At 65.8% G+C, this 56,510-nt stretch carries 54 protein-coding genes, 2 tRNA genes and 2 pseudogenes (1 of these 58 running past the window's edge); 30 read left to right on the top strand and 28 right to left on the bottom strand.

The genetic code is table 11. The features are described from left to right. The 3 genes from E3T31_RS17735 to E3T31_RS08460 all read right to left on the bottom strand — a co-directional run. Positions 1-2,260 carry the 5' portion of an oligosaccharide flippase family protein gene (locus E3T31_RS17735; RefSeq protein WP_206750312.1) on the bottom strand. It extends 686 nt beyond the left edge of the window, so only the first 2,260 of its 2,946 coding nucleotides appear in the window; the start codon lies at positions 2,258-2,260; the stop codon falls past the left edge of the window. Continuing rightward, the gene (locus E3T31_RS08465; RefSeq protein WP_198416998.1) at positions 2,257-3,255 is read right to left on the bottom strand and encodes a glycosyl transferase; all 999 of its coding nucleotides are present in this window, start codon (positions 3,253-3,255) and stop codon (positions 2,257-2,259) included. The genes E3T31_RS17735 and E3T31_RS08465 overlap by 4 nt, the downstream gene beginning before the upstream one ends. Positions 3,256-3,415: 160 nt before the next feature. Next, entirely contained in the window at positions 3,416-4,846 is a 1,431-nt protein-coding gene (locus E3T31_RS08460; RefSeq protein WP_166788433.1) for an O-antigen ligase, read from the bottom strand. Positions 4,847-5,081: 235 nt separating this feature from the next. Between E3T31_RS08460 and E3T31_RS18555 the strand changes: the two genes are divergently transcribed. Further along, positions 5,082-5,600, top strand: a complete 519-nt coding sequence (locus E3T31_RS18555) for a DapH/DapD/GlmU-related protein (RefSeq protein ID WP_304993882.1) — start codon at positions 5,082-5,084, stop codon at positions 5,598-5,600. A gap of 31 nt (positions 5,601-5,631) precedes the next feature. Here the strand turns inward: E3T31_RS18555 and E3T31_RS08450 are convergent, their stop codons facing one another. The 4 genes from E3T31_RS08450 to E3T31_RS08435 are packed head-to-tail and all read right to left on the bottom strand — an operon-like array spanning position 5,632 to position 8,749. Then, entirely contained in the window at positions 5,632-6,210 is a 579-nt protein-coding gene (locus E3T31_RS08450) for a YdcF family protein (RefSeq protein ID WP_134468347.1), read from the bottom strand. Continuing rightward, complete coding sequence (locus E3T31_RS08445; RefSeq protein ID WP_134468346.1) at positions 6,207-7,316, bottom strand: acyltransferase family protein; 1,110 nt, start codon at positions 7,314-7,316, stop codon at positions 6,207-6,209. The genes E3T31_RS08450 and E3T31_RS08445 overlap by 4 nt, the downstream gene beginning before the upstream one ends. Positions 7,317-7,330: 14 nt before the next feature. Next, positions 7,331-8,209, bottom strand: a complete 879-nt coding sequence (locus E3T31_RS08440; RefSeq protein WP_134468345.1) for a hypothetical protein — start codon at positions 8,207-8,209, stop codon at positions 7,331-7,333. A gap of 51 nt (positions 8,210-8,260) precedes the next feature. Further along, positions 8,261-8,749 (bottom strand): VanZ family protein, encoded by a 489-nt coding sequence (locus tag E3T31_RS08435; RefSeq protein ID WP_134468344.1) that lies wholly within the window; start codon positions 8,747-8,749, stop codon positions 8,261-8,263. A 201-nt stretch (positions 8,750-8,950) separates the two neighbouring features. On the opposite strand from E3T31_RS08435, the gene E3T31_RS08430 reads away from it, so the two are divergent. After that, positions 8,951-9,958 (top strand): hypothetical protein, encoded by a 1,008-nt coding sequence (locus tag E3T31_RS08430; RefSeq protein WP_134468343.1) that lies wholly within the window; start codon positions 8,951-8,953, stop codon positions 9,956-9,958. A gap of 58 nt (positions 9,959-10,016) precedes the next feature. Here E3T31_RS08430 and E3T31_RS08425 read toward each other — a convergent pair. From E3T31_RS08425 to E3T31_RS08415, 3 genes are all read right to left on the bottom strand, one after another. Continuing rightward, positions 10,017-10,090, bottom strand: a tRNA-Pro gene (locus E3T31_RS08425). Between the two features lie 77 nt (positions 10,091-10,167). Continuing rightward, positions 10,168-11,160, bottom strand: a complete 993-nt coding sequence (locus E3T31_RS08420) for a metallophosphoesterase (RefSeq protein WP_134468342.1) — start codon at positions 11,158-11,160, stop codon at positions 10,168-10,170. Next, positions 11,157-13,754, bottom strand: coding sequence for a transglycosylase domain-containing protein (locus E3T31_RS08415; RefSeq protein WP_241977769.1), 2,598 nt, complete (start codon positions 13,752-13,754; stop codon positions 11,157-11,159). Before E3T31_RS08415 ends, E3T31_RS08420 begins: the two co-directional genes overlap by 4 nt. A 71-nt stretch (positions 13,755-13,825) precedes the next feature. Here E3T31_RS08415 and E3T31_RS08410 point away from each other — a divergent pair, with 71 nt between their 5' ends. Together E3T31_RS08410 and E3T31_RS08405 are read left to right on the top strand one after the other, a co-directional pair. Next, entirely contained in the window at positions 13,826-13,993 is a 168-nt protein-coding gene (locus tag E3T31_RS08410) for a DUF4177 domain-containing protein (RefSeq protein WP_134441105.1), read from the top strand. A 2-nt stretch (positions 13,994-13,995) separates the two neighbouring features. Further along, positions 13,996-14,466, top strand: coding sequence for a RidA family protein (locus E3T31_RS08405; protein WP_134468340.1), 471 nt, complete (start codon positions 13,996-13,998; stop codon positions 14,464-14,466). 215 nt (positions 14,467-14,681) lie between these two features. On the opposite strand, the gene acs is transcribed toward E3T31_RS08405, so the two are convergent. After that, positions 14,682-16,658, bottom strand: a complete 1,977-nt coding sequence (gene acs / locus E3T31_RS08400) for an acetate--CoA ligase (protein ID WP_134468339.1) — start codon at positions 16,656-16,658, stop codon at positions 14,682-14,684. A gap of 502 nt (positions 16,659-17,160) precedes the next feature. Here acs and E3T31_RS08395 point away from each other — a divergent pair. The 5 genes from E3T31_RS08395 to E3T31_RS08375 all read left to right on the top strand — a co-directional run bounded on the left by E3T31_RS08395 (position 17,161) and on the right by E3T31_RS08375 (position 20,601). Next, a complete protein-coding gene (locus E3T31_RS08395; RefSeq protein ID WP_134468338.1) occupies positions 17,161-18,342 on the top strand; it encodes a TadA family conjugal transfer-associated ATPase in 1,182 nt (393 codons plus the stop codon). Positions 18,343-18,411: 69 nt separating this feature from the next. Continuing rightward, complete coding sequence (locus E3T31_RS08390) at positions 18,412-19,410, top strand: type II secretion system F family protein (protein WP_241977767.1); 999 nt, start codon at positions 18,412-18,414, stop codon at positions 19,408-19,410. A gap of 216 nt (positions 19,411-19,626) precedes the next feature. Continuing rightward, positions 19,627-19,809: a DUF4244 domain-containing protein gene (locus tag E3T31_RS08385; protein WP_134468483.1), complete on the top strand. Its 183-nt coding sequence runs from the start codon at positions 19,627-19,629 to the stop codon at positions 19,807-19,809. A gap of 46 nt (positions 19,810-19,855) precedes the next feature. Further along, complete coding sequence (locus E3T31_RS08380; protein ID WP_134468336.1) at positions 19,856-20,191, top strand: TadE family type IV pilus minor pilin; 336 nt, start codon at positions 19,856-19,858, stop codon at positions 20,189-20,191. Continuing rightward, positions 20,188-20,601 carry an Rv3654c family TadE-like protein gene (locus E3T31_RS08375; RefSeq protein WP_134468335.1) on the top strand — a complete coding sequence of 138 codons (414 nt, stop codon included), beginning with the start codon at positions 20,188-20,190 and terminating at the stop codon, positions 20,599-20,601. The genes E3T31_RS08380 and E3T31_RS08375 overlap by 4 nt, the downstream gene beginning before the upstream one ends. Here the strand turns inward: E3T31_RS08375 and E3T31_RS08370 are convergent. Next, a complete protein-coding gene (locus tag E3T31_RS08370) occupies positions 20,598-20,831 on the bottom strand; it encodes a hypothetical protein (protein WP_092449748.1) in 234 nt (77 codons plus the stop codon). The genes E3T31_RS08375 and E3T31_RS08370 overlap by 4 nt on opposite strands. A gap of 207 nt (positions 20,832-21,038) precedes the next feature. On the opposite strand from E3T31_RS08370, the gene topA reads away from it, so the two are divergent. The 4 genes from topA to E3T31_RS08350 are packed head-to-tail and all read left to right on the top strand — an operon-like array spanning position 21,039 to position 26,842. Further along, positions 21,039-24,044 carry a type I DNA topoisomerase gene (topA, locus tag E3T31_RS08365; RefSeq protein WP_134468334.1) on the top strand — a complete coding sequence of 1,002 codons (3,006 nt, stop codon included), beginning with the start codon at positions 21,039-21,041 and terminating at the stop codon, positions 24,042-24,044. Next, on the top strand, positions 24,041-24,658 hold the full coding sequence (tmk, locus tag E3T31_RS08360; RefSeq protein ID WP_134468333.1) for a dTMP kinase: 618 nt from the start codon (positions 24,041-24,043) through the stop codon (positions 24,656-24,658). Before topA ends, tmk begins: the two co-directional genes overlap by 4 nt. A 55-nt stretch (positions 24,659-24,713) precedes the next feature. Then, entirely contained in the window at positions 24,714-26,189 is a 1,476-nt protein-coding gene (locus E3T31_RS08355) for a cell wall metabolism sensor histidine kinase WalK (protein WP_166788439.1), read from the top strand. After that, the gene (locus tag E3T31_RS08350) at positions 26,186-26,842 is read left to right on the top strand and encodes a response regulator transcription factor (RefSeq protein ID WP_134468331.1); all 657 of its coding nucleotides are present in this window, start codon (positions 26,186-26,188) and stop codon (positions 26,840-26,842) included. The genes E3T31_RS08355 and E3T31_RS08350 overlap by 4 nt, the downstream gene beginning before the upstream one ends. Positions 26,843-26,924: 82 nt before the next feature. On the opposite strand, the gene E3T31_RS08345 is transcribed toward E3T31_RS08350, so the two are convergent. The 3 genes from E3T31_RS08345 to E3T31_RS17730 all read right to left on the bottom strand — a co-directional run bounded on the left by E3T31_RS08345 (position 26,925) and on the right by E3T31_RS17730 (position 29,096). Then, complete coding sequence (locus E3T31_RS08345; RefSeq protein WP_134468330.1) at positions 26,925-27,377, bottom strand: hypothetical protein; 453 nt, start codon at positions 27,375-27,377, stop codon at positions 26,925-26,927. A 131-nt stretch (positions 27,378-27,508) separates the two neighbouring features. Further along, complete coding sequence (locus E3T31_RS08340) at positions 27,509-28,723, bottom strand: phosphotransferase family protein (RefSeq protein WP_166788438.1); 1,215 nt, start codon at positions 28,721-28,723, stop codon at positions 27,509-27,511. After that, complete coding sequence (locus tag E3T31_RS17730) at positions 28,710-29,096, bottom strand: hypothetical protein (protein WP_166788437.1); 387 nt, start codon at positions 29,094-29,096, stop codon at positions 28,710-28,712. Before E3T31_RS17730 ends, E3T31_RS08340 begins: the two co-directional genes overlap by 14 nt. Before the next feature lie 186 nt (positions 29,097-29,282). Here E3T31_RS17730 and E3T31_RS08330 point away from each other — a divergent pair, with 186 nt between their 5' ends. From E3T31_RS08330 to E3T31_RS08315, 4 genes are all read left to right on the top strand, one after another. Further along, a complete protein-coding gene (locus tag E3T31_RS08330) occupies positions 29,283-30,458 on the top strand; it encodes a DNA polymerase III subunit delta' (RefSeq protein ID WP_092449764.1) in 1,176 nt (391 codons plus the stop codon). 150 nt (positions 30,459-30,608) lie between these two features. Then, positions 30,609-32,144, top strand: a complete 1,536-nt coding sequence (locus E3T31_RS08325) for an alpha/beta hydrolase (RefSeq protein WP_134468328.1) — start codon at positions 30,609-30,611, stop codon at positions 32,142-32,144. 39 nt (positions 32,145-32,183) lie between these two features. Continuing rightward, positions 32,184-32,822: a TetR/AcrR family transcriptional regulator gene (locus E3T31_RS08320; RefSeq protein ID WP_134468327.1), complete on the top strand. Its 639-nt coding sequence runs from the start codon at positions 32,184-32,186 to the stop codon at positions 32,820-32,822. A gap of 46 nt (positions 32,823-32,868) precedes the next feature. Beyond that, a tRNA-Thr gene (locus E3T31_RS08315) sits at positions 32,869-32,944 on the top strand. Positions 32,945-33,076: 132 nt separating this feature from the next. Here the strand turns inward: E3T31_RS08315 and E3T31_RS08310 are convergent. Then, positions 33,077-33,364 (bottom strand): integrase core domain-containing protein, encoded by a 288-nt coding sequence (locus E3T31_RS08310; RefSeq protein ID WP_166788436.1) that lies wholly within the window; start codon positions 33,362-33,364, stop codon positions 33,077-33,079. An 82-nt stretch (positions 33,365-33,446) separates the two neighbouring features. On the opposite strand from E3T31_RS08310, the pseudogene E3T31_RS08305 reads away from it, so the two are divergent. From E3T31_RS08305 to E3T31_RS08295, 3 genes and pseudogenes are all read left to right on the top strand, one after another. Further along, positions 33,447-33,758, top strand: a pseudogene (locus E3T31_RS08305) (integrase core domain-containing protein); the annotation flags it as partial. 249 nt (positions 33,759-34,007) lie between these two features. Beyond that, positions 34,008-34,247: an addiction module protein gene (locus E3T31_RS08300; RefSeq protein WP_134468324.1), complete on the top strand. Its 240-nt coding sequence runs from the start codon at positions 34,008-34,010 to the stop codon at positions 34,245-34,247. Further along, complete coding sequence (locus E3T31_RS08295) at positions 34,244-34,564, top strand: type II toxin-antitoxin system RelE/ParE family toxin (protein WP_134468323.1); 321 nt, start codon at positions 34,244-34,246, stop codon at positions 34,562-34,564. The genes E3T31_RS08300 and E3T31_RS08295 overlap by 4 nt, the downstream gene beginning before the upstream one ends. A 239-nt stretch (positions 34,565-34,803) precedes the next feature. Here the strand turns inward: E3T31_RS08295 and E3T31_RS08290 are convergent, their stop codons facing one another. Continuing rightward, on the bottom strand, positions 34,804-35,892 hold the full coding sequence (locus E3T31_RS08290; protein ID WP_134468322.1) for a CU044_5270 family protein: 1,089 nt from the start codon (positions 35,890-35,892) through the stop codon (positions 34,804-34,806). Next, positions 35,889-36,518, bottom strand: a complete 630-nt coding sequence (locus E3T31_RS08285) for an RNA polymerase sigma factor (protein ID WP_198416997.1) — start codon at positions 36,516-36,518, stop codon at positions 35,889-35,891. The genes E3T31_RS08290 and E3T31_RS08285 overlap by 4 nt, the downstream gene beginning before the upstream one ends. A gap of 599 nt (positions 36,519-37,117) precedes the next feature. Between E3T31_RS08285 and E3T31_RS08280 the strand changes: the two genes are divergently transcribed. Continuing rightward, positions 37,118-37,627: an N-acetyltransferase gene (locus E3T31_RS08280; protein ID WP_241977766.1), complete on the top strand. Its 510-nt coding sequence runs from the start codon at positions 37,118-37,120 to the stop codon at positions 37,625-37,627. Between the two features lie 21 nt (positions 37,628-37,648). Here the strand turns inward: E3T31_RS08280 and E3T31_RS08275 are convergent, their stop codons facing one another. Continuing rightward, the gene (locus E3T31_RS08275) at positions 37,649-39,169 is read right to left on the bottom strand and encodes a SulP family inorganic anion transporter (RefSeq protein WP_134468321.1); all 1,521 of its coding nucleotides are present in this window, start codon (positions 39,167-39,169) and stop codon (positions 37,649-37,651) included. A gap of 242 nt (positions 39,170-39,411) precedes the next feature. Between E3T31_RS08275 and E3T31_RS08270 the strand changes: the two genes are divergently transcribed. Next, positions 39,412-39,774, top strand: a complete 363-nt coding sequence (locus E3T31_RS08270; protein WP_134468480.1) for a MerR family transcriptional regulator — start codon at positions 39,412-39,414, stop codon at positions 39,772-39,774. 3 nt (positions 39,775-39,777) lie between these two features. Here the strand turns inward: E3T31_RS08270 and arsM are convergent, their stop codons facing one another. Further along, the gene (arsM, locus tag E3T31_RS08265) at positions 39,778-40,530 is read right to left on the bottom strand and encodes an arsenite methyltransferase (RefSeq protein WP_134468320.1); all 753 of its coding nucleotides are present in this window, start codon (positions 40,528-40,530) and stop codon (positions 39,778-39,780) included. A 90-nt stretch (positions 40,531-40,620) separates the two neighbouring features. Between arsM and arsD the strand changes: the two genes are divergently transcribed. Further along, entirely contained in the window at positions 40,621-41,010 is a 390-nt protein-coding gene (gene arsD, locus E3T31_RS08260) for an arsenite efflux transporter metallochaperone ArsD (protein ID WP_134468319.1), read from the top strand. Positions 41,011-41,013: 3 nt separating this feature from the next. Further along, positions 41,014-42,768 carry an arsenical pump-driving ATPase gene (arsA, locus tag E3T31_RS08255; protein ID WP_134468318.1) on the top strand — a complete coding sequence of 585 codons (1,755 nt, stop codon included), beginning with the start codon at positions 41,014-41,016 and terminating at the stop codon, positions 42,766-42,768. Here the strand turns inward: arsA and E3T31_RS08250 are convergent. Next, positions 42,765-43,034 (bottom strand): hypothetical protein, encoded by a 270-nt coding sequence (locus tag E3T31_RS08250; RefSeq protein ID WP_134468317.1) that lies wholly within the window; start codon positions 43,032-43,034, stop codon positions 42,765-42,767. The two genes, arsA and E3T31_RS08250, sit on opposite strands and share 4 nt — an antisense overlap. A gap of 85 nt (positions 43,035-43,119) precedes the next feature. Between E3T31_RS08250 and E3T31_RS08245 the strand changes: the two genes are divergently transcribed. The 6 genes and pseudogenes from E3T31_RS08245 to E3T31_RS18305 all read left to right on the top strand — a co-directional run bounded on the left by E3T31_RS08245 (position 43,120) and on the right by E3T31_RS18305 (position 47,879). After that, positions 43,120-44,106: a Gfo/Idh/MocA family protein gene (locus E3T31_RS08245; protein ID WP_134468316.1), complete on the top strand. Its 987-nt coding sequence runs from the start codon at positions 43,120-43,122 to the stop codon at positions 44,104-44,106. Between the two features lie 45 nt (positions 44,107-44,151). After that, positions 44,152-45,615, top strand: a complete 1,464-nt coding sequence (locus tag E3T31_RS08240; protein WP_241977765.1) for a D-alanyl-D-alanine carboxypeptidase/D-alanyl-D-alanine-endopeptidase — start codon at positions 44,152-44,154, stop codon at positions 45,613-45,615. Between the two features lie 34 nt (positions 45,616-45,649). Further along, positions 45,650-46,240: an isochorismatase family protein gene (locus E3T31_RS08235; RefSeq protein ID WP_134468314.1), complete on the top strand. Its 591-nt coding sequence runs from the start codon at positions 45,650-45,652 to the stop codon at positions 46,238-46,240. After that, the gene (locus E3T31_RS08230; RefSeq protein ID WP_134468313.1) at positions 46,237-46,968 is read left to right on the top strand and encodes an alpha/beta fold hydrolase; all 732 of its coding nucleotides are present in this window, start codon (positions 46,237-46,239) and stop codon (positions 46,966-46,968) included. Before E3T31_RS08235 ends, E3T31_RS08230 begins: the two co-directional genes overlap by 4 nt. 105 nt (positions 46,969-47,073) lie before the next feature. Then, positions 47,074-47,589, top strand: a pseudogene (locus E3T31_RS18310) (aldehyde dehydrogenase family protein). Beyond that, positions 47,586-47,879, top strand: coding sequence for an aldehyde dehydrogenase family protein (locus E3T31_RS18305; RefSeq protein ID WP_241977764.1), 294 nt, complete (start codon positions 47,586-47,588; stop codon positions 47,877-47,879). Before E3T31_RS18310 ends, E3T31_RS18305 begins: the two are co-directional and overlap by 4 nt. Positions 47,880-48,144: 265 nt before the next feature. On the opposite strand, the gene hpaD is transcribed toward E3T31_RS18305, so the two are convergent. The 7 genes from hpaD to E3T31_RS08190 all read right to left on the bottom strand — a co-directional run bounded on the left by hpaD (position 48,145) and on the right by E3T31_RS08190 (position 56,301). Continuing rightward, the gene (gene hpaD / locus E3T31_RS08220; protein ID WP_134468312.1) at positions 48,145-49,212 is read right to left on the bottom strand and encodes a 3,4-dihydroxyphenylacetate 2,3-dioxygenase; all 1,068 of its coding nucleotides are present in this window, start codon (positions 49,210-49,212) and stop codon (positions 48,145-48,147) included. A 119-nt stretch (positions 49,213-49,331) separates the two neighbouring features. Next, complete coding sequence (gene hpaE, locus E3T31_RS08215) at positions 49,332-50,825, bottom strand: 5-carboxymethyl-2-hydroxymuconate semialdehyde dehydrogenase (protein ID WP_134468311.1); 1,494 nt, start codon at positions 50,823-50,825, stop codon at positions 49,332-49,334. Continuing rightward, on the bottom strand, positions 50,825-51,775 hold the full coding sequence (dapA, locus tag E3T31_RS08210; RefSeq protein WP_134468310.1) for a 4-hydroxy-tetrahydrodipicolinate synthase: 951 nt from the start codon (positions 51,773-51,775) through the stop codon (positions 50,825-50,827). Before dapA ends, hpaE begins: the two co-directional genes overlap by 1 nt. Continuing rightward, complete coding sequence (locus E3T31_RS08205) at positions 51,772-52,461, bottom strand: GntR family transcriptional regulator (RefSeq protein WP_134468309.1); 690 nt, start codon at positions 52,459-52,461, stop codon at positions 51,772-51,774. The genes dapA and E3T31_RS08205 overlap by 4 nt, the downstream gene beginning before the upstream one ends. Beyond that, positions 52,443-53,903: a fumarylacetoacetate hydrolase family protein gene (locus E3T31_RS08200; RefSeq protein WP_174844863.1), complete on the bottom strand. Its 1,461-nt coding sequence runs from the start codon at positions 53,901-53,903 to the stop codon at positions 52,443-52,445. Before E3T31_RS08200 ends, E3T31_RS08205 begins: the two co-directional genes overlap by 19 nt. 151 nt (positions 53,904-54,054) lie before the next feature. Next, positions 54,055-55,401, bottom strand: coding sequence for an MFS transporter (locus E3T31_RS08195; RefSeq protein ID WP_134468308.1), 1,347 nt, complete (start codon positions 55,399-55,401; stop codon positions 54,055-54,057). A 156-nt stretch (positions 55,402-55,557) separates the two neighbouring features. Continuing rightward, entirely contained in the window at positions 55,558-56,301 is a 744-nt protein-coding gene (locus E3T31_RS08190; RefSeq protein WP_370304393.1) for an IclR family transcriptional regulator, read from the bottom strand. Between the last annotated feature and the right edge of the window lie 209 nt (positions 56,302-56,510).

The following is a 56,510-nucleotide window of genomic DNA, read 5'->3' as shown; positions in this document are numbered from 1 at the left end:
CGAACACGGCGTCGGCGACGTCGATCACGTTCTTGAATCGGTCGGCGCGAGCTCGCGCGGATGAGACCGGGTCGCGCAGCTGCAGCCGGGTTCCCAACCGACCGGCGCGGCCGAGTGAACGGCGTACCCCCAGATTGGCGTGGCCGTTCCAGCTGAAGCCGAGAATGCGCGCTTCAACTCCGACGCTGCGGGCCAGGCTCGCGACATCCGCTCGCCGTGACGAGGCCCGCACGCTGTAGGCGCCGTCCATGATGTCGGCGCCGACCACGGTCAGTGACAGGGCCCCGCTCAGCACGGCCGCGAGCTGCACCATGGACTGTCGGTGGGCGCGGTCGTTGCCATAGATCAGGTGCGCGATCGGCTCGAGCCGTGCCCGGGCGGAATGTTCCGCCGGAATGCGCACATCAGTGGGGCCCCGCACGAGTACCCGCACCGGCCCTGTGACGTTCTCGAGGTACGCCTCGATCATGGCCTGATCGCCAATGTTTCCCTCGCCGGGCGGGGCAACGAGCACGTGCCAGCGCTCGGTGCCCGCCGGGGCCGGCCCCAGTTGCCCGATCGCCCGGCGCAGTGTGCGCCGATCACGCAGATACGGCAGAGCGGATGCCGCGGCCAGGCCGTGCAAAATCCGGTCCAGTTTGCGCACGATGCGCAGCCGGGTGCGCCCACCGCGGCGGGTTTTGCGCGCGGCAGCGGGGGGCGCCGGAGTGAGCTGATCGGTCGCCGTCGTGGACCCACCGGCAACAGCGGGTGAGGCCTTCGCCGACCGCAGAAAGCTGCGGGCCTGCGCGATCGAGCGAACATCGCGCCGAAACCGGGGCCAGACCAGCATGACGATGCCAATCGCGACGAGCAGCGCAACACCGCCGAGCGCCACCCGGGCGAGGGGCAGTTCGATCGGAATCCACTGCACGGCAGCCCAGGACGCCCCGGTGGCGAAGCCGTAGCCGAGGATGGCGCGAACGCCGGAGAAAAACATGGTGCGCGCCGGGGCATCCGTTACCCGGCTGATCCACCACAGGCCGATCGGCCAGATCAGGGCGACGCCGAGTGAATATCCGGCGGCGACGCCGTAGACGCCCCAGAAGGAGCCGAGCAGCACGAACGCGACCAGTAGCGGCCGGGTGCAGAGGGCGAAGTACAGGTTCTGCTTGGTGACGCCCTTCGACAGAAACACCCAGTAGGTCGCGTAGGCCGCAGCCTCGAAGAACCCGGCGATGGCCAGAATCTGAAAGATTGGCGCGGAGCCGAGCCAATTGCTGCCGAGCGCGATGCTGATGATCGGCAGCGCCTGAGCGCAGGAAAACGCGAGCACGATGGTGACGGCGTGCAGCATGATGGTTTGCCCGAGCAGAATGAACCGGTCGTATTTGGCCGGGTCGTCCTGCAGCCGCGCCAGTACCGGCAGCGCCACCCGGGTGGACGGGCCGTTGATCTGGTTGAGCGGCAGCAGCAGCAGCTGAAAAGCGCGGTTGTATAGGCCGAGCGGGCCCGCGCCGAGGGTCGCGCCGATCACGATGGTGTCGGTGTTGCGGCTGGCGTAGCCGAGCAGCTGGGTGCCGGCCAGGTTGGAGCCGAACGCGATCAGGTGTCGCATCGGCGTCTTGCGGTGAAACCAGCCCGGAAACCAGTTGGTGATGGGAACGAGAATGATGATGGTAAGAATGCCCTGGCTGATCTGCTGCCCGGCGAGGGCCCAATAGCCGAAACCATTGAGCGCCATGACGATGCCGATGGCCAGCCCGCCGACCTGCGCGCCGATCTCCGAGCCGGCCAGTGCCTTGAAATGAAAGTTGCGGTTGAGATCGGCCCGAAACTGGGTGGCGAGGCCGTTCAGCAGAAACGTGCCGGCGAGTACCTGGGTGAGCAGCACGAGCCGGTCGTCGCCGTACAGTGTCGCGATCAAGGGGCTGAACAGCACAGCCAGCAGCATGAGAGCGAGCCCGATCAGGCTGTTGATCCAGAACAGGTTGTCCTTCTGCTGCCGGCTGAGCTCGCGCACCTGAATCGCCGCCGACGACAGCCCGAAGTTGCGCAGCACCTCGCCGACACCGATGATGGCGGCGACCGAGGCGACGAGCCCGTAATCGCTCGGGTCGAGCAACCGGCCCAGCACGACGATGCCGCCGAGCTGCACGCCGATGCGAATGAGCTGGCCGACCAGGGTCGTCGATGCGCCCCGGCCTGCTGTGTGCCCGAGTCCGGCGGTGGAACGGGGAAACGGGGCGGAGGGGGTCGATGGTGGCATCGTCGCGGTCAACGGATGCTCCGGCGGGGCCGACCGGTCAGCTGCAAGGCCCGTAGGTAGGTGCCATAACTCTGCAGACCCAGGGTTTTCCAGTCGCGCCCGTCAAGGTGGGGGCGCGGCCGGGAGCCGGCGGCGCGCATCCGCTCCAGGGTATGGCGCAGGATCAACGGCGTGAGCTCGCCCTCGTACAGATAGATCCAGTCGGGGCCGACCTCCTCGGCCAGGGCCAGATTGGACGGTGTCGATGGCACGAGCACCGGCCGATCCAGGGAGAGGGTGACGAGCAGAACGCCCGAATTGTGCATTTCGCGGTAGGGCAACACAACCAGTTCCGCTTCGCCGACCTCCACCACGAGTTCCTCGTCGGAGACGAAGCGCAGCACCGAGCTGATGCGTTCGTCCTCGGCCTGTTCGGCGGTTATGACCGCACCGAGGCCGCTGGACGGACGGCCGACGATGCGCAGCGTCAGATCCGCGCCCGGCACCGAGCGAAACACCTGCAGCAGGGTTTCGACCCCCTTATAAGGTCGAATCAGTCCGAAATAGAGGATGCGCCCGGGCACGGAGTCCGGCAGCGGCATGCCGGCGAAGCGGTCCCGATAGTGGCCGTGCAAAATGGTGACGGCCTTGGACTCCGGCTCGACCGGAGTGGTCGGATTCAGTCGAATAACGAGCGCCGTCCGGGCATCGAGTGCCTCGAGGGCGCGGGTTTCCGCGTTCTGTCCGGCCTCGTGCGGGGTGAGGTTGTGCATGGTGCGCACGATCGGAATGCGCTGCAGCCGCGCGCGCAGCAGCAGTGCGTAGAGAGCGGCGCGACGAAGCTTCGCCTTGAGCGGCCGGGGAGCGCGAATGAGCAGCTCCGGCCAGTGCACGTGCAACACGTCGTACCGGCCCAGTAGCGCGGTGCGCCAGGTGAAGAACCGCATGGTCACGGCGTCCGGAGCGCCCTCGACGACCTGGTTGACGTAGCGCGTGGTGCCATCGGGTGCACTCAGCGATTGCAACACGGTGATTCTTGTCGTGACCGCACCTGTCGAGCCCGTGCCTGTCGAGCCCGTGCCTGTCGAACCTATCGTCGTCACGCCCATACCCCTTACGGGCCGGCAGGAAATGCCGGCGGTAACTGAGAATCTGTCGGTTTAGAGTAGCGTGCCAGCCGGCGGCACGTTAGAGGCGCGCATACCCCCGTTTGGGGCGAGCGAGTGATCGTCGTGCCGGCGCCGTGCCAAGCCCGGCGGCGGCATCCGTTTTGCCCGGATTCAGCGTCAGAATCAACAGGCAACCAAGCAGCAGGTGCATCGGGCGCAGTGCGTCGATCGCGTTGAATCCGGCGATACAGACGGTGTAGGCGACGAGAGCGGCCGCGGCGCCGACGGCACGTTGGGACAGCGCGTGCGCCACGGCCGAGCCGATCACGAGAAGAAACAGGAGCACTCCGGGCAGACCGATGCTGATCAGCAGCTGCAGCAGCGAATTCTCGATCGTGACCTCGTTGAACAGGCGCCCGGTGATGCCGGAAGTGCCAGGCCCCGACCCGATCCAACCGGTCAGATTCGCGGCCTGCAGGGACACCCAGACGCCGAGGTCGCGGGCCTGCGACGACAGTTCGGCCTCGACCGAGTTGTTGCGGGCGGTAAAGGCATCGAACTGGAAGAGTGCGACGATGCCCGCAACAACGAGCACCGCGAGCAGCGCGAATTTGCCCCAGCGCTTTTCGCCGCGCAGAACCAGCGACACGAAGTAGGCGAAACCGATGGCGATCGCCGCCGACAGGATGGCGCCGCGCGAGACGGTGGCGACGAGGCCGAGGCCGCTCAGGATCGCGGTGACGAGGGCCGCTTTCGAGTCCTCGCGCAGCCAGACGCCGATCCCCAGGGCGCAGGCGACGGCAAAAAACAGGCCGGCGAACAGCGGATGCCCAAACGATGCGGTCGCGCGATACACCGACCAGTGCTGGCTGTCGCTCAGTCCGAGCACCGTGTACAGCGTGCCCCAGATCGGATTGGCGCGCAGCGCCCCCTCGATCAGGGCGTACGCTCCGAGCCAGGCGCCGAGCAGAAGCCAGACCCGCCGAATCCAGAAGGCCTCCCGGCTCGCGGTGCCGATGAAAAGCGGAAGCAACGCGCCGGCGCTGAAACTGATAGTCCAGCCGAGGCTCGCCTGCAGGTCGGGGCTGCGCAGCAGCGTGAACAGCGACCAGACCAGAAAGAGCACCGCGAAGTAGCGGGTAGCCGACTTGAACGGGGCCGGTACCGTCGTGAGCGGAACGTTCGCCGTGGTGGTGATCAACCGGCGCAACGCCCAGATGACGATGATCATGGTGGTCAGCGGCAAGGCACCGATCGGGCCGTCCTGGGGAAGCACGCGGGCCGGAATGAGCGCAAAGATGACCAGTGCCACGGCCGGCAGAACGTGCACGGGCAGCAGGAACAGGGTCACCACGGCGACGAAGGCGAGCAGGGCCAGCGGAATCACGATAAAGCCGAGACTGGCCACGAAGCGCGGCAGCACCAGGCTCGCCACAATGACGATCAGGGCGGCGATCGCGCTGATGATGATCGGCGTGCGGCGCAATCGCAACATGGTGAAATCGAACATCGGCCGCCTTCGGGTGGTAGCGCAGAGTGGTGGCGCAGAAACTGTTGATCGCGCAGGGGATGGACGGGATGGAGCCGCAGCGCTGTTGATTCAATTAGGCGCAACGATAACACGTGAATTTTCCTCAGCGCCAGTGCAGCGGCCGGAAAACCGATACTTTAGGCGGGTTGGGCTGCACAGGCCGCGAAATTCCAGCCGCTCCAGCACCGCACAGCCGACGAAATGGAGTCTTACGGTGAAATTATCCCGACTGACCTACAAGATTCTGCGGCGTGCCCGCGGGAGGGTCTACGCGATTCGGGCGCTGGGTGTGCAGATCGGCAGTGGATGTCGCATCCTCTCTGATATCGCCACCACCGAGCCGTGGCTCATCTCGGTCGGTGACCGGGTGACGATCAGCTCCGGGGTAACCTTCATCACCCACGACGGATCGGGCTGGCTCTACCGCGATGAGCGTGGCCGCCGGTATCGCTTCGCGCCGATTCGGGTGGGCTCGGATGTCTTTATCGGCGCCGGCGTGACAGTGCTGCCCGGAGTGAGCATCGGAGACCGTTGCGTGGTGGGTGCTGGGTCGGTCGTGACGGCATCGGTGCCGGACGGCACCATCGTGGCCGGCGTTCCGGCCCGCCCGATCAAGGCCTGGCCCGAGTTTCACGCGGCGTTGCGCGAGTGGCCGGCCGAGTCCGACATGGTGGGCCAGCGCTACCGGGAGCGGGTCGATTCGATCGCCGAGGGGCTGATGGCCCGGCGCTGACGGCTTCAGCCGGCGCGTTGAGCCGGCGCGTTCAACAGGCCGGCGTCAGCCAGGCCTTGATGAATCCGGCGCTCTGGTACCCGAACTGGTACACCCACTTGGGCGGATCCATCGGCTGCGCGGCGCCGATCACCGCGAGCACCCCTGGGTAACAGCGGGAGATCTGCAGGCGGGCCCGACTCACGTGATAGCTCGAGGTGACCACGATCACGCGGTTCCAGCCCTGAGCGTTCGCGAAGGCGGCGATGGCTTCGGCCTCCCCGCGCGTGCTCGTGGGGTGCGGGTCGAAACACTCCACCTCGATCGCCGTGCCCGGCACGGCCGGGTCGCGCCCGCACAGGTTGGCCGGGCGGGTGTCCCCGCCGAAGGCATCCGAAATGAGCACGTGATCGCTGTACCCGGCCCTGGCCAGATCGAGGGCCTTCTGCACGACGGCCGCACTCCCGAGCCCGCCGAGCACGACGATGGCGTCGGCGCTGCTCGGAGCGTCTTCACGCGGAAACATGACCGTTCGCGTGGTGACGGCTACCAGGCCAACGGTCAGCAGGACGAGCCCGGTGAGGAGCACGAGGGCGCGCTGGCGCCCGGCGCGGTGGTGCCGCGATCTCACTCGCTGCGCGGCAGCATCCGCTCTGCCGGGTCTGCTGTTTCTGCTGAAGGGGATGCCGCTGCTTCACCCGCTGCCGGTGCCCGTCCGGCAAACCAGGTCGGTACTGCAAACGCGTAGCGCAGCACCGGCAGGTCGCGCACCAGTCGCCAGAGCAACAGCGACGCGGCGACCGCGAGGCCAGCGACCAGCGGGGGGAGTGCCGGGCCGAGGTGATCGAGCCAGGCTTGGCCGCGGTAGAGCAGCAGCAGGCTCGTGATCAGCGACACCAGGGGCACATGCACGACGTAGATCGGCAGGGTACTGCGGCCGACATAGGCGAGCCAGGCCATGGCGCGAAAGCCGACCAGGAATCGGGCGACGAGCAGGCCAGCGCCGAGGGCGAACAGGCTCACCACGACGAGCGTTCCGGTGATGAACGGCAGTCGTGAATCCACGGTGAGAATGAGCCCGGCCAACACCAGAAAGGCAGCGCCGAAGCCGAGGCCGAGACCGAGCGCGCCGAGGCGGCTGGGGCGGTTGACGAAGGCGAGGATCCACTCGCGCAGGTAACAGCCGAGCAGAAAGAACAGAAAGTAGCGGCCGATGCCGTTCCAAGCGATGTTGCCGGTGTCCGCGCGGGCGAAGAACAGCACCGACAGCACGACGGCGCCGCCGAGCTGCACCCGCCAGTCGATGCGGTTGCGCATGAGTTTGGCGGCCATGAAAAACAGGGCGAGGGCGTAGAGAAACCACAGGCCGTTGCTCGGGCGCACCGGCGCGAGCAGCAGATCGATCGGGTTGGTCTCGTCGAAGCCGGCCGGGTTGGTCAGGAGCGAGAAATAGCCGAAACGAATGAGGGTCCACAGGAGAAGGGCCCAGACCAGCAGGCTCAGCCGGGTTCGCCACAGCGCTGGCCAGCTGCGTTTGATGATCGAGGCGGCAAACAGGCCGGAGGCGAGAAAAAACAACGGCATGCGAAACACGATGAAGACCAGGTTGATCTTGTTCCAAAACTCCGGCGCGAGGCCGGAGAGCACCGTCCACTGCACCGCGTGCGCGAGGGCCACAAGCAGAATCGCGATGCCCTTGGCCCCGTCAACCCAGTCGACCCGCGTGCGTTCCGCCACGAACTATCTCCCTGCTAGATGGACCACTGCGCGAAGGTTTTGATCATGTCGGTGTGGGCGAACCCGGGGGTGTCGTGCGCGAGCGTGTGGTACATCACCTCGGCGGCAATGGCGACGGGCGCGATTTTATTGATTAGGGCGAGGCCGTTCCTGCTCGGAATGACGACATTGTCGGGGTGAGCGTCGTCGGAGACGAGTACCTTGACCCGGCTGTTTGTCCACGGGGTGGCGCTGATCCGGGCCGGGTTGGTGCCCTTGATCAGGGTGAGGTCGTTGTTGTACGCATCGCCGACGTGGGCCTGGTTCTTGGTGTCGTAGGCGTACAGCCATTCGTTGTCGTAGAGTCCGTTGACCATGTACAGGCCGCGAATGTACGGAATGAGCTTCTTGCCGTAGGTGTAGCAGGCCAGGGATCCGCCAAACGAGGTCGCGCGCAAGAAGTTGCGGCGCACGGTGTACAGCGCGTTCAGGTAGGTCCACGCATTCTTCTGCGCGTTGGTGGCGACGGAGTTGGTGTACTGGGTACCGCCGGCATTGATGCAGATGGCGATGGCGTTCTGGTCGACCACGAGTTCGCCGGGGTACTTGAAGCCGCCGTTGAGCGCGTTGTGCGAACTCGAGGCTGCGTGGTAGAACCAGACGGCTCCGATCGAGGCCGTCGAATTGCGCGACACGGTCTGGGGAATGAACAGGCGGGCGCGGTCGCCGCCGATGTCCACTTCAATATTGTCGTAGAGCTTTTTTCCCTTTTGGGTGAGCACATTGGAGAGGCGGGATACCTCCCCTGGCAGCATCGGGGCGGTCGCGGCCAAGGCTCCGGGTGCGCCCAGCGCACTGAAACCCAGCGTTGCAGCGCCAGCGGACGATAATGTGAGAAACTCTCGACGATCCATTCTGCCGAAGATAGCAGAGAGACTCTCTGAGGTCCAACTCGAATTTCGGGATCAGGTTGTTTGTGCCACCGCGGTCGGCGGATGGGCCGGGCCGAGAGCCACCCGCAGCACGACGGCAGCGATCAGGGTTCCAAGCAGGGCGCCGAGACTGTTGGCGATCACGTCGTTGACGGTGGCAAATCGTTCCGGCAGAAAGACGAGCTGGCCGAGCTCGATGGTGCAGCTGATCAGCGTGCCGATCAGCGTGCCGATAAGTGTTTCGATCCAGTAGCGCCTGGTGCCGGCGAGTAGCACGGCGAGCAGGCCGACCGGAACGAACAAAGCGATATTGGCGCTGAATTCAATGCTCTGGTAGTTGAGCCAGGCCGGTACCCCGTGCGCGCGAAGCCACAGCACGACCGATGAAATCGACCCGTGCAAGCCGCGGTCCACCGGGGTCGGCCAGAACGCGATCAAGGCCAGTGCAGCGAGGTAGGCGAGTGCCAGCCACCCCGCGGCGCGGCGCAACATGGTGTGCCGACGTCGTCGGTTTGCGGTCATGACACCTCCTGGTTGCCGGCCCGTTTGAGCCGGCAGGCCGACTAGTCACTATGCCCTACATTTCAGGCCGTGAACGCCCGGTCTAGTCCGGTTGGGGCCTGTGGAAGTCGGCGAAGTGGATATTTAATGGCAGCCCACCGCGCACCTCCCGTTGCGCTGCTGTCCCGTTCCGCAAGCCGACCCTCCCGAAAGGGGACTGTTGTGGTCAGAGCCAGGCGTGTTCCGCCGCACCGACTGGTGCTCATCACGCTCACGGCCGGCCTCGCCGCCTTCGGGCTGTCAACCCCCGTCGTCGTCGGCTCCGAGCCGGTCGACGCACCCTCATCGCCTGCCGCGCCGCTGCAGACCGAATACACCTACAACGCCGCCGTCGAGACCTTCACGGCCGACCGCGCGCAGGCCGTTCGCCGTATCGACTCCGCCCGCGCCGATATTGCTGCCGCCGAGCTGGCCTGGCAGGCGAGTTCGGCTACCATCGGCGAGAGCGCGGCGCGCACCGAACTCCGTCGGCAGGTCGACGGCGGGCTGAGCCGGGTGGACCATGCTGTTCGTGAGTTGGATCGGGCGAATACGACGAGCGATTTCTCCCTAGCCAGCGCCGAGCATTTCATCTCCCGGCCCGACCTGGCGACGCAGACGGCGGTGCTGGCGGGCATCCGCTTTGATCAGGCGACCGACCTGGCCGACCTGCAGCGATCATTGACCGCGTCGGAGCGGGTCGTGGCGGAGGCGGTTGCGGCCTGGCACGTGGAACAGGCGCGGTTGGCGGTCGAAGAAGCCGCTCGAGTCGAGGCGGCGCGGGCGGCCGTCGAACAAGCCGCCCGGTCGGCGGCGGCCCAGGGGCCGGGAGTTGGCCGGCCGGCCGGTGCGACGACCTCCGTTTCCTTCTCCAAGTTGGTGTGGACGGCGGGTTGGCAGAGCGAGATCGATGCCTGCCAGGGCGCGGTCGATATCGGCGCGCACTACGGGGTACCGGTCATTGCCGAGCACTGGTCGTGCGGTGGATCACGGTTTCCGCGGGAAGGCAGCACAATCACCCTGGGCGGGGCTGCCGGCGGCATCTACCGCGTGGGGTCGGTCGCCGCCGTGCTGAACGTGGCCACCGACACAGCGGACGACGTGCCGCGCGGGTTCGACCTGCTCTACCAAACCTGCATCAACGGCTCCAGTGCAACGATGTCATTCACCGAGCTGACCCGCATCGGCTAATACAAAACCCCCACTCCGCTGGAGTGGGGGTTTTGTGTGCCGTGCTGATTTTCTACTGTCGGGGTAACAGGATTTGAACCTGCGACCTCGTCGTCCCGAACGACGCGCGCTACCAAGCTGCGCCATACCCCGATGGCCCTTGGGCCTAGATCAGTATAGGCGCTCCGAGGCCGTCCTGACGAATTGAGCGAGCAGGTAGGCGGTAGGCCTTATCCAGCGCAAAGGGTCAGCAGGGTTGCCTCGGGCGGGCAAGCGAATCGAACTGGAGCGTAGATCGACGTGCCGAGGCCGGCCGAGACATTCAGAAAGGCGGTGCGCAGTCCGTGGTTCCAGGTGCTCAGGCCCTTCACCTGGCGGCGGGGAATGTCACAGTTGGTTACCAGCGCGCCGAGTCCGGGCACGCAGACCTGCCCGCCGTGGGTGTGCCCGGCCAGAATCAGCTGGGCGCCGTGATTCACGAACGAGTTCAACACCCGCTGGTACGGCGCGTGGGCGACGCCGATGGTCAGCGTGGAGCGCGGAGCCGCGGCCTCCTCCGGATCGGGCCAGACGTCGTCACCGAGGGGATCGTTCGCCCGCAGGTCATCGATCGCGCGGGTGATCAGGTCGAGCCGGTCGCGCCCGATGTGCGGGTCGTCGACGCCGAAGAACTCTACGTGCGTGCCGTTCAGGTCGAGCGATTCGGCGGCATTGTTGATGTCGGTCCAGCCGAGATCGGCGAACACCCGGCGGAGCGCGTCGGTATCGAGCTCCTCGCGCCGCACGGTGCGGCGGCTGGACGGGCCGCCGAAGTAGGCGAGAGGGTTCTTCAACTGCGGCCCGACATAGTCATTGGACCCGTTGACGAACACGCCGGGAATGCCGGCAAACGGAGCGAGAGCGTACTCGATGCCGGTCACGCCGTCTTCATGCCCGAGGTTGTCGCCGGTGTCGACGACGAGGTCGGGCTTCAACGCGGCGAGGCTGCGTACCCACTCCTGCTTGTTTTTCTGCCACGGGGCCATGTGCAGGTCGGAGAGGTGCAGCACCCGAATGGGCGCCGACCCCGGTGCGAGCACCGGAACGCTCACCTGACGCAGCGTGAACCGGGTGCGCTCGACTAGTGCCCCCCAGGCGAAGGCGGCGAGGCCGACCGCGCCAGCAGCGACGAGGGACGTGCCGACGAGACGGCCACCACCGCCGAGGCCACGAGCCGCGGTCATTCGTTCTTCTTGTCGGTGCTGGCGTCCGCATTAGGGGCCGTAAATTTTCCGATGACAATCGTCACGGCGTCGCCGGGGCGACTGGCCGTTCCTTCGCCGGGCTGCACGGCGACAACCTTGCCGTCCTGGGCCTTGTCCGTCGTGGCCTGTTCGAGCTTGGCCACCGTGAAACCGTAGGGAGCGGCGGTGAGTGTGCTGCGGGCATCCGCTTCACTCTTGCCGATGACGGCCGGAATGGTGACGCCGGTGCCATCACTCGAGTAGGCGGTGATGCTCGCGCCGCGGGTGGAGGAGGATCCGCCGGCCGGGTCGGTGTTGGCCACGGTGCCGGCCGGCATCTCGGAGCTCGTCACGCCGCCGTCAACGAACAGGAAGCCGGAGGCTTCGATGGCGGATTTGGCGTCGGACATCGACTTGCCGCGCACGTCGGGTACCGGAACAGACACCGCGTTGATCACGCTGGACGAGGCCTCGGGGAATTCGCCTTCGCCGTACCGTTCGTTGGCCTTGGACATGACGATCGGCCAGATGCGGTGGCGAGCCTCGGCGGTATACATGCCGTTCAGGTAGGCGTTTCTGGACCGCTGACTCTTCCAGTTGGACCCACCCACATTGACCACGCCGACGACGGTGGCCACCTTGGTGGTGGCACCGCTCATCCAAGTGTCCTTGGACCCGTCTGTGGTTCCGGTCTTACCGATCATGGGCAGGCTGTGAGTCGTTTTGTTGTTGGACTGTACGGCCGTTCCACGGGTCATGACCGTTTTCATGGCGTACTGCATGCCGGCAGCGACCGAGGGTTCAACCGACTGCTGGCAGGTGGACTTGGGGATCGGCAGCTCGGTGCCATCGGACCCGATGATCTTGGTGATGGCGATTTCACTGCAGGTCATGCCGTTGTTGGCGATGCCGGCAAAGGCCACCGCCATGGTCAGCGGGGCGATCTCGTTGGTGCCGATCACGGAAGCGGCACCCTGGTCGAGGTCCGCGCGGTCGGCCCGGTGCACACCAAAGGCTTCGGCGGTCGTGCGGATGCCGCAGAGGTCGAGCTTCTTGGCCATGCCGATGAAGCCCGTGTTAATCGAGCCGGTGGTGGACTGCAGGGCCGAGTAGTTGGTGCCGCCCTCGTTGGAGTCGTTGCGCGGGTTGAAAGGCGGCGAGTCGTTGTCGTAGTTCCGCACGCCGAGGCAGCTGTCCTGAAAGTTTCCCCAGTTGGACTTGCGGCGGGAATCGACACGCTCGGTGAGTGCGTGGCCTTCCTTGAGCCACTCGGCCAGGGTGAACACCTTGTAGGTAGAACCGGGCTGGAACCCGCCGGAGCCGCCGTAGGCGAAGTCGGTGTTGTAGTTTACGCTGGTGTAGTTGGCGCCGGTGGCCTGCACGGCCGGGTCCTGGCTGTAGTCCTTGTTCTGGGTCATGACCAGGACGTTGCCCGTGCCGACCTGCACGCTGGACACCACGCCGCCAACGTTCCAGTCATCGACGACCTTGGGAATGTTCGCGTTGAGGGCGGCGACGGCGGTGGCCTGAAGGTCGAGGTCCAGCGTCGTATAGACATTGAACCCGCCCTGGCTGAAGTTGTCGAGGCGTTCCTCTGCGGTCGCGCCAAAGGTCTCATTGTTCTTGAGCACCTTGGTCACGTAGTCGCAGAAGAAGGCGTTGTCGCCGGCGGTCTGGCAGCCGGTGCTGGGCACGGTGATGATGGGCTCGATCGGCGCGGCGACCGCGGCGTCGTAGTCGGCCTGGGCGATCTTGTCGTACTTGAGCATCTCGTTGAGAATGTAGTCGCGACGAAACTTATTGTCGGCGTAGCCGTTTGCCGCACCATTGGTTTCGCTGTCGGGGCGGTCGAGCTGAAACTTGACCGGGTTATTCACGATCGCCACCAGACTGGCCGCCTGCGGCAGGGTGAGCAGTGCCGCGGTGGTGTTGAAATAGTAGTTGGCAGCGGCTTCGATGCCGTAGACCGATCCGCCATACCCGGCAATGTTCAGATAGCCGCGAAGAATGTCTTCTTTTTCGTACTTCTTCTCGATGCCGATGGCCAAACGCATTTCGCGCAGCTTGCGGTCAGCGGTCGGCTTGGTGGCATCGGAATAGCAGGCGTCGGCCTCGTCGGCGTCGGTCATCACCTCGCACTTTTGAATGAGCACGTTCTTCACGTACTGCTGCGTGATCGAGGAACCACCGCGAGTGTCCCCGCCGGCCAGGGTCTGCACGGCACCGTTGAAGCTGGACTGAATGTCGACGCCGCCGTGCTCCATGAAGCGCGGGTCTTCACCGGCGATGGCGGCATCCTTGGCGAACTGGCTGATCGCGTCGGAGGCCACATCGACCCGGTTCTGCTCGTAGAACGAGGCGAGGAGTACGCGGGTGCCCACCGGGTCCGCGGCGTCGGTCGACGCGTAGATGTTGCTCTTCTGGGTGAGCCGATCGATGGAGAGGTACTCGGGCAGGCTGTCGAACACGTTGATCGTGTTCGTGGCGGCCATGCCGGACAGGGCAACGGCTGGGGCGACGGCGGCGGTCACGAGAATACCGGCGACGGCACTCATCCCGACGAGACCCAGGAGACCCCCCAGAGCCCCGCTCACGGTTCGATTTTTGGCAGACATAGACTTGAGCGTAAGCGACAAATCTGAAAGCCCGCCTCAATAGGAGTCACATGCCCGCCTGGGAATACCTCACAACGCCGTTGATGATCCACAACACGGCCGCCATTCTGAACAACTGGGGCTCTGACGGGTGGGAACTCGTGCAGGTCGTACCCGGTCCAGAAGGTGGCCTCGTTGCCTACCTGAAACGCCCCCTCGCCGCCAAGGAAGGGGCATAGTCGTGTCGAAGATCGAAGCACGCCTGGCCGAACTGGGCCTTGAACTGCCCAGCGTCGTGCCGCCGGTCGCCGCCTACGTGCCCGCCGTGATCAGCAACGGTTTCGTCTACACCGCCGGCCAGCTGCCGATGGTTTCTGGCGCGCTGCCCGCTGCCGGCAAGGTCGGCGACGGCCACGGCCTGATCTCAGCCGCTGATGCTCAGGAGTATGCCCGCACGTGCGCGCTCAACGGCCTCGCCGCCATCAAGAGCGTGATCGGTTCGCTTGACCGCATCACCCAGGTGGTCAAGGTCACCGGCTTCGTCGCCTCCGATCCCGCGTTCACCGGCCAGCCGGCCGTGGTCAACGGTGCCTCGAACGTTCTGGTCGAGATCTTCGGCGACATCGGGCGTCACGCCCGCTCCGCCGTGGGTGTTGCGGTGCTGCCGCTCGATGCTCCGGTCGAGATCGAGTTCGTCGTCGCCTTCGCATAAGTACGTGTCCGGCGCGCCGGCGCATCCGCTTTCGAAACGGATGCCCGGCCCGCGGTGGCGAATTCAGGAAAAATGCGACGGCGGCGTCCAGCGCGGCCCGCATTCAGGGGGTGCCGGCACAGGGCTGACCCGGTTTTCCTGAATTAGCCACCGCAAAGAACTGAGGCCGCTCCCTGGTGGGGCGGCCTCAGTGGTTGAACGCGAGTTTGGCGCGGCTACTTCTTCTTCATCTGCGAGGTGATGGTGTTCATAACCATCGTGTCGGCGAGGGTCGTGACATCACCGACGTCGCGCCCCTCGGCCGCGTCGCGCAGCAGACGGCGCATGATCTTGCCGGAGCGGGTTTTCGGCAGCTCGTCGACGATGTATATGTCGCGCGGGCGGGCGATGGCACCGATCTGCTGGGCGACGTGCTTGCGCAGAATGCCGACGATGTCTTCGTGCGAGGCGATTTCGGCCTGACTGAACTTGATCACCACGAACGCGACGACGGCCTGACCGGTCGTTTCGTCGGCGGCGCCGACCACGGCCGCTTCAGCGGTGAGCGAGTGCGCCACGAGCGAGGACTCGATCTCGGCGGTCGACAGGCGGTGCCCCGAGACGTTCATCACGTCGTCGACGCGCCCGAGCAGCCAGATGTCACCGTCGTGGTCGAGGCGGGCACCATCGCCGGCGAAGTACAGCGGGCCGTCCTTCGCGCCGGTGGTTCCCTCGAACTTGTCCCAGTAGGTCTCCTTGAAACGCTCCGGGTCGCCCCAGATGCCGCGGAGCATGGCGGGCCAGGGCTGGGTGACCACGAGGAGTCCGCCGTTGCCGTGGCCAACGTGCAGGCCGTCTTCGTCGAGCACGTCGATGGTGATGCCCGGAACCGGAACCTGGGCCGCGCCCGGCTTCGTCTCGGTGAGACCCGCGAGGGCCGAGACCATGATCGATCCGGTCTCGGTCTGCCACCAGGTGTCAACGATGGGCGTGATGTTGCTGCCGATGACCTCGCGGTACCACATCCAGGCTTCGGGGTTGATGGGCTCACCGACCGAGCCGAGCACACGCAGGCTCGACAGGTCGAACTTCTGTGGAATCTGGCGGCCGAGCTTCATGAAGGTACGGATGGCCGTGGGCGCTGTATACAGAATCGAGACCTTGTACTTCTCGATAATTTCCCACCAGCGACCGGTGTGCGGAGAATCGGGTGTGCCTTCGTACAGCACCTGGGTGGCGCCGTTGGCGAGGGGGCCGTAGACGACGTAGCTGTGTCCGGTGATCCAGCCGACGTCGGCGGTGCACCAGTAAACATCCGTTTCGGGCTTGAGATCGAACACATTCTGGTGGGTGAACGCGTTCTGCGTGAGGTAGCCGCCGCTGGTATGCAGGATGCCCTTGGGGGCGCCGGTCGTACCCGATGTATACAGAATGAACAGCGGATTCTCGGCCGGGAAGGCCTCAGCCTCATGCTCGGGGGAGGCGGTCTCCATGGCATCGGACCACCAGATGTCGCGGTCGTTCCACTGCACGTCCTGGCCGGTGCGCTTGACCACGAGAGCGTTCTTCACCGAGGAGTCGTTGGTCTGGAGGGCAGCGTCGACGGCCGGCTTCAGGGCGCTGATCTTGCCCTTGCGGTAGCCGCCGTCGGCCGTGATGACGAGCACGGCGTTGGCATCGTCGATGCGCGAGCGCAGGCTTTCGGCACTGAAACCACCGAAGATGACCGAGTGCACGGCGCCGATGCGGGCCACGGCAAGCATCGAAATCACCGCCTCCGGAATCATCGGGAGGTAGATGGCCACGCGTTCGCCGGCCTTGACGCCGAGGCCGAGCAGCACGTTGGCGGCCTTTTTGACCTCGATGGTGAGCTCGGCGTAGGTGTAGCTGCGGGAATCGCCGGGCTCGCCCTCGAAATAGAGGGCGACGCGGTCGCCGTTACCGGCGAGAACGTGACGGTCCAGGCAGTTGTACGCGACGTTGAGTTCACCGTCTTCAAACCACTTGGCAAACGGCGGGTTGGACCAGTCGAGGGACTTGGTGAACGGCTTGTGCCAGTGCAGCAGATTACGGGCCTGATCAGCCCAAAATGCGGCCGGGTCCTTCTGCGCTTCGGTGTACAGTTCCGGGGTAGCTGCGGCTTCCGCTGCAAACTCAGGAGTGGGTGGGAATCGGCGCGATTCGTGGAGGAGGGTATCGATGTTGACCGTCATATTTGTAATTCGCTCCTTTGCGGTACGTGCATGCCGGACATTGCCAGCTCAACTGAACCCTAGCGGTTCCGGGCTGATCTCTGTATACAGAGCGACTTTTTGAGCAACAGGAACCCAGAAATTAGATTCGAAATGGCAATTCTGTACGCCCCCAAGCGAGTGTCCTCTCTTTGAAGGACATTGGACTTGCAATTTGTCTCGGGCCGCGTAAACTGAAACACGTCTGGACGAAAGTTCTGACCAGCAAGACGTATGGTTCCCCCCAATCTGCGTGTTGCTAGGCGGCACCTGTTCCCCCCAATAGGTGCCGCCCCTTCTACTTAAATGCGCAGGCCGTCAGGCGCGGGTCGCTTGCGTGGCAGCTCATTTCAGGGCAGGTCGGGCGCGCCAGGCGCGCTGCGTGGGGCTGGTGCCGATCCTCCCCAGACGCGACCAGCAGCCGTTTCTTACCGATCCCGGCGGCGGCCTGCCGGCGCGCTCGGACCCGCTCTACGGTCGGAGCATGGTCCAGCCCTTCGTCGCCGTTCCGTCTTACGCCGTTCCGGGTGTCGCCGGTTCGTCTTGCGCCGGCGCGGTTGCGGCGTCGCCTGCGAATCCGAGCACCGCGGCGGGCACTCGACCGCTCGCTGCGCCGCAGCGAGCGCCGACTCCCCGGCATCGCACGGTGCCCACGGATGCCGCAGGTACCGTGCCGCAGGACAGCGCCGAACCGGCTTACAGCCCGACTCGCCCCGGGACCGACCGTTCCGACCTTCGGGCGCTCGGCCCGCTGGCCGGCTACGCCGAAGACCCCGAGACCACCGACCTGTTCGTCAACGGGGAATCCGGGCTGTGGATTGATGCCGGCCACGGCCTCGCCTTCGCACCGGCCTGGCAGCTCGGTGAGGCGGAGGTACGTGCTCTGGCCGTGCGGCTGATCGCCCTCGGCGGGCGACACATCGACGAGGCCAGTCCCTGCGTTGACGTTCGGCTGGCCGACGGCATTCGGGTGCACGCGGTACTGCCTCCGGTCTCCAGCACGGGAACGCTCCTGTCGATTCGGCTTCCGCACGCCGCGCATCGCAGCCTCGGTGCGCTCGCGGACGCCGGTTTGTTCGGCGTGGGCGAGGCATCCGCTGCCCGGCTGAACCGACTGCGTGCGGCGGTGCGCGGTCGGCAGAACCTGCTCATCACCGGCGCGGCCGGCAGCGGAAAGACCACCCTGCTGGCCGCGCTGCTCGGCGAGGCACCGGCCGACGAGCGCATCGTCGCGATCGAAGACGTGGCCGAGCTACGCATCCTGCATCCGCACGTGGTCGCGCTTGAGGCCAGGCAAGCCAACTTGGAGGGCGCCGGACGTATCGGCCTCGAGGCACTGCTGCGTGAAGCTCTGCGCATGCGGCCGGATCGGCTCGTTCTGGGCGAGTGCCGCGGATCCGAGATTCGGGAGCTGCTCGCGGCGCTGAACACCGGGCACGATGGGGGAGCTGGCACCCTGCACGCGAATTCCCTCGACGACGTACCGGCCCGCCTGGAAGCCCTCGGGGCGCTCGCCGGCATGAGTGCGGCGGCCGTAGCCCGCCAAACGGTGAGCGCGATCGGGCTCGTGTTGCACCTGGAACGTACCGAGGGGGTGCGGCGGCTGGAGGCGGTCGGCCGGTTCACGCTCAATGGTCGGGACCGCCTGGCGATCGAGGCCCTGTGATGCGGCCGTGGGCAGCGATCGCGTGGTGCGATGTGCCTCTGCACACGGTCGCGAGGGGAGGATCCGCTCTTGCGGCACGGTGAATCGGTGCCGCCGATCGAGGAGGTCGCGGCGGTCACCCAACGGCTGGCCGTGCTGCTCTCGGCCGGCGTTTCTCCGGTCTCGGCCTGGGGCTATTTGTTACCAACCTCGGGCGGCCTGCCGGCGGCAACGATTCGTACCGTGCCACGCGCCGGATCGCCCGCGGCGGGCGGCGCGGAGACTGCGACCACGGGCATTCTGCGGGCTGCCGCTCGGGCTGCGGCCCGTGGCGACAGCGTGGCTGATGCGATCGCCGGGCAGGCACGCGGCGAGACCGAATCCGCCTGGCGGGGACTCGCTGCAGCCTGGCAGGTCGCCACCCAGGCCGGGGCACCACTGGCCGGTTGCCTGCGGGAACTCGCCGCGTCACTGCGTGACCTGGCGCAGGTGCAGCGCGACCTCGAGGTCGCGCTGGCCGCCCCGCGCGCGACGGCACGATTGGTCATGGTGCTGCCGGTGATCGGCATCCTCTTTGGCAGCCTGATGGGCTTCGACTCGGTGCACACGCTGTTCGCGACCGCGCCCGGGCTGCTCTGCCTGGCCGGCGGCGGTGTGCTCATGGCCGCCGCTGCGGGTTGGAGCCGCGCGCTGGTACGCCGAGCGGCGCCGACCGAGCTGACTCCCGGTTTGCGACTCGAACTCATGGCCATTGCCATGTCCGGAGGCGGGTCGATCGATCGTTCCCGGGCGTTCGTGCACGCTGCGGCTGAGCGCTATGCGATCGGGTCTGGAGCGGAGTCGGGGGATGATCCAATCGAGCGGGTGCTTGACCTGTCGACCCGGGCGGGGGTTCCCGCAGCGGAATTGTTGCGCAGCGAAGCCGAACAAGTGCGACGGGATGCACGAAGTGCGGGACAGCGTCGAGCCGGGACCCTCTCGGTGACGCTCATGCTGCCGCTCGGCCTGTGCGTTCTGCCCGCGTTCATGCTCGTCGGCGTCGTGCCGCTGCTGATCAGCGTGCTCTCCTCCACCCTCGCCACGTTCTAAGGCTGTGCACAGATCAGCGGATGCGTGCGGCCGCCACTTCCAGATGGGAGCAGAGTGAATGTGCTCGTGCCGCCCAACCCGCGTCGACAGACGCCAGAAGGAGACGAGCCTGTGTATACAAAGATCGGGGTAGTGGAAAAAGCGGCGCCTGTCGCGGTGGTGTCTGCCGACGTGGTGCTGGCCGAAACCGGGCCGGAGGAATCAGCGGCTAACACTGTGCCGCCTGCGCGAAGTGCCCTGCGACGGCTGACCGACGAGGCCGGAGCTGCCACCGCCGAATACGTGGTCGCCACAATGGCCGCGGTTGGCTTCGCCGGATTGCTCATCGTCATTCTGCGCAGCGACGAGGTGCGTGGGATGCTCACCGACCTGGTGCGCCGTGCACTCAGCGTCGGGTAGTCGAGGGCGCGCGCATCGGAGGCAGGCCTGGGCGAGCCGGTCAAGGATGAGCGGTCAGGCGAATCGGGGCAGCATCACGGCCGAGTTCGCCACCGCGCTGCCGGCCGTTGTGCTCGTGCTGGCCTGCTGCCTGGGCGCAGTGCAGGTCGTCGGGGTGCAGGTGCGGCTGACGGATGCCTCCGCCACTGCGGCGCGGGTCCTGTCCCGCGGCGACAGTGTGGCCCGCGCAGCGGCGCTCGTCGCCGGTGCAGTGTCGGGAGCCGGCCTGGCGGCGGAACGACGCGGCGAATTCGTCTGCGCCCGAGTCACCGCGACCGGCTCTGGTCTGTTCGCGGAGCTCACCCTCGAAGCGCGTTCCTGCGCCCTCGCCGGTGGCCAGTGAGCGCGGGCGGGCGGCGGGGCGGGTCCGAGCGGGGGGCAGGCTCGATCCTCGCGATCGCGGTGCTCGGTGCCACCGTGCTGCTGACGGCCCTCGTTGTGTCCACCCTCGCGCTGCTCGCGGTCGGCCGGTCCGTCGCGAATGCCGCTGACGCGGCCGCGCTCGCTGCGGCCGACACCGCATCCGGGGCAATCGCGGGCTACCCCTGCCTAGCGGCGGATGCCGTCGCGGCACTCAACGAGGTGGCCGTAACCCGCTGCGCGGTGACCGGGCTGCTCGCATCCGTTTCGGTGAGTCGCACGGTTCTGGGCATCGAGCTCTCGGCGAGCGCACGGGCCGGGCCGCCGCCGGAGTCTGCACTGCCGGAGGCTGCACCGCCTGAAACTCAGCCGCCCGAAGGCGACCCCACCTAAGAGAGCAGAACCTCGAGGTACCGGTACTCGACCGCCGTAGGACGACCGGAGTCGGAGCCCTCGAACTCCCGGCCGGCACCACGCGCATAGAGATATCGTTTGCCAGCGTCGGCCGGAATCTCAATGCGCGGTTGCGGATCGCCCGAATCGAGGAAGGTCGTCGTGATTGTCTTGCCCTGGAGGGGGCCATCCGTCAACATCGCGGTGTATGTGGCCGTCATTGTACCCATGGGTCTATTCTGCACTCTGGCTTACAAACGGCAAGGGTATCGAGCCGACACGCGGCACGCCCAGAGCGAACTGGATGGTCGCTGGGAGTGGCGTGTATGCCGGCGGGACGCGCCGACCGGCACCCGTCGATTAGGCGGGCACTCCATTCCAGTGTGTATGGTGTGCCTTGGCCCATCATTTGGCCACTACCTATAAAGAGGAGTCTGGTGCCAGGCACTAAGAAGCTGGTCATTGTTGAATCACCGACCAAGATGAAGTCGATCGCCGCGTATCTCGGCGACGGCTACGAAGTTTTGTCTTCGGTCGGTCACATTCGCGATCTGATCGAGCCGAAAAACCTGCCGCCTGAGCTCAAGAAGGGGGCCCTCGGCCGATTCTCGGTCGATGTGGAGAACGGTTTCGAACCGTACTACGTGGTCTCCGACGCCAAAAAGAAGACCGTCAGCGAACTCAAGCGTGCCCTCAAGAATGCGAACGAACTCTTGCTCGCAACTGATGAGGACCGCGAAGGCGAGGCCATTGCCTGGCACCTGCTGCAGGTGCTGCAGCCCAAGGTTCCGGTCAAGCGCATGGTGTTCCACGAGATCACCAAGGACGCCATCCTCGCCGCCAAAGACAACACCCGCGACCTCGATACCGCCCTCGTCGACGCGCAGGAAACCCGCCGTATCCTCGACCGCATTTACGGCTACGAGATCTCCCCGGTGCTCTGGCGCAAGGTCGGCCCGGGCCTCTCCGCTGGCCGTGTGCAGAGCGCCGCGACCCGACTCGTCGTCGACCGGGAGAAGGAGCGCCTCGCGTTCGTCTCGGCCGGCTACTGGGATCTGCTGGCGCGACTGGCGGCATCCGCTTCAGAAACAGACCAGGCCTTTGACGCGAAGCTCGTGCGTCTGAACGGTGAGCGCATCGCCACCGGTGGCGATTTCGACGATTCGGGTGCGCTCAAGCCGACCGTGAAGGCCGTCACCCTCGACGCGTCCGCTGCTCAGGCACTGACGATCGCTCTGAAGAGCCCGGGCGTCAAGCTCGCGGTCACCAAGGTCACTTCCAAGCCGTACCGTCGCAGCCCCGCCGCACCATTCACGACCTCGACCCTGCAGCAGGAAGCTGCGCGAAAGCTGCGCTTCACCGCCCGGCAGACCATGAGCGTCGCGCAGTCGCTGTACGAAAACGGGTACATCACCTATATGCGTACCGACTCGCCGTCGCTCGGGCAGCAGGCTCTCACCGCTGCCCGCACCCAGGCGGCCGCGCTCTACGGCGCTGAAACGGTTCCGGATACCCCGCGCGCCTACAAGGGCAAGAGCAAGAATGCGCAGGAAGCGCACGAGGCAATTCGCCCCTCCGGCGACACCTTTCGCACCCCGACCTCGCTCGCGTCGAGCCTGCGTGGCAACGACTTCAAGCTCTATGACCTCATCTGGAAGCGCACCGTCGCCTCGCAGATGAAGGACGCCACCGGTTTGACCGCCTCGGTGACCATCGCCGCCGGCCCGACCGGCACTTCGGAGCACCCCGCCGCCTCGGGCGCGCTCGCCGAGTTCTCGGCCAGCGGAACCGTCATCACCTTCCGCGGCTTCATGCTCGCCTACGAAGAGTCCAAGGACGAAGAGCGCAACGCGTCGACGGATGCGACCGAGTCCAAGCTGCCGCCACTCGAAGAGGGCCAGACCCTGGCGCTGCTCGACCTTGAGGCCAAGGGTCACGAGACCACCCCGGCCGCCCGCTACACCGAGGCCAGCCTGGTCAAGAAGCTCGAAGAGCTCGGCATTGGCCGGCCGTCGACCTTCGCCTCGATCATCTCCACCATCACCGAGCGTGGCTACGTCACGCCGCGCGGCCAGTCGCTCGTTCCCAATTGGATCGCGTTCTCGGTCGTGCGCCTGCTAGAAGAATTCTTCGGCGACCTGGTCGAATACGACTTCACCGCCGAGATGGAGGACGACCTCGACCGCATCGCCGGCGGCGAAGCCAACCGCCTGGACTGGCTCACGAGCTTCTACTTCGGCAGCGATAAGCACCGCGGCCTCCGCCAGGTCATCGACAACCTCGGCGAGATCGACCCGCGCGTGATTAACTCGGTCGCCATCAGTGACGACATCACCCTGCGCATCGGCAAGTATGGCCCCTACCTCGAGGTCATCGACCCCGACGCTGCAGCGGATGCCCCGCCCCGTCGGGTGAACATTCCGCCGGAACTCGCTCCCGACGAATTGACCGCGGCGAAGGCCCGCGAACTCATCGACGCCCCGGTCGTCACCGACCGTGTGATCGGACTCAACCCGGAGAACGGCAAAGAGATCGTCGCCAAGGACGGCCGCTTTGGCCCGTATGTCACCGAGCTTGCGCCAGCTCCGGCCGAGCCGGTTGTTCCGGTCGTCGTGGCTGTTCCCGTGGAAACGATCGACCCCGCCACCGGCGAGGTCACGGTGACTAAGCCGAAGCGCAAGCCGGCCGTCAAGAAGGTGGCAGCTGCTGACAAGCCGCGCACAGCATCCATTTTCAAATCGATGGATCTGGCCACCGTCGACCTGGAAACCGCGCTGCGCCTGCTCGCCCTGCCGCGCATGGTGGGGCTCGACCCGGAGACCGGCACCGAGATTCTGGCCCAGAACGGCAAGTTCGGGCCGTACCTGAAGAAGGGCATCGACACCCGGTCGCTCACGAGCGAAGACCAGATCTTCGACATCGACCTGCCCGGTGCGATCGAGCTCTACGCCCAGCCGAAGTATGGCGCCCGCCGTGCCTCGAGCGCCCTGAAGGAATTCGAAGCGCCCGACCCCGAAAGCGGTAAGGCGATCAAGATCAAGGACGGCCGGTTCGGCGCGTATGTGACCGACGGGGTCACCAACGCGACGATTCCCAAATCGGAGGACATCGAGGAGATCGACTTCGAGCGGGCCGTGCAGCTGCTCGCTGACAAGCGGGCCAAGGGTCCGGCGGCTCCCCGCAAGAAGGCGCCGGCCAAGAAGGCCGCCGTCAAGAAGCCGGCCGTGAAGAAGGCGCCGACGGCAGCAGCGAAGGCTGCCACCGCCAAGAAGGCTGCTGCGACCCGTGCCGCGAACGCGGCGGCGAAAGCAGCGTTGGCCGGCACACCAGTGGCTCCGGTCAAGAAGGCCGCGGTCAAGAAGCCCGCCGCCAGGAAAGCGCCAGTGAAGAAGTCGGCCAGCTCGGCCGCTGACGCGGCCTCGACCACCACGATTGCGCCGTGACCGGCCTCTTCATCACCCTGGAAGGCGGCGATGGATCAGGCAAGACCACGCAGGCGCTCCTGCTCACCAACTGGCTTGAGGAGCGGGGGCGCACCGTCGTGCGCACCCGCGAGCCCGGCGGAACGGATGTCGGGGTCGCGATTCGCGAGATCGTGCTGCACCACCGCGGCGAGGTGGATCCGCGCGCCGAAGCCCTGCTCTACGCCGCAGACCGGGCCCAGCACGTCGGTACGAAGCTGCGGCCGGCGCTCGCCCGCGGCGATGTCATCGTGCAGGACCGCTACCTCGACTCCTCGGTCGCCTACCAGGGAGCGGGCCGGGTGCTCGGCGCCACCGAGGTGCGGGACCTGTCGCTCTGGGCCGCCGAGGGGCTTCTGCCTGATCTGACCGTGCTGCTCGACCTCGACTCGCGCGCCGCCCGGGCCCGCCTCGACGCCGACGACAAGGTCTTCGACCGGCTCGAGGCCGAGAAGAACGACTTTCACGCCCGCGTGCGCGCCGCTTTTCTCGAGCTGGCCGCCGCCGAGCCCGCCCGGTTTCTGGTAGTGGATGCTGCGGCCCCCGCCGCCGAGGTCGCCGCCATCATCCGAGCTCGAGTTTCCACCCTCCTCTAGCGTTCGGGGCCCCGAACGTGGGCGGGGTGGCAACTCTCTGAGGGATACTGAAGCTATGACCTCGACTGCCTCGTCCGCTGTGCGATCCGGCTGGTCGGTGCGGGTGCGCATCCTCGCCGCCATTCTGGTCGTCGCCGGCCTCGGCCTGGCCGTCGCGGGCGGCACGGCCTACCTCGTGCAACGCGACCGCGCCCTGCGTGACATCGACGCTCGCCTCGCGACGAGCGTCGAGAGCGTGCGCTTCATCGTCACCGGCGTGCCGACCACCAACCTCAACGTGGTCGAGGCATTGCCGGAGGCGTCCGGCGCGAGCTACCCGTCCACCCGGGAGGCGTTGCAAGCGGTCATGGCCCGACTCGTTCCGAGCCCCAACGAGAGCACCCTCGGAATCATCGACGGCGTCCCGGCGCTGATCCCCGGCACCGAGTTGTCTTTCCACCTGGAGGATGATGCCGGGTTCATCCTGCGCATTCTCGATGAAGTGGCCGGTGTCAATGTCGTGCGCGGCACTGCCGTCTCCGAACTCGGCAACCTGCGGTATATCGCCGCGCCGGTGACGGTGGAGGGTAGCGGGGAAGCGGGAATCTTCGTCACCGCTTTTGATCTGGACGCCGAGCTCGGTGAGTTGACGAGCGCTTTTCGCATCTATGCGGCCGTCGCGGCTGCGGCGCTCGTGGCGGTCGGGCTGGTCGGCTGGTTCGTCGCCGGCCGCCTGTTGCGACCGGTGCGCCAGCTGCAGGCCGCCGCGTCGCGGATCACCGCAACCGACCTGCACGAGCGCATCCCGGTGATCGGCCATGACGACATCTCCGAGCTCACCGGAACGGTCAATGACATGCTTGAGCGTCTTGACGAGTCGCTGACCGCGCAGCGACAGCTGCTCGAGGATGTGCGCCACGAGCTCAAGACTCCGATCACCATCGTGCGCGGCCATCTTGAGCTGCTCGATCCGCGCAATCCCGACGATGTCGCATCCGCTCGGGAAATTGCCCTTGACGAACTCGACCGGATGACCGGACTCATCGACGACATCGAGTCGCTCGCCAACGCCCAGCGCGGCAATCTGCAGCGGGTACCAACGGATGCCGGCGACCTCACCGAGCAGTTTTACCTCAAGGTCAGTGCGCTGCCCGGCCATGTCTGGATCCTGGCCGAGCGCGCGCACGTTGTCGTGCCGGTCGATCCGGCCCGGCTCACCCAGGCGTTCCTGCAGCTGGCGAACAATGCCGCCAAACACTCAGCTTCCGGCACGACCATCGAGATAGGCAGCACCGAACACGCGGAAGCGGTGGAATTCTGGATCCGCGACAGCGGCCCCGGCATTCCGACGGAGGCCAAGGCCCGCATTTTTGAACGGTTCGGCCGTGTCGATTCCGGGCGTGGTGTCGAAGGTTCCGGCCTCGGGCTGCCGATCGTCGACGCTATCGCGCGGGCGCACGGCGGCTATGTCGACCTGGTGACGTCGCCCGACGGATCCCGGTTCGGCATACTGGTGCCGCGCCGCGCCGTTGATGTGGTGGCCGCGACATGACCAGCATTCTCATCGCGGAGGACGAGGCTCGAATCGCTCTGTTCGTGAGCAAGGGCCTGAGGGCCGCCGGCTATTCCTCGACCGTGGTCGATGACGGGCTCGACGCCGTGAGCTACGCCCAGTCCGGCACCTTCGACCTGCTGCTGCTTGACGTTGGACTGCCGAGCATAGATGGCTTCGAGGTGATGAAACGGATCAGGGCCGAACGGCTGCCGCTGCCGATCATCATGTTGACCGCTCGGTCCACGACCAGCGACATGGTCGCCGGCCTCGATGGTGGTGCCGATGACTATCTCGCGAAACCGTTCAAATTTGATGAGCTGCTGGCGCGCATCCGCTTAAGACTGCGAGATGCCGAGCAGAGCTCGCCGACGAGGCTGGCCTATGGGGAGCTCGCCCTCGACCTGCGCACCCGCCGTGCAGCGGTGGGGGAGCGCACCGTGGAACTGTCGGCCCGGGAGTTTGCCCTCGCTGAAGAGTTTCTGCGGCACCCCGACCAGGTACTCAGTCGTGAGCAGCTGTTGAGCCGGGTATGGGGTTACGACTTCGATCCAGGTTCCAACGTCGTTGACGTGTACGTGCGATATCTTCGGGCGAAGTTCGGGCCGGAACGCATTGAGACGGTGCGCGGCATGGGATATCGGCTCAAGTAGTCCCGCTCGGGGAAGCAGAAAGCCCGGGTGTGGGCCCGGGCTTTCTCCTGCTCGTTGTTCGACCTGAGCCGCGACGCTCTGCTTAGTCGACGGATGCGGGGCTCTGCACCGATGCCGGGCTGGCCGGCGAGGCGGCAGACACCGGGCTCGCGACGGACGGTGCGGAGACCGGGGTCACGACCGAGACGGCTGAAACCACCGAAACGGCTGAGACCGCCGACGCGACACTTACGGTGCTTGACGTGCTCGAGCTGCTCGACGAGTCGTCGCTTGAGTTGTCGGATGAGTTGGAGGAGTCATCGCTCGAGAAAGACACCGAGTCGTCGAATGTCGAGACACTCGCCGTGCTGAACGGAATCGCCGTGCTCGTCGAGATGGAGCTCACCGGCTGCACACCGATCGAGCTCCCCGAACGGTCCTCAATCTCGAAGGCGTTCGCTGCGGTCACGGCACCGCCAGCGAGAAGTCCGATGCCGAGTGCGGATCCGGCGCCCATAGCAATCCAACGCTTCTTGGCTGTCATCTTGGGGTTCATGGTGTCTCCTTGTAGTTGGCGGGTCGAGCCTGCGCTCGTCTGCTGTTACTTCAAGATTCCTGCCCCAGTATGAGAAGCCTCGGAGCCCGGCGTGAGAGGACTCTCATACTGGCCGAAGGCATCCGCTGGTCTCAGGCTGAGGCGGGGGCGACGACGAGTTCGGTGGCCGCGCCGAGCAATGTCGCGCTGTGTGCGCCCGGGGTCAACACGTGCCCGAGCAGGTGGGTTGCCGAGATGTACCGCGCCCGGTTGAGAAACTGCTCGCCGCGGCGAGGCCACCGGCTGCGTGCGCGGGCAGCCAGGACGCGGCAGCCTTCGGCGGCTTCGGGATTGGAGTGGTCGTCGTGGTGCAGGGCGCTCACGACCAGGTGCGCGTAGAGCGCAGCGGCATCGTCGGCCGGGTCGCCGAGCCCGGCCGTGTCGATGTCGAGCACGCCGGAGATACGTGGGGAGTCGAGCGTGTCGGGGTCCAGAAAGATCTGCCCCAAGTGCAGGTCGCCGTGCACGGTGACGGGGGCGGCGGGAATCGCGGCCGCGCGCATCCGTTCTATGGCAGCGCCGAGGGCGGTGATCCTGGGCGATTCGGCCGGCAGCAGAGAACCCGCCCGCTGCACGTACCAGGGCAGGCGCGTTGACAGCGATGCTCGTGCCGGTCCGGAACTTTCGATCAGGCCGATTTCTGTTGTGAGCCGATCGAGCTCGTCGAGGAAAGGTTCGGGCGAGAATTGCGCGACCACCTGGCTCGCTTCGACACCGTGAACGGACTCCAGGGCGATGAATCCGTCGGCGCTCCAGCCGCGGCTGCGTGGTACCGGAACGCCGGCGGCTTCCCAGAACACGTGGCGGGCATGAAGCGGCCCTGCGGCGGCCGGGCGAACGACTTTGAGATACACCGTGAACTCGGGTGCGACCATACGCACGACGGCGCGTTTTCCTGGCCGATAGGCCGCGATGGTGACGACGAGGCTGCTCGCGTGCAGGCCGAGCCGGGCGAGCAGGACCTGGGCGGCGTCCGGGTAGACCGCCGCGGCCAGGGCCGGCAGCTCGGGATCGTTCGGGTACAGCCAGGCGGCCACGGTTTCGCCGGTTTGCTCGTCACGGAAGGCGAGCACGCCGGGCCGGTCACGTTTGGTCGGATTCGATTCGAGGTAGACGGTGTGGGACTCGGTCGTCTGGGTGCCGGGATCCAGCTCGATCATGTACCCGGCGGTGAAGCCGCGAGCGGTCGTTTCGATGCTGAACCGGTGCAGCCGTACCAGGGTCATTCCGAGCGACTCTGCGACGGCCTCGAGAATCTCCGGCGCCTGTTCCAGCGGACGCGACCCGCCGGGTTTAGTTGTCGTCAACGTCAACGTCAACGTCGTCGTCAACGTCGTCAACGTCGTCAACGTCGTCGTCGTCTACGTTGTCTACTACGTCAATTTCGTCAACGTCATCGTCGATGGTCTGTGATCCGGCCGGGGGAACAGCGACGGGCGGGGCGACCGGAACATCAGCGGTGGCGGTCGAAGTGGGCGTGGGCGTCGGTGCGATTTTGCGCGTGGTATCCGCATCGGTCGTGCTCGAGTCTGAGTCGGTGCTCACGGGATCGATTCGCTGAACCAGCCCGGGCTGGTCGGTGATAGTGAGAGTGGACGTCATCGCGACGGCACCCGCCGATCCGGCGCCGAGGGCGGCCACAATCGCGGCACCGAGGGCGACCTTCCAGAAAGTCTGCATTGTTCCAGTCTGGGGCCTCGACGAAGGTTCTCACGCAGAGCAGCATGAGAGGGTTCTCATCTTGAGTCGGTCGTGACCTCGTGGCTTCCGCAACCGGGCCCATGATCTACCAGTGGCCCACCTTCCGGGCCCGGGCCCGAGCGCGCGCACGCGGGCGGTGTCGGTGGGGCGGGTTACCCTTGACTCATGGCAGTGTGGGACAACCTAACGGGACAGGCCGACGCAATCGCCATCTTCCGGGCGGCGGCGCAGCGGGTGCCCTCCGCCAGTGACAGCAGCAGCTCCGCCGAGTCCAACTCGATGACGCACGCCTGGCTCATCACCGGGCCACCCGGGTCAGGCCGCTCGAACCTCGCGTTCGCCTTCGCCGCAGCCCTGCTCAGCCCGGGCACCCCCGCCGAAGACCTCGCCGCGGCCCGTCAGGTCGAGGCCCGCACCCATCCAGACCTCAGCGTGCTCGCCACCGAGGGCGTAATCATTAAAATGGAATCCGTCAAGGAAGCCGTTGCCCGCTCGCAGTACTCGCCCTCGGTCGGCCGCTACCGCGTCGTCGTGGTCGAAGACGCTGACCGCATGGTCGAGCGCACCTCCAACGTGCTGCTGAAAGCCCTCGAAGAGCCGCCCGAACGCACCGTGTGGATTCTGTGCGCGCCCAGCGAGGCCGACCTGCTCCCCACCATCCGCTCACGCGTACGCACCGTGCGCCTGCGCATGCCGAGCGTCGCCGACGTGGCCGACCTGCTGGTGCGCCGCAACGGTGTCGACCCGGTCATCGCCGAACTCAGCGCCCGCCTGGCCCAGAGCCACATCGGCATGGCCAAGCGGCTCGCCACCAATGCCGACGCCCGGGCCAGACGCGAGGAAACCCTGCGCACGGCCCTCGGCATCCGTTCGGTGTCGTCGGCCGTCAACGCTGCCGCGCGGCTGCTTGCCATCGCCGGCGACGACGCCAAGGCCATCACCCTCGAGCTGGATGCCGCCGAGCGCGACGGCATGCTGCGCTCGCTCGGGGTCGAGGCCGGCCAGTCGGTGCCGCCGGGGCTGCGCAGCCAGATCAAGGCCCTCGAAGACGACCAGAAGCGTCGGGCCGTTCGCAGCCTGCGCGACGGCATCGACCGCATCCTGGTCGACCTCGCCTCCCTCTACCGTGACGTGATGATGGTGCAGCTGGGCCGGGACCAAGCGGTGATCAATCTCGAGCTGCTCGCCGAACTGCGCACCGCGAGTGCGGCCAGCGCTCCAGCGGCCACCGTCGCCACCATGGACGCGATCGCCGTGGCCCGCCAGCGTATCCAGGGCAACGTCGCGCCCGCGCTCGCGCTCGAGGCGATGCTGGTGTCGGCGATCCGTCGTCCCCAGTGACATCGAAACCAGTGACATCGAAACCAGTGACGTCGAAACCAGTGACACAGTGACGTCGAAACCAGTGACACAGCGACGTCGACAACAGCGACTCCCAGCCGCTTTCGGTAGCGTGAGCCGCAGCATCCGCTTCAGGAAAGAGGAAATCCGTTGAACCGCAGTATCCGCGCACTGAGCGCCACGGCCGCCGCACTGGCGCTCACGCTTATTTTGAGCGGATGCTCCGCCTGGTTTGCGGCGGATGCCGCCCCGGCCGAGTCCACGCCTACCGGCGAACAGGTTGACAGCGACCTCGCCCCGTTCTACAGCCAGGTGCTGCAGTGGGACGGCTGCGGCGACGGCCTGCAGTGTGCAGAGGCGTCCGCCCCGCTCTCCTATGGCGATCCGGCCGCCGGGGAGATCTCGCTCGCCCTCGTGCGCCACGTGGCCACCGGGAACGATCGCATCGGTTCCCTGCTGGTGAACCCCGGCGGACCCGGCGGTTCCGGCTACGATTTTGTCGCGGATTCCCTCGACTACGCCACCGACAAAAAACTGCAGGCGAGCTTCGACATCGTCGGATTCGACCCGCGCGGGGTGGGCCGTTCCTCGGCGGTGTCCTGCTACGACTCCGCCGAGATGGACGAGTACCTGTATGGGCTGACCGAGGCGAAACGCGGCACGGATGCCTGGATCGCCGAGCTTGCCGCGTCGTCCGACGCCTTCGCAGCGGCCTGCGCCGACGAGACCGGGCCGCTGCTCGGCACCGTCGACACACAGAGCGCCGCCCGTGACCTCGATCTGCTGCGCGCCGCCCTCGGCGACACGGAGCTCAATTTTCTCGGCTACTCCTACGGCACCTTTCTCGGCGCCACCTATGCCGAGCTCTTTCCCGAGAAGGTCGGGCGCTTCGTGCTCGACGGGGCCGTCGACCCGTCCACGAGCAACTTCGAGGTCACCAAAACGCAGGCGGTGGGCTTTGAAAATGCGCTGCGCGCCTACCTCGCCGACTGTGTGACGGGGGAGGACTGCCCGTTCCGGGGCAGTGTTGACAACGCTCTGACGACAATCGGGGCGCTCATGGCGTCGGTTGACGCGAGCCCGATCACGGCAACGGATGGCCGTCAGCTCGGCGCGAGCGCGCTGCTCACGGCGATCATCTATCCGCTTTATCAGGCGACGGCGTGGCCGCAGCTCAGCGTAATGTTCGATACCGTCATGCACGGCAGCGCCGACGGCGCCTTTCAGTTCGCCGACGCCTACAACGGCCGGGATGCCGACGGTAACTATTCCGACAACTCGACCGAGTCATTCATGGCCATCAACTGCATCGACTACGCCTACAACGCCGACCCGGCGTCGATGCGCGCCCAGGCCGCCGAACTCGCCGAAGCTGCCCCGGTGATCGGCCCGTACATGAGCTTCGGCGACATCGGGTGCGCCAACTGGCCATACACGTTCACCGGCGAACGCGACGAGATCCACGCGGCGGGCGCGGCGCCGATTCTGGTCGTCGGCACCACCAACGACCCGGCGACCCCTTACGTTTGGGCGCAGCAGCTGGCCGAGCAGCTCGACAGCGGCACCCTGGTGACCTACACCGGTGAAGGTCACACCGCCTACAACAAGTCGAATTCCTGCGTGAATGACGCGGTCGACTCCTATCTCGTCGACGGAATCGTGCCGGCCGTCGACCCGCAGTGCTAACCAATCAAGGGCGTTCGAGCGCTGTGGAACAATTGGGGCATGTCGATCGAAACGGAACAGCCGGGCCTGCGTGAGCGCAAGCGCCTCGCTACTCGGCGAGCCATCCAACACGCCGTGCTGACCCTGTCCCGCGAGCGCGGCATTGAGCACGTCACGGTCGAGGACATCAGCCGCCTCGCCAATGTCTCGCCGCGCACCTTTTTCAACTATTTCCCTTCGAAAGACGCCGCCCTGATTGGGGACGCGCCCGGAATGGCATCCGCTGAAGATATAGAAATCTTTGTCGAGAGTGGCCCGGACAGCGACGTGCTCGCCGATCTGGCCCTGCTGCTCGCCAAGAGTCTGCAGCGCACCGAGGCCGACCGGGAGATTCACCAGCTGCGCCGCACGGTTATGAAGGAGAACTCCTACCTGTTCGGTATGCGCATGGCGACCCTGCGCGACTTCGAGGACCAGCTGCAGCAGATTATCGAGCGCCGTTTCAGAGCGGATGCCCCGGAGCGAGTCGAGGACCCGGCCGAGCGGAATCAGCGGGCCCTGTTGTTCACGCTCGTAGCCGTCGCGGCGATCCGTCATGCCTGGCGGGTCTGGGCGGAGGGCGACGATGTGGCCCCGCTTTCGGAGTGCGTGAACGCCTCATTCGCCGAGGTGTACAGAATCACTCGTAGAAACGACTAGGCTTGGCTGCTGTGTCACCGACTGCCTTTCGAGGCGATCTGGTAACGCCGCCTTAGCTCAGTTGGTAGAGCATCTCACTCGTAATGAGAAGGTCGTCAGTTCGATTCTGACAGGCGGCTCCACTAAAACCCCTGGTCAGAGTTTTTTTCAAAACCGCCTTAACGGTATGTTTCGCCGAATTTGCCCACAATTTGTCCACATTTGTTTTAATTGCACGGTTATTGAGGGCGTCTGCAACTGAACCGTGCAGGTTTTCATGCCGCCGTTTTGTTGGAGGCTTCGATATTTATCGGGCCGTTCGTTTCAGCGTAGTAGTTGCTTTCATATTCCTCGGGCGGCATGTTCCCGAGGGAGCTGTGGAGGCGCCGATTGTTGTACCAATCGATCCAGTCGAAGGTGAGTTCTTCGACGTCGGCGAGGGTCTTCAGCGGGCCCGTGTGGAAGGGGGAGTTCTTCGCGACGGCCTCGTTCCTGTAGAGCCCCATGACGGTCTCTGCGGCCGCGTTATCGTACGCGTCTCCGACCGTCCCGATCGAGGCCACGAGTCCCTCAAGAACGACGGTTTCTGTGAATTTGACGGACGTATACTGTGATCCCGCATCGGAGTTAAGACGAATTCGGCTTAACTCCGACCGTGGCACGCAATATACGTCGGGCCTGTTCCAAAAGTGGTGCGCCGCGAACCAGGTCACGCAGTCGATGGGAGCCGTCGGTCTGTGTTGGGACAACGCGGTGGCGGAAAGTTTCTTCTCGCACATGAAGACCGAAATGTATTACCAGCACGAGTTCGAGAACCACCTCGCCGCGAGGACCGCCGTGATGGAATATATCGAATCTTGGTACAACCGGCGGCGTCCTCATTCACACAACGGAGGGCTCCAACCCGCGGTAGCGTTGGCCGCTCACCGCGACGCCCGCCAAACGGCTGCAGCGTAGAAGGAAAATCAATCAGATTGTCTCAATAACTTGACGGCCGCATCCCCTTACGGACGTCTCGTGCTCGGTGAATCCCGTGGTCGGAGACTTGGGCGGCGGAGTCGGCTCTGGAACGTCCAGTGACTCCAGTGATTGCCTGACGAGTCCGCCACTCTTCCTAACGAGACGCGTCGGGCTGCGGCCCAGCGTCGACACGGGCGGTAAATTCGGACACTGGCTGATGTCAGCGTGCCGTCGTACACTGGCCAGATGACACCGAAGCTTTCGGCTTACATCGCGGCGGGTAAGGCCCTCGATGCTGACGAGCGCGAGATTGCCGCGCTCGCTCTTCAGCAGGTCGATGAGGCAGACCAGGCTGCGATTGACGACGCTTGGGGCGAGGTGATCGACCGCCGACTTGACGAACTCATCAGCGGCAAGGTCGAGTCGGTCAGCGGCCGGGAGACCATCGCCATCGCGCGGGCACGATCGGCCTCACGGCGCCGGTGACTCTCGATTGGCGCGAGCATCCGGACGCTCGTGACGAGTTTCTGGATGCTCACGAACGCTACTCGGCCATCGATCACGGCAAACTCGGCGACGAGTTCGCAGATGCAGCAGAGGCCGCTGCTGAATTGATCCTTCAATGGCCGGATGCGGCGTCGCCATTCCGGGGTCGGCAGCGCGAGCCCATTGTGCGCTCATGGCATCTCTGCAAGTTTTCGTACAACCTGGTCTACGTCGTCCGAGGGGGTGGGATATTCGTGCTTGCCTATGCTCACGAGTCTCGTCGCCCCGGTTATTGGACGCAGCGACTCGCCGAATGACCGGGCGAGGGTCGGTCGAAGAACCCAAGGCAGTCTCCAGTCGTGTCGAGGCGGGTGCCCACAATGGCAATCGCCATCCAAGCCCTGAGGTCATGGAGCTACGACCGGTGGTTCTCAGTCCTCCGACCCCAACGGGTTGGGCACCATCCAACTTGAGAAATGCACTACGGCCTGTCATCGACGGGCCGTAGTGCATGTTCCATGCTTCTCTAGTAGCTGAAAGGCGTCGTTTAGAACGGCTACGGCGTGGAATCGACGACGATGGTCGTGACCGAGGTCCAGCCGACGACGGTGTTCGCCGGCACGTTGGCGTCGGCTGTGACCTGCACTTGGCGTTCGCCAATCAATAGTCCGGTGGCGGGGTTGATGATGAGGTCCTGTCTGAAGTCACGCGTCGGGTCCTGCCGGCCGATGGCTACGCCAACCTGTCCGTTGAGCGTGGCGGAGCGTTCGACGATTGTGACGTCGGGAATCATTGCGATGGCCCGGTAGAGCGCTGCGCGCAATTCGGCCGGTGCCAGCCCGGATCGAAGGACATCGGAGATTCGGGACAGTGCGTCTTCCTCGGGTGAGTTCGACCCGCCTGCGGAGGTCATATAAAAGTAGGACAGCAAAGCGGCGGGGTCGCTGGGCATAGCTGCAAGGTCCTCAGCGGTCCAGGGTGATCCAGCGAAATTGCCGCCCGCGGCTCGGGCGATCTCTGTGCGCTCGGCGGGGCTGAGCTGCGCCCAGCTGTTAAGGGCGTACTCCCTGGCCTTCACGCTGAAGAAGGTGTCGGGCTTGAGGGCGGTGCGCTCCCAGACCCACTGGCCGGATCTATCCGCCGGTATGTACAGAGTGCTCGCGGAGGGGCTCAAGAAGACTGATCGGCTGGCCAGATTCTTGGGATCATCGTTGGGCCCGACGGCGTAGGTAACGAAGACCGCCTGAGTGCTGATCTGGAGGAACTGCCCGGGCGCGACCACCGGGTCCGAGGCCTGAATCGTTGCGACGGCCGTTTGCTCAAGCAAGTTGGAGGCTTCGGCGGATGCACCCCCGTTTGGTCCCCATCCGAAGGCATTTCCCAGAATGGCTATGGCGACCAGGGCTGCCGCGGCGAGCGATAGGGCGGAGACGCGACGCGTTCGGGCGGATCGTTTAGGCAGCTGCCGCACGTTGTGTGGAAGTTCTCGAGGTGCACGCACGAGTTGGTCAGGTGCTGGTGCCCCGATGAATTGGCGCGGGGCTGTTGCGTGTTCGAGAGTCGGCACCGATTCACTCATTCTGCTGACGATGTCGTCCCGCATCCGCTTGATTTGAGCTTCCGATGGACCGATTGTCGTGTTCATGACAGCGCTTCTTTCTGTGCGGAGAGTTTGCCTCGGAGAGCGATGCGGACTCGAGCGAGCCTGTTTCGAACGGCGCCATGGGACGTGCCCAGCGCGCGTGCCGCCTGCTCATAGCTCAGGCCTTCGTCAATGCAGAGGTAGTAGAGGGTTTGGTCCGTCTCGGAGAGTTGGCCGACGGCGTGGTCGATCGCGTCCAACAACATCCGGCTCTGCACTTCGTCGTGGACCGAACGGTGCTGGGGGTCGGGAAAATTCGAGAGATCACTGTCTGTGCGGTGATGGTCGTCGCGAGCGCGGCTGCGGATGCGATTGTTTCCGAGGTTGCGGGCGGCCACGAGAAGCCACGGCAAAACGGACTGGTCCACGGGCCTGATCGCATGCCGTTTACTCCAGGCGATGACAAAAGTGTCCTGGGTGATGTCTTCCGCGTCCGCGATAGACCGAACCATTTTGAGCGCGAACCAATACACCGCCCGGACGTGGCAGTTGTACAGCACGACAAACGCCTCGCGATCACCGCCCTGAGCCCGGGTGAGATGCGCCAGATCCGTAACGGCGCAGCTACTGACATCGGCTGGGGACGGCATCGAAATGAGCAGGTCCGCTGGTTCAGATTTCGAGGTCATATTGAGGAGTGTCCTGAGCGGTGAAATCGTCTCGCCCTCGCTCTGGGTGGCGAGCTGCCGACACCTGCGGCAGGGGGATCGTTGTCGACAACGACAACGCCCCCATTGTCGCGGATTCTGCCAGCGTATGGTCGCAAGGGAATCTGTCAGGACATCACTGACCCGTATGACTCAACAGCTCTCTGACCCTTATGTGGTGTTGGGTCCTGATAAATGAACTCTCAGAGGCGTCCTGATACGTCACAATTTTTCGAGTGAATGGATCATTTTCTTGCCCACATTTTGCCGACATTTGAACTGAAATGATGCTGTTTTCGGTGATCACGTGAAGTCTAAAAAGCCCGTAAAATCAACGATTTTGACGCTGTGAGGCGTGTTTCCGGGCACCCATCGGTCACTCGTAATGAGAAGGTCGTCAGTTCGATTCTGACAGGCGGCTCCATAAAACATAGGGATCGGGGCCCACGGGTTCCGATCCTTTTTTGTCCGTTCCCCCAATCGGAAACCGTACTTATTCGCTATCCGGCTGGGATCGTTCCTTCGCGATCTGCCGCCGGACGGGGGCAATCCACGCCCGTTCATGTCGCTAGGCTCACGACGTGACCGAACTTGAATTCCTTATACGATCGACCGTCGATGATGACTGGCGTGAGATCCGTGAACTGCGTCTTGAGATGATTCGGGATACCCCGACGGCCTGTACCGAGACGCTCGATACCGCGCTGGGCCATGACGAGGCCGAGTGGCGTATGCGCGGAGCGCGCGGTGCCAGTGGAAACGGCATCGCGATCGCCGCGATCGCCGAGTCTGGACGCTGGATCGGGACCATGGCCGGCTTCGTGCCGGATCCAGACACCGGTCCGATCCTCGTGGGAGTGTACGTGTCACCGGATTTTCGCGGCAGCACGGTGGGGCTGACCGATGCGCTGCTGATGAGCGTGGAGAGCTGGGCGCGCATGGAGAGCACCCAGCTGACCCTTCACGTGCACGAAGACAATATTCGCGCACGCACGGCCTATGAACGGCGGGGGTTTGTGGCCACGGGCCACACGGTCGAGTACAACCTCGACCCCAGCAAGAAGGAACTAGAGATGGTGAAGACGCTCTAGGTCAGGCTTGCACAGCGCAATTTAGTGGCCGCCGCCGAGGTTCCCGGCCAGGCGGCTGTGCAGCTCGTGGCTGGCCTCGTTGAGCCCCTCAATCACGACGTACTTGTCCTGCCGCTCATACTTGTAGGAGATGGCGTCGAGGGTGGCGACGGTGGAGGCGTCCCAGATGTGTGAGGCCGACAGGTCGATGACGATGCGGTCGGGGTCGTCGGCGTACTCGAACTGGGTCATCAGGTCGTTGCTCGAGGCAAAGAACAGCGCCCCGGTCACCGTGTAGTAGGCGGTCGGCACGGGCTGGTCGAGCTCGACGGTGCGCTCCACCCTGGCGAGGTGGGCGACGCGACGCGCGAACGCGACCATTGCGACGATGACACCGACGACGACGCCGATCGCGAGGTTGTGGGTGAGAACGATGACGACGACCGTGGCGACCATGACGGTGGTCTCGCTCTTCGGCATCCGCTTAAGAGTAGACAAGCGGATGCTGTGCCAGTCGAATGTGAGATAGGACACGATGATCATCACCGCGACCAGGGCAGCCATGGGCACAACGGCGAGCACATCGCCGAGGCCGAGCACGAGAACGAGCAGGAAGACGCCGGCGAGGAAGGTGGAGATGCGGGTGCGAGCGCCGGAGGCCTTCACGTTGATCATGGTCTGGCCAATCATGGCGCAGCCGCCCATGCCGCCGAACAGGCCGCTCATGACGTTGGCGACGCCCTGACCCCAGGTTTCACGCGTCTTGTTGGAGTGCGTGTCGGTGATCTCGTCGACGAACTTCGCCGTCATCAGTGACTCGAGAATTCCGACCAGGGCCATGCCGAGGGCGTAGGGGGCGATGATCGTGAACGTGTCCCAGTTGAGCGGAATGTTGGGAATGAACAGCTCGGGCAGGCTCTTGGGCAGTTCGCCCTGATCGCCGATGGTGGGGACCGCGATGGCGGTCACCACGGTCGCGACGGTGAGTACGACGATGGCCACGAGCGGTGCCGGAATCACCTTGGTGATGCGCGGCATGACGATCATGATGATCAGGCCGGCGGCGACGAGCGGGTAGACCATGAAAGGCACGCCAAGAAGCTGGGGGAGCTGGGCGCTGAAGATGAGGATGGCGAGGGCGTTGACGAAACCGACCATGACGCTTCGCGGGATGAACCGCATGAGTTTGGCGACGCCGATCAGACTCAGCACGATTTGGAAGATCCCGGCAAGGATAACCGTGGCGATGAAATACTCCATGCCATAGTCGCGGGCGACCGGGGCGATGACGAGGGCGACGGCGCCGGTCGCTGCGGTGATCATGGCCGGGCGCCCACCGACGAAGGAGATGGTCACAGCCATGACGAAGGAGGAGAACAGGCCGACGCGCGGGTCGACGCCGGCGATGATCGAGAAGGCGATCGCTTCGGGGATGAGGGCCATGGCCACGACCAGGCCGGCGAGTACCTCGCGGGTGAGCAGGCGGGGCGTGCGGAGCGCGGTGAGTACCGAGGGCTCAGCTTGGTATCGATTGGCTGAAGCGGATTTTTGAACAATGGCCATGAGGCCTCCAGAAGCTGGGCCGGGGTGCGGCCGAAGTGGATGCAGAAGAGTTGGGTGGGCGCCGCGGTGCGCACCTCCACCGGTCATCGAGGACAAGGCCATCGACAACAATGGTGGGAGAGTGGGCTCACAGATGAATGTCAGCCGACTTCTGCAACACTACCCTAACGTAAGGGTTGATTGTAAACTTCAGGGAAAGAAGGCATCCGGTGACGTCAGGCGCGATTGGATCCGCGGTCACGATGCACATCGGCGAACTCGCCGAGAAGACCGGGCTGTCGCTGCGCACGATCCGCCACTACGACGAGGTCGGCCTACTGAAGGCATCCGCTCGCACCGATGGTGGTTTTCGGCTCTACTCGCCCGATGACTTCACCCGGCTGATGCTCATTCGCCGCATGAAACCGCTCGGCTTCACGCTCGACGAGATGATGGCCCTGCTGAAGGTCATCGACACGCTGCAGGGTGGGCTGACCGGATCTGATGATCCGGAGGTGCGCGCCGAGCTCGAGACCTTCATCGCCCAGGCGGTCGAGCGTCGGCAAAAACTGCAGGATCAGCTGGGAATGGCCGACGAGTTTCTGGAGCTGCTGCGGGCCCAGTAGGGGCTACCGGGCGGGTTTGACCGCCTTCACGATGGCCCCGTGCATTTCGGGGGCGACCTCGTGGGTGTAGAGAACGCTCGGGTCGGCGAAACCGGCCTGGTGCAGGGCGTCGAGGTACTCCTGGTGCGACAGGGCTCCGGCAATGCAGCCGGTGTAGCTGCCTCGGCGGAAGCGGTCCTCTGCGCTCAGCTGGTTTTCGGCGACGACGTCGGAGATTCCGAGGCGCCCGCCGGGCTTGAGCACTCGGAACATCTCGGCGATGACCGCGTTCTTGTCGGCCGAGAGATTGATGACGCAGTTGGAGATGATGACGTCGATGGTGTCATCGGCCAGGGGGATGGCCTCGATCTGGCCCTTGATGAACTCCACATTGGTGGCCTCGGCTTTGGCGGCGTTGGCGCGGGCGAGTGCGAGCATTTCATCGGTCATGTCGAGTCCGTAGGCGAACCCGGTCGGCCCGACGCGGCGCGCGGAGAGCAGCACGTCGATGCCGCCACCGGAGCCGAGATCGAGCACGATTTCCCCCGGGCGGAGGTCGGCGACCGCGGTTGGATTGCCGCAGCCGAGACTGGCCAGAAAGGCTTCCTCGGGAATCTCCGAACCTTCTTCGGCGGTATACAGGGTGGATCCGAACACGTCGCCGTTAGTCAGATCGGTGGGGGCACAGCACGACGTGCTCGAGACGTCGGTCAGTTGGAGGGCGGCGGCGGCGTAGCGCTCGCGCACGCGCTCCGTGATCTCAGATGTCTTGTTCATAAGTTGATCCTTTCCTGTAGTTCGCGGCACCAGCCTACTGCTACATTGATACTTATCGATATAGCTGCAGACGTTACTAGGGAGATCGACATGACTGCCATCCGAATCTACGAACCGGCCTTGTGCTGCGACACCGGAGTCTGCGGTGTCGACGTCGATCAGTCCCTGGTCGAGGTGACCGCCACCGTGCGCAGCCTGCAGGAACTTGGCGCCGACATTCAGCGCCATAACCTGGCCACCGATCCCCTCGCCTTCACCACGGATGAGACCGTGCGCGCCTTCATGCACGTCGTCGGCTCTACCGGCCTGCCGCTCACCGTCGTCGACGGCGTCACCGTGGCGACCGGCGCCTACCCATCGAAATCCCAGCTACTCGCCTTCGCCGGCCTCGCTGCCGCAGCGCCGACCGACCGGCCCCAGCTCGGCCTGACCGAGAAATCGGCAGGCGGATGCTGCGGCGGCGCCACCGGCTGCTGCTAACAGATGAAGTTCCTGGCAGACCCGCCTTGGTTTCTTTTTTTCACCGGTAAGGGCGGCGTGGGGAAGACATCCGTTGCCTGCGCTTCGGCCATCGAACTGGCCGAACGGGGTCGCCGGGTGCTGCTGGTGAGCACCGATCCGGCCTCCAATATCGGGCAGGTGTTCGGGCTCACGATCGGCAATACGGTCACTCCGATTGGCGCCATTGCCGGCCTGAGCGCACTCGAAATCGACCCGGAGCAGGCAGCGGATGCCTATCGCGAACGCATTATCGCCCCGGTTCGGGGGCTCCTGCCGGAGCGCGAGCTCGCGAGCATCGCCGAGGGCCTGTCCGGATCGTGCACGACCGAGGTCGCCTCGTTCGACGAGTTCACGAACCTGCTCACCGATGACGGTCTGCTCACGACGTACGACCACATCGTGTTCGATACCGCGCCGACCGGGCACACCGTTAGGCTTCTGCAGCTTCCCGGTTCCTGGACTGAGTTTCTCGACGCCGGCAAGGGCGATCCGTCCTGCCTCGGACCGCTGTCCGGGCTCGACAAGCACAAGGCGGTGTACGCCGCGGCCGTCGCCGCGCTGGCCGACCCCGAGCGAACGCGGCTGGTGCTCGTGGCGCGAGCGCAGGCATCCGCTTTGACGGAGATCGAGCGCACGCACGGTGAGTTGGCGCAGATCGGAATTCGCGGCGGCTACGTTGTCATTAATGGAGTGCTGCCAGCGAGCGCGGGAACCGAGCCGATCGCCGTAGCGGTGCGCAATCGCGAATCGGCGGCGCTGGGGGGTGTTCCGGCGGCCATCGCTGCACTGCCGCGGGACATTCTGGAGCTCAAGGCCGGCAACATGATGGGCATCGACGCGCTGCGCACCCTGTTTCGCACCGACAGCGACGGCCCCGGGCAATCGCACGCTGTGGTCGGCGTTCCGGACGCCCCACTCGGCCAATTCGTCGACGAGCTGGAGCAGACCGGGCACGGTCTGATCCTCTGCATGGGCAAGGGCGGCGTGGGCAAGACCACAATCGCTGCGGCTCTGGCCGTGGCTCTGGCCGAGCGCGGTCACGCCGTTCACCTGACCACGACCGACCCGGCAGCTCATCTGGTCGAGACCCTGCACGGGAGCCTGCCGGGGCTGCGCGTCTCCCGCATCGACCCCGACGAGGCGATTCGCGAGTATCGCGAGCACGTGATGGCGACCAAGGGTAAGAATCTCGACGCCGATGGCCGGGCAGCCCTGGCCGAGGACCTGCTCTCCCCGTGCACTGACGAGGTCGCGGTGTTTCGGCAGTTCTCCCAGGCCGTGCACGAATCACGGCACGAATTCGTCGTCGTCGACACCGCGCCGACCGGCCACACCCTGTTGCTGCTGGATGCCACCGGGTCGTACCATCGCGAAATCGCGCGCCAGATGGGGGACGGAATGGCGTTCGTGACGCCATTGATGCGGCTGCAGGATCCGGCCCTGACCAAGGTGTTGCTGGTGACGCTCGCCGAGACCACGCCGGTGCTCGAAGCGGAGGGCCTGCAGCAGGATCTGCAGCGCGCCGGAATTCAGCCCTGGGGCTGGGTGGTCAACAATTCCATCGCGGCAGCGCACCCCGAGACGCCCTTTTTGCAGGCGCGCGCCGCCAGCGAGGCCACTCAGATCGATATCGTGGTCGCCCGCGCCGACCGGGTCGCGATCGTGCCGCTGCTGGCCGACGAACCGATCGGGGTCGATCGGCTTGCGGCGCTCACCGCGTTGGCGACCGTCTTTTAGCTGGCCATTCCGGGGTGCACCTTCACGAAGGTGATGTTCTTGGTTGGATGCACGGTTTTCGCGGGCGCGCGCGAGAAGCCCTTGGCCCCCTCGAGACGGTTCTGCCCGCGAAACTCGGCCAGGGCATCGTCGAAGATGGCATTGAGCTGTGCGCCGGTGAATTCCTCCGCAGCCCCCTCGGTAAAGCTGATGCTGATGAGCGAGTTGTCGGGAAAGTGCCGGTTCATGCGGATGAAACCATCGGCATCCTGCTGCAGGGTGATCATTGGTCTAGTTTGACCTATATGTCGCCGAGTCGGCGCGAGTCGGCGCGTGTCGGCGCGTGTCGGTGGCCCTGGATAAACTGCAGGCATGACGGAATCGATTCGCTGGGGAATCCTGGCCACCGGTGGCATCGCCCACGCGTTCACGAGCGATCTGGTGCAGAACGGCCACAAGGTGCAGGCCGTCGGGTCGCGCAGTCAGGCCTCGGCAGATGCGTTTGCTGTCGAATTCGGCATCCCTACCGCGCATGCCAGCTATGCCGAACTCGTCAATGACCCCGCAGTCGACGTCATCTACGTGTCGACGCCGCATCCGTTTCACGCCGAGCACGCAGCCCTCGCGTTGAACGCCGGCAAGCACGTGTTGATCGAGAAGCCGATCGCGCTCAACGCCGGCGAGGCCCGGCAGATCGTCAACCTCGCCGCGAGCAAGAATCTGCTCGTGATGGAGGCCCTGTGGACCAGGTTCCTGCCGCACCTGGTGCGCATCCGCGAGATCCTCGCCGCCGGTACGCTCGGCGAGGTGCGCAGCCTGATCGCCGACCACACCCAGGACCTGCCCGATGACCCGGCGCACCGCCTGAACTCGCTCGAGCTCGGCGGTGGCGCGCTGCTCGACCTCGGGGTGTATCCGGTGAACTTCGCGCACGCCGTATTCGGGTCGCCCGACACGATTTTGGCGAGCGCCTCATTCAAGGCCACCGGAGCGGATGCCCAGGTCGCGACGATTTTTCGCTACCCCGGTGGCCAGATTGCCACGACATTTTCGTCCAGCGACACCCTCGGCCCGACCACGGCGTCGATCATCGGCACGCACGGGCGCATCGACATCGATGGCGTCTGGTACGCGCCGACCAGTTTTCGAGTGCTCGACAACGGGGGCACCGTGCTCGAGGCCTTCGCCCCGGCCGAGTTCACCGGCCGCGGTATGCAGTTCGAAGCGGTCGAGGTTGAGGAGCTGATTCGGGCCGGCAAAATCTCGAGCGACATCATGCCGGCCGAAGAATCGGTCGCCGTGATGACGATCCTTGACGAGGTTCGGGCCCAGATCGGGCTGCGCTACCCGGGCGAGTAGCTGGCCTGGAGGCGGGTCGGTTACCATACGGAGGTGGAAGAACCAGTGCAGACACCCGCGTCCCCCGCGGTTGACGCCCCGCGTGGCGGGATCGCTGCTGTCAGCGCCGATCGCCGCCGCGCCTGGCTGATCGCCGCCGGCACCCTCGTCTTCGTGCTGCTCGGCAGTGGCGCCGTGTTCGCGGGAACGCAGACCGGCGCGAATGAGCCGGTGGTGGCATCCGTTGTAGGAACACCCACGGCGACGCCGAGTCCCACGCCGACCGTTGACCCGGCGCGGCCGGTGCCCGCCGAGGCGACTGCGGCCAGCCGACTGCGCACCTGCTCGGTCGCCGGGCTCGCCGCCGACACGAGACTCGCCGATTTTCAGGCGCAGGTGGTCAACGCCAACACCGGCGAGGTGCTGTTCGATCGGGGCGGCACGACCTCCTCGCGCACGGCGAGCGTCATGAAGGTGCTCACCTCGGCCGCGGCCCTCAACGTTCTCGGCAGCGACTACCGGGCCACGACCCGCGTCGTCCGGGGCGCCGAACCCGGCCAGGTCGTGCTCGTTGGCGGGGGAGACCTCACCCTGTCGCGGCTGCCGACCGGCCAGGAACCGTTCTACACCGGCGCCGCGCACCTCGACGACCTTGCCACCCAGACCATGGTTTCCTGGGCTGCCGACCCAGCCAACCCGCCGATAACTTCACTCGTGCTCGATTCCTCCTATTTCTCCGGCCCGGACTGGGACGAAGGCTGGGCCCGAACCGAACTCGGCCTCGGCTACATGCCCGAAATTACGGCGCTGATGGTCGACGGCGACCGGAACGACCCGACCCGCAGCACGTCCGCCCGCAGCGAAGACCCGATCGCTCGCGCCGGCCAGGCCTTCGCTGACGCTCTCGGCGGTGACCTCGAAATCAGCCAGGCCACCGCCCCGGCCGGTGCAGCCCAACTGGGCGCCGTGCAGTCCGCGCCGGTGTCGACCCTGATTCAGCAGTCCCTGATCGTGAGCGACAACACCCTGGCCGAGATGCTCGCCCGCCTCGTGGCGATCGAAAACGGTGCCGGCAACTCCTTCTCAGCCCTGCAGCAGGGCATCGTCGGCGGACTCGCCGCCTACGGCATCGACACCACCGGCATGATCATCAAGGACGGCTCGGGCCTCAGCCCACACAACGCCGTGTCGCCGGCCTACCTGACCGCCCTGTTCGTCAAGGTCAACGCCCGCGAGGGCAACCTCGGCGTGCTGTTCGATGGCCTGCCGATCGCCGGTGGGCCGCGCGGATCGCTCTCCTACGCTGACCGTTTCGCCGGTGCGAATTCCGCCGCCGACGGCGCCATCTTTGCCAAAACCGGCTGGATCGATACCGGTTACACGCTCTCCGGCATCATCCACGCCGCCGACGGTACCCCGCTCACCTTCGCCATCTACGCGATCGGCAACGTCAGTTCGAACGCGAAAATCGCCATCGACACGCTGACCACCGGTTTCTTCCACTGTGGCGATAATCTGTCGAACAACTGACCATGTAACAACTGACTGTCCAAAAGGAGCCACCGTGACCCGCGCCCTGTTCATCATCGACGTTCAGAATGATTTCACCGAGGGCGGTGCCCTGGGCGTTGACGGCGGGGCGGCCGTCGCGGCGGGCGTGAGCGCGCTGCTCGCTCAGCATCCGCTCGCCTATGAATACGTCTTTGCGTCGCGCGACTGGCACGATATCGGCAATGACAACGGTGGCCACTTCGCCCGTGATGCCGCACCCGATTACGTCACGACCTGGCCGGTGCACTGCGTGGCCGGCACCGCGGGCGCCGAATATCACCAGGCTCTCACAACGGATGCCGTGACCTTTCACATTCGTAAGGGCCAGGGCAAGCCCGCGTACTCCATCTTCGAGGGCACCACCGAGGCCGGACAGACCGTGGGGTCGCTGCTGACCGAGCACGGGGTGACCGAGATCGACGTGGTCGGTCTCGCCACCGATTACTGCGTGCGCGCTTCCACCCTCGACGCGCTCGAGCACGGCCAGCACGTGCGGGTACTGACCGATCTGGTCGCCGGAGTCGCCGCGCAATCGACCGAGACCGCCCTCGCCGAGATGGCGCACGCCGGCGCGGTGTTCGCCGCGAGCGACGCCGTCGAATGACCCGGTTCGCTCGGCGTCTCGACGGGGTACGCATCGCCTTCGAGGCGACGCCGGGGGAGCGACCGGTGCTGTTCGTGCATGGTTTCGCGTCGACCGCCGCGGTGACCTGGGCCGGATCTGGCTGGGTGCGGGCATTCGCCGAGGTTGGGCGCGGCGCGATCACGCCCGACCTGCGTGGCCACGGCCAGAGTGACAAGCCGCATCGGGCGGCCGACTATGCCCCGCGTCAGCTGGCCGCCGACCTCGTGGCCGTGCTGGACGCCCTCGAACTGGAGCGGGTCGACGTGCTTGGCTACTCTATGGGGTCGCGGGTGGTAGCAGCCCTGGCCCAACTGGCGCCCGAACGGGTGCGACGGCTCGTGCTCGGCGGGGCCGGTCCGCTCGAACTGTTCGAGACCTGGGACCGGGGCGAGGTTCAGCGGTTCGTGGTGTCCGGTGATCTGCCCTCCAACCCCACAATTGCCGCCGTGCTCGGCCCGGCGATCGCGGCGGGTGCCGACCGCGAGGCCTTGTTGGCGTGCGTGCAGGGGGTCGCGGGCTGCACGCTCGACGTGCCCGCGGGCATCCCGCAGCTGTTTGTAGCCGGTGGTGCCGACTCGATTCCCGCCGGGGTGGCGGCTCTCGCTGCCAAACGCGGCGCGCAGTACCTCGAGCTGCCCGGTCGCACCCACCTGAACGCGCTGAGTGCGCGTGCGTTCAAGCAGGCCGCGCAGGAGTTTCTGGCCTGAGCCGCGACCTGCGTCGTCAGCGCTGCGTGCGAGCATCCGCGCGAATCTCGAGGTCAGACCGGGGCAGTACGGTCGGTAGCACGAGGTCGGCCCGGGCTGCGACACGTGCTGGGGTCGGTGGGGGTGGCGTCCGTCGAGGACGTGCTGCGGGCATCCGCGGCGGCAGCCATCGCGCAGAAAGACTGGGCGGCCCGCCCGCCCGAAGAACGTGCGGCCGTGTTGCGCCGAGCCGGCGACCTGTAGGAGAAACACGCCGAAGAGATTCAGGGCTGGATCATTCGAGAATCCGGGGCACTTCTGGCCAAGGCCCAGCGCGAAACCCACATTGCCGCCGCGGAATGTTTCGAGGCAGCGGGCTTGCCGAGCCACCCGATGGGCGACGTGCTGGCCACCAACGAAAAGCACTCGAGTTTCGTGCGGCGGCACGCGGCCGGTGTCGTCAACGTCATTGCAGCCTTCAGCTTTCCTTTGATCCTGTCGATCCTGTCGATCCGGTTGGTCGCGCCGGCCATCGCGCTCGGCAACGCCGTGCTGCTCATACCCGACCCCTGCACCGCAGTGTGCGGCGATGTCGCCCTGGTGCGCATTTTTCAGGAGGCCGGTCGGTTGCACCGGTCGTGACGTTCTCGACGATCGAGGAGGCTATTGCCCTGACCTCCAGCACGGAATACGGGCTCGCGCTCGGCATTCTCGGCGACGTCGGTCTGGCCATGCAACTCGCCGAAGCCATCCCGAGCGGCATCGTGCACTGCAATGAGCAGACCGTTGCCGACGAGGCCAATGCCCTGTTCGGCGGTGTGGGGTCTTCGGGCACGGGTTCTCGCTTCGGCGGTGCCCAGGCCAACATCGAAGCGTTCACCGAGACCCAGTGGCTAACGGTGCGCGCTGAGATTGCACCGTACCCGTTCTAGAGCACCAGTCAGACTGGGCCCTCGTTGTCGGCGGGGCCCATTCTGGTGTCGGTTTCCTCACGGGTCGGTGGCGAATTCAGGTAACGAGAACGGATGCGTGCGCCCACCCCGCGAAAACACGCGGCGGTATCGTCCCGGCCACGACCTCCATCCTGAATTCGCCACCGTGCGGACCTCGGGGTACTTGGGCGGCCCGGGCCCACCTTAAGGAAGCGGGCCCATGATCAATCATGGGCCCGCTTTCCGGGCCCGGGCCCGGTCGGAATCAGAGGGTCGTGCCGAGCTTGAAACCAGCCAGGGCGTCGTCCTTGCGGGTGTAGGAGAATCCGTCGGCGCCGACGGTCACGGCCATTTCGCTGGACTCGGTGCGCTCGATCACCGGCTGCGGGTTGCCGTCGAGGTCGAGCACGAGTGAGGCGTCGGTGTACCAGCTGGGTACGACGGGGTTGCCCCACCAGTCGCGGCGCTGGTTGTCGTGCACGTCCCAGGTGACGACGGGGTTGTCGGGGTCGCCGGTGTAGTAGTCCTGTGTGTAGATCTCGACGCGGTGCCCGTCGGGGTCGCGCAGGTAGAGGTAGAACGCGTTCGAGACGCCGTGGCGGCCAGGTCCCCGCTCGATCAGGTCGCTCTTGCGCAGCGCGCCGAGCTTGTCGCAGATGTAGATAATGTTGTGCTTCTCGTGGGTCGAGAAGGCGATGTGGTGCATGCGCGGCCCATTGCCGCCGGTGAGGGCGGTGTCGTGCACGGTGCCTTTGCGCCGCATCCAGGCCGCGTAGGTGACGCCGTCGGAGTCCTGAATGTCTTCGGTAACGCGAAAGCCCAGGTCTTCGAGGTATTTGCGACCACGGCCGACATCGGGGGTGACCTGGTTGAAGTGGTCGAGGCGCACGAGCGCGCCTGGGCCCTGCAGGTCGTAGCGCCAGGCGAGGCGCTCGACGTGCGTGGTCGCATAGAAGAACTCGTACGGAAAGCCCAGCGGATCTTCGACGCGCACGCTGTCGCCGATGCCCTTCACGAAGCCCCCGGTGCGACGCTCGGTGCGGCAGCCGAGCTCCTGATAGTAGGCCTCGGCCAGGTCGACGTCTTCGGGGCTGCGCACCCGAAAAGCCATCGCGGCGACGGCAGCGATCGGCCCCTGACGCAGCACGAGGTTGTGGTGAATGAATTCTTCGAAGCTGCGCAGGTAGATCTCGGTGTCGCTCTCCTCGGTGACGACGAGGCCGAGAATGTCGACGTAGAACTCGCGCGACTTCGCCAGGTCGGTCACGACGATGTCCATGTAGGCGCAGCGCAGGATGTCGGGCGGGGTGGCGGTGGGGGTGGGGATGGTCATGGGGTTCTCCTCATTGAGTCAAACGGATGCGTACGGCTGGTTCTCGAGGCCGCAAGAGTTGCTGGGCGGTGCGGCTGGGACCGGGGACGGGGCCCTGGCCCCGTCCCCAAAGGGGCGAGCTAGTGGGCTCCGAAGCGGGGGGTGTGCACGGGGACGAGGGTGATGTGCACGGCCTGGGAGTCGGTGTAGAAGTCGATCGACCGGTAGCCGCCCTCGTGGCCGAGGCCGGACGCCTTGACCCCGCCAAACGGGGTGCGCAGGTCTCGCACGTTGTGCGAGTTCAGCCAGACCATGCCGGCATCGACGGACTGGGCGAAGTTGTGGGCGCGGGTCAGGTCGGTGGTCCAGATGTAGGCGGCCAGCCCGTACTTGACCCCGTTGGCCAACGCGAGCGCTTCGGCATCCGTTTCGAAGGGGGTGATGGCCACGACCGGGCCGAAGATCTCCTCCTGAAAGATGCGGGCGGTCGGGGCGACGTCGGCGAAGACGGTGGGGGAGACGTAGTTGCCCTCCGGCAGGCCGGATGGGCGACCGCCGCCGGCAAGCAGACGCCCCTCGGACTTGCCGATTTCGACGTAGCTCATGACCTTCGCGTAGTGTTCGGGGTGCACGAGCGCGCCGACCTCGGTCGCCGGGTCGTGTGGGTCGCCGACCACGATGCTCGCGGCGCGGGCGGCGTAACGGGCGCAGAAGTCATCGTAGATCGACCGCTCGACCAGGATGCGGCTCGATGCCGTGCAGCGCTCGCCGTTGAGCGAGAATACGCCGAACAGGGTCGAGTCGATCGCGGCGTCGAGGTCGGCGTCGGCGAAGACCACGGCGGGCGACTTGCCGCCGAGCTCCATCGACATGCCCTTGAGGTTCGCGGCGCAGTTGCGGTAAATGGTCTGGCCGGTCGTGGTCTCGCCGGTGAACGAGATGAGCGGCACATCCGGATGCTTGACCAGCGCATCGCCGGCCTCCTCACCGATACCGTTGACCAGGTTGAACACGCCGTCGGGCACCCCCGCGGTACGGAAGATCTCCGCCCACAGGCTCGCCGACAACGGCGTGAATTCGGCCGGCTTCAACACGACGGTGCAGCCCGAGGCCAGCGCGGGCGCGAGCTTCCAGCTCTCGAGCATGAACGGGGTGTTCCACGGGGTGATCAGCCCGGCCACCCCGACCGGCTTGCGATTGACGTAGTTGATTTGCTTGCCGGGCACCTTGTAGGTGTCGTCCGCCTGCGCCACGATCAGGTCGGCGAAGAAGCGAAAATTCTCGGCCGCGCGCTGCGCCTGGCCGAGCGCCTGCGTGATCGGCAGTCCGGTGTCGAAGGTTTCGAGCTCGGCGAGCCGGGCGTCCTGCGCTTCGACGGCATCGGCGATGCGGTGCAGCACCCGGGCCCGGGCGCGGGGCAGCAGGCGCGGCCAGGGTCCGTGGTCGAATGCTTCTTTCGCGGCAGCGACGGCCAGGTCGATGTCGGCCTGCTGGCCGGCGGCTGCGGTGGCGTAGGTCTGGTTCGACACCGGATCGAGCACATCGAAGGTTTCCCCACCGACACTGTCGACAAATTCTCCACCGATGAAATGACGGATGCTGGTGGGCAGGTCCGCGGGCACGTAATGAGTCATTATTGGGAGGCCCCGGTCAGGGTGAAGCCGGCGGTCGATGTCAGGTACTCGGAGCCGGCATCCATCAAAATACGCATCTTGGCGAGGCCTCCGGGGGTCGGTTCGATCAGCGGCGGACGCACAAAGCCGCTCTCGATCAGGCCGCGCTGGGCCATGACCCACTTGCCCGGTGCCGGGTTGGTCTCCACGAATAGCAGGTCGACGAGCGGGTGCAGGCCATAGTGAATCTTGCGGGCGGTGGCGAAATCGCCTTGTTCCCAGGCCTCGAACATCTGCGCGACGGCGGCTGGCGCGATATTGCTCGTGGCGCTGACAAAGCCGGCGCCGCCGAGGGCCATGAGCGGCAGGCAGAGCAGCTCGAGGCCGCTCCAGACCAGCAGGTCCGGGCCGCAGAGGTGCAGCACGCGGGAGAAGTGCTCGAAGTCCTTCGTGGTTTCCTTCACGCCGACGAAGTTGTCGAAATCGCGGTAGAGGCGGTACACGGTCTCGGGCGCGATGTCGACGGCGGTACGGCTCGGCACGTTATAGGCCACGATCGGCAGGTCCGGAAACTCTTCACAGACGGTTTTGTACCAGACGTAGAGCGCCTCCTGGGTGGGGCGGGCGTAGTACGGCGTGATGATGAGCGCGGCGTCGATGCCGGCGTCGCGGCCGGCCGCGGTCAGCTCGAGGGTCTCGTCGAGCTTGGTGGAACCGGTTCCGGCCATAAAATGCACGCGTTCGTTGATGGCGGTCGCAACGGTGCGAATGGCGGCGGCGCGTTCGGCGATGGTCTGCGAGCTGGGCTCGCCGGTTGAGCCGCCGATCGAGATGCCGTGCGAGCCGGAGGCGATCTGCCAGTTGACCAGGTTGGTCAGGCCCGCATGGTCGACGGCGGCGCCTTCGGTAAACGGGGTCATCAGCGCGGCGATGGATCCGCGAATCTGGCTCGGGTTGCTGCGGAACTTCATGAAATGCCTTCCTTATTGCGAGATGAAAGAAACGCGTTCAGGGTGGCCAGCCGGTGGTCGCGGGCCGCGTGTTCGACGTCATGAGCGGAGGCGTGCTGCTCAATCAGGTCGAGAATATGGTCGTGCTCCGCGACCGATTCGGCCGCGCGCCCCGGCACGAAGCCGAAGGTGGATTCGCGCAGCACCGACAACCGGTTCCAGCCGCGGTGAACGAGGTCGAGAATGTGCGGGTTGGGGCAGGTGCTGTACAGCTCGGAGTGAAAGTCACGGTTGAGCGTCGTGAATCTGGTCGGGTCGAAGTGGCGCAGCGTGTCGCGCATCTGCGCGTTGATCTGCCGGGCGCGCGCTATCGCTGCCGGGCTCAGTGTCGGCGCCGACAGCGCGGTCGCCGCGCCCTCGACCAGGCCGAGGGTCTGCATGGTGTGCTGGTACTCGGTGGGGTCGAGCATCGCCACCTGCGCCCCGACGTTGCGGGCGAAAGTCACCAGACCCTCGGCTTCGAGGCGGCGGATCGCTTCCCGCACGGGAACGGGACTCATCGACGTATCCCGGGCGATCTGGTCGAGGACCAGTCGAAAACCGGGGCCGAAGGTGCCATCGTTGATGCGGGTTTTCAGCCAGTCGTAGGCGAACTGGGCCTTGCCGATGGTCGGCGGGGCGGCATCCACTATCGACTGGCGAGCCATGCGCGGTACCTCTCTTTCCAGGCGGGGTTCATCGGGTAGAGGCCGTCGACGCTGAAGCCTGCGCCGACCATCTCGGCGATGAAGGTTTCTTCGCGTTCCTGCTCGATGCTGTCGGTGACCAGCGTTTCGATCAGGTGCGGCGGAATGACGAGCAGCCCGTCGGCGTCGCCGACGATCACGTCGCCGGGCTGGACGGATGCCCCGCCACAGGCGATCGTGAGGCCTAAGTCCCACGGAACGTGGCGCCGGCCGAGCACGGCCGGGTGGCCGCCGTGGTGATAGGTGGGCATATCGAGGGCGCTGACTGCGGCGAGGTCGCGCACTCCGCCGTCGGTGACGATTCCGGCGGCGCCCCGCACCTGGGCGCGCAGGGCGAGAATGTCGCCGACCGTCCCCGTTCCGGTTTCTCCGCGGGCTTCGATCACGAGCACGTCGTCGACGCCGAGGCCGTCGAAGGCGCGCTTCTGGGCGTTGTAGCCGCCGCCGTGGGCATCGAACAGGTCTTCGCGATTGGGAATGAAGCGCAGGGTGCGAGCCCGGCCAACCAGCCGGGCGCTCGGGCGGGTCGAGTGCAGGCCGTCGATCGACACGTTGTTCAGGCCGCGTTTGCGCAGCTGGGCGCTCAGGGTGGCGGTGCCGACGCTGTTGATGCGGGCCTTCAGCTCATCGGTGAGCACGAACGCCGGTTCGAGGCCGGCCTCTTCGGCCGAGCCCCAGGCTTCGGCCCGTTGCAGGTCGTCCACCTTCGGGCCGGAGCCGAACGTGCCGAACTTCTGGGTGCCCTCGGCGACCGGGGTGATCAGGCGGCCGGTGCTCGGCGCGCCGGGCATGGTCGGGGCGTCAACCTCGACCTCGACAGTGTCGCCCGGCCTGACGACGGAGGCGCCGGCCGGGGTTCCGGTGAGAATGACATCGCCGCGCTCGAGCGTCATCAGCTGGGAGAGGTCGGCGACGAGGCGGCCGAAGTCAAAGAGCAGGTCAGCGGTGGTATCGCTCTGCACGAGCTCGGAGTTGACCCAGGTGCGGATGCGCAGGTTGGCCGGGTCGACGGTCTCGGCGGCAAGGACTCGCGGGCCGAGCGGGGTGAAGCCGTCTCCGCCCTTGGACTTGAGGTTGGAGCCCTTGTCGGCGTAACGCAGGTCGTAGACGCCGAAGTCGTTCGCGGCAGTGACCCCGGCGACGCCGGCCCAACCCTCCTCGACACTGACGCCGCGCAGCCGGCGACCGATGACCAGCGCGATTTCGCCTTCGAAGGCGAGCAGTTCGCATCCGCTTGGACGAACGATGGTGTCGCCGCTGGCCGCGACGCTGGTCGAGGGCTTGAGAAAGTAGGACGGCTGCTCGGGGGTGCGCCCACGCTGGGCGGCCCGGGACGGGTAATTGATGTGCACGGCGATCACTTTGCCGGGCCGGCCCAGTTCGGGCAGGGGTTCGGGAGTCATAAGCGTCCAATCGCGTCGTTGCAGGTGGTTATATATGAAACAATATACGATCCGCGAGCGGATGTCGAGGGTTCGTTTTGCCTGAGATGGGCAGAGAAAAACCGTGCCGCCCGGGTCGAAACCCGGGCGGCACGGTCTGAAACTGAACTGCCTACTCGTGGGTGCTGATGCCCAGCGGAATTCCGCGGGTCTCCTTCACGAGGGTGACCGCGACGAAGGAAATCGCGGCGAGGCCCATGAGGTAGATGCCGATTGAGGTGGTGGATCCGGTCTCATCGAGCAGCAGCTGGGCGATGAGCGGTGCGAAGGCGCCACCGAGAATAGCGCCGAGGGCGTAGCCGATGGACACGCCCGAGTAGCGCACCTGGGCCGGGAACATCTCGGCGTAGAGCGCGGCCTGCGGGCCGTAGGAGAAGCCGAGCCCGGCCGCCAGCACGATGAGGGCCGTCGAGAACCAGACGATGTCGCCGGTGTCGATCAGCAGGAACATCGGGATGGCCCAGAGGAACAGGAAGGCGTAGCCGAGCTGGAACGTGCGCACGCGACCGATTTTGTCGGAGAGGATGCCCCCCATCATCGTCGATGCCAGCCAGAAGAACGCGGCGACGGTGCTCGCGATGAGTACCGGGGTGCGCTCCATGCCGAGTCCGCCGGCCTCGACCGGCTTGGTCGCGTACGAGTTGAAGAACGCGATGAGCATGTAGCCGGCCGCGTTATTGGCGATGAAGATGAGCGCGGTGAGGATGACCTGGCGCGAGTGATTCTTGAACAGTTGCTTGAGCGGTGCCGCAGATTCCCTCTTGCGCGTCTGCATCTCCTTGAAGACGGGGCTCTCGGCGACCGCGCGGCGGATGACCCAGCCGACGACGATGAGCAGCACGGAGACCAGGAACGGGATGCGCCAGCCCCAGGCGAGGAAGGCCTCCGGGCTCATTGAGGTGGTCACGGCGATCATGACGCCGGTGGCGAGAATGAGGCCGACCGGAACGCCGATCTGCGGGTAGGCGCCGAAGAAGCCGCGCTTTTTGATCGGTGCGTGCTCGACGCTCATCAGCGCAGCGCCGCCCCATTCGCCGCCGGCCGAGAAACCCTGCAGGATGCGCAGCACGATCAACAGGATCGGTGCCCAGACGCCGATCTGGTCAAAGGTGGGCAGCAGGCCGATGAGCGCTGTGGCGGCGCCCATCATGACGAGCGTGAAGACCAGCATCGCCTTGCGGCCCAGGCGGTCCCCGAGGTGTCCGGCGACGATAGCGCCGAGCGGGCGAAACAGAAAGCTGATGCCGAGCGAGGCCCAGGCGATCAGCTGGGCCAGCGGAGCGTTCTCGCCGGCGAGCGGGGCGAAGAACAGGCCGGCAAGCACGAGTCCGGCGGCCTGGGCGTAGATGAAGAAGTCGTACCACTCGATGGTGGTACCCACCATGGTGCCGGCGAGAACCCGCCGTTCCTCACTGCGTTTGGCGCTGGCCGTTGGCGTGCGCTCGGTCGTAATAGCCATGGAATACTCCCTCGTATCTCACTGCGGTGCTGGGCGGGTGGTGCTGCAAAGTGTGTGGATCGTGCGGAGAAAATCGGCACTGCGGCAGTATGGCAGGATTTTTCACGATTACCTACCTTTTGGTCAGTATTGTTGTTTTTCCGGTCGCGGGGGTGACTAGCTGAGTTCTGCGACGATCGTGCGGGCGGCCGCGGTGAGCACGGCACCGATGTCGGTGGGGGAGTGCAGGCTCGAGATGTACACGACGGCGAGGGAGGCGGGTGATTCCCCGGGCACGAGCAGCGGAACGGCAATTGACGACAGGCCCGGAATGACCTCGTTGTGGCTCGAGGCGTAGCCGAGAGCAACGACCTCCCCGGCCTCGCTGCGGCGGGTTTCCGGGTGGCCGAGCGCGGCCCATTGCGCCGCGCTCAGGCCTGACTGGATCGCGATTCCCGGTGCACCCATGTGCAGCGGATGCCGCGTGCCAGGCTGCTGTGCGACCGTCGCGTGGGCCTGCCGCGGCTCGATACTCACGAGCGTGAAGATCTCGCCCTGGTCGAGCACCGCGACGAAGGCGGTCATTCCGAGCTCGTTGGCGATGCGGGTGAGCACAGGCCGGGCAGTGGCCTGCAGATCGCGGGACACCCCGCGCGCCAGGGCAGCCAGTCGCGCGCCGAGCCGTACCAGTCCGGCCGGGTCGCGAACAACGAGACCATGATCTTCCAGGGTGCGCAAAATGCGATAGGCGATCGAGCGGTGCACGTCGAGGGCGGCGGCGAGTTCGACAATCGTCATGGGTTTGTCGGTTTCGGCGAGAATCTCCAGCACACGGATGCCGCGCGACAGGGTTTGCGAGTGGGCAGCGGGTGCCGGCACCGGCTGGGGGCTGCCGGTTTCGGCGAATTCGGGGATCGACACCTTGGTATTCTCGCACTCGGCCAGTAGTTCCCTCGTGGAACGCACTGTTCGAGACCGATGACCGGTCAGGGCGTCATGCCGACACCCCGCGTAACTCCTGCAATTCGTCGCGCGGACCGTCGACAACAGCCGCGTAAATCCGGGGTGCCTCGCAGCTTCCTTCACGAATTGCAGGAGTTATGCCGTCGTGCACCAGTCGTGCCGGGGGG

This window comes from Cryobacterium sp. TMS1-13-1 (assembly GCF_004403125.1).
Classification (GTDB): Bacteria; Actinomycetota; Actinomycetes; order Actinomycetales; family Microbacteriaceae; genus Cryobacterium; species Cryobacterium levicorallinum.
Note: the sequence above shows the minus strand (reverse complement) of the source record. Positions and strands in the feature narration are given on the sequence as shown.

What these genes read in the sequence shown, in the direction of transcription:
- E3T31_RS08460 (WP_166788433.1), bottom strand. Translation starts at nt 4,846, where the DNA reads ATGTTCGATTTCACCATGTTGCGATTGCGCCGCACGCCGATCATCATC.
- E3T31_RS08250 (WP_134468317.1), bottom strand. Translation starts at nt 43,034, where the DNA reads ATGATCACCCTGCAGCAGGATGCCGATGGTTTCATCCGCATGAACCGG.
- E3T31_RS08370 (WP_092449748.1), bottom strand. Translation starts at nt 20,831, where the DNA reads ATGGGTACAATGACGGCCACATACACCGCGATGTTGACGGATGGCCCC.
- E3T31_RS08270 (WP_134468480.1), top strand. Translation starts at nt 39,412, where the DNA reads ATGCACATCGGCGAACTCGCCGAGAAGACCGGGCTGTCGCTGCGCACG.
- arsA (WP_134468318.1), top strand. Translation starts at nt 41,014, where the DNA reads ATGAAGTTCCTGGCAGACCCGCCTTGGTTTCTTTTTTTCACCGGTAAG.
- E3T31_RS08300 (WP_134468324.1), top strand. Translation starts at nt 34,008, where the DNA reads ATGACACCGAAGCTTTCGGCTTACATCGCGGCGGGTAAGGCCCTCGAT.
- E3T31_RS08290 (WP_134468322.1), bottom strand. Translation starts at nt 35,892, where the DNA reads ATGAACACGACAATCGGTCCATCGGAAGCTCAAATCAAGCGGATGCGG.
- hpaE (WP_134468311.1), bottom strand. Translation starts at nt 50,825, where the DNA reads ATGACTCATTACGTGCCCGCGGACCTGCCCACCAGCATCCGTCATTTC.
- E3T31_RS08330 (WP_092449764.1), top strand. Translation starts at nt 29,283, where the DNA reads ATGGCAGTGTGGGACAACCTAACGGGACAGGCCGACGCAATCGCCATC.
- E3T31_RS08200 (WP_174844863.1), bottom strand. Translation starts at nt 53,903, where the DNA reads ATGACTCCCGAACCCCTGCCCGAACTGGGCCGGCCCGGCAAAGTGATC.
- E3T31_RS08380 (WP_134468336.1), top strand. Translation starts at nt 19,856, where the DNA reads ATGAGCGGTCAGGCGAATCGGGGCAGCATCACGGCCGAGTTCGCCACC.
- E3T31_RS08275 (WP_134468321.1), bottom strand. Translation starts at nt 39,169, where the DNA reads ATGGCCATTGTTCAAAAATCCGCTTCAGCCAATCGATACCAAGCTGAG.
- E3T31_RS08355 (WP_166788439.1), top strand. Translation starts at nt 24,714, where the DNA reads ATGACCTCGACTGCCTCGTCCGCTGTGCGATCCGGCTGGTCGGTGCGG.
- E3T31_RS08345 (WP_134468330.1), bottom strand. Translation starts at nt 27,377, where the DNA reads ATGAACCCCAAGATGACAGCCAAGAAGCGTTGGATTGCTATGGGCGCC.
- dapA (WP_134468310.1), bottom strand. Translation starts at nt 51,775, where the DNA reads ATGAAGTTCCGCAGCAACCCGAGCCAGATTCGCGGATCCATCGCCGCG.
- arsM (WP_134468320.1), bottom strand. Translation starts at nt 40,530, where the DNA reads ATGAACAAGACATCTGAGATCACGGAGCGCGTGCGCGAGCGCTACGCC.
- E3T31_RS08195 (WP_134468308.1), bottom strand. Translation starts at nt 55,401, where the DNA reads ATGGCTATTACGACCGAGCGCACGCCAACGGCCAGCGCCAAACGCAGT.
- E3T31_RS08410 (WP_134441105.1), top strand. Translation starts at nt 13,826, where the DNA reads ATGCCCGCCTGGGAATACCTCACAACGCCGTTGATGATCCACAACACG.
- E3T31_RS08320 (WP_134468327.1), top strand. Translation starts at nt 32,184, where the DNA reads ATGTCGATCGAAACGGAACAGCCGGGCCTGCGTGAGCGCAAGCGCCTC.
- E3T31_RS08230 (WP_134468313.1), top strand. Translation starts at nt 46,237, where the DNA reads ATGACCCGGTTCGCTCGGCGTCTCGACGGGGTACGCATCGCCTTCGAG.
- E3T31_RS17730 (WP_166788437.1), bottom strand. Translation starts at nt 29,096, where the DNA reads ATGCAGACTTTCTGGAAGGTCGCCCTCGGTGCCGCGATTGTGGCCGCC.
- E3T31_RS08245 (WP_134468316.1), top strand. Translation starts at nt 43,120, where the DNA reads ATGACGGAATCGATTCGCTGGGGAATCCTGGCCACCGGTGGCATCGCC.
- E3T31_RS08350 (WP_134468331.1), top strand. Translation starts at nt 26,186, where the DNA reads ATGACCAGCATTCTCATCGCGGAGGACGAGGCTCGAATCGCTCTGTTC.
- E3T31_RS08285 (WP_198416997.1), bottom strand. Translation starts at nt 36,518, where the DNA reads ATGACCTCGAAATCTGAACCAGCGGACCTGCTCATTTCGATGCCGTCC.
- acs (WP_134468339.1), bottom strand. Translation starts at nt 16,658, where the DNA reads ATGACGGTCAACATCGATACCCTCCTCCACGAATCGCGCCGATTCCCA.
- E3T31_RS08440 (WP_134468345.1), bottom strand. Translation starts at nt 8,209, where the DNA reads ATGGATCGTCGAGAGTTTCTCACATTATCGTCCGCTGGCGCTGCAACG.
- hpaD (WP_134468312.1), bottom strand. Translation starts at nt 49,212, where the DNA reads ATGACCATCCCCACCCCCACCGCCACCCCGCCCGACATCCTGCGCTGC.
- E3T31_RS08395 (WP_134468338.1), top strand. Translation starts at nt 17,161, where the DNA reads ATGGTCCAGCCCTTCGTCGCCGTTCCGTCTTACGCCGTTCCGGGTGTC.
- E3T31_RS08435 (WP_134468344.1), bottom strand. Translation starts at nt 8,749, where the DNA reads ATGACCGCAAACCGACGACGTCGGCACACCATGTTGCGCCGCGCCGCG.
- E3T31_RS08420 (WP_134468342.1), bottom strand. Translation starts at nt 11,160, where the DNA reads ATGACCGCGGCTCGTGGCCTCGGCGGTGGTGGCCGTCTCGTCGGCACG.
- E3T31_RS08205 (WP_134468309.1), bottom strand. Translation starts at nt 52,461, where the DNA reads ATGGCTCGCCAGTCGATAGTGGATGCCGCCCCGCCGACCATCGGCAAG.
- arsD (WP_134468319.1), top strand. Translation starts at nt 40,621, where the DNA reads ATGACTGCCATCCGAATCTACGAACCGGCCTTGTGCTGCGACACCGGA.